Source organism: Streptomyces anulatus (assembly GCF_000721175.1).
GTDB lineage: Bacteria > Actinomycetota > Actinomycetes > Streptomycetales > Streptomycetaceae > Streptomyces > Streptomyces anulatus_C.
Genome location: NZ_JOEZ01000007.1, coordinates 518,139 through 563,508, shown reverse-complemented (window position 1 = coordinate 563,508; position 45,370 = coordinate 518,139). Strand labels below are relative to the sequence as shown.

At 72.5% G+C, this 45,370-nt stretch carries 40 protein-coding genes and 1 riboswitch; of the genes, 20 read left to right on the top strand and 20 right to left on the bottom strand.

The window, feature by feature from the left end; translation table 11 throughout:
• Positions 1-196 precede the first annotated feature (196 nt).
• The 10 genes from IG90_RS0110990 to IG90_RS0110945 all read right to left on the bottom strand — a co-directional run bounded on the left by IG90_RS0110990 (position 197) and on the right by IG90_RS0110945 (position 11,130).
• The gene (locus IG90_RS0110990; protein ID WP_030581250.1) at positions 197-1,843 is read right to left on the bottom strand and encodes an MFS transporter; all 1,647 of its coding nucleotides are present in this window, start codon (positions 1,841-1,843) and stop codon (positions 197-199) included.
• A 12-nt stretch (positions 1,844-1,855) separates the two neighbouring features.
• A complete protein-coding gene (locus IG90_RS40690) occupies positions 1,856-2,932 on the bottom strand; it encodes an antibiotic biosynthesis monooxygenase (RefSeq protein ID WP_051860065.1) in 1,077 nt (358 codons plus the stop codon).
• Positions 2,933-3,099: 167 nt separating this feature from the next.
• Positions 3,100-3,426 carry a hypothetical protein gene (locus tag IG90_RS44280; RefSeq protein WP_030581243.1) on the bottom strand — a complete coding sequence of 109 codons (327 nt, stop codon included), beginning with the start codon at positions 3,424-3,426 and terminating at the stop codon, positions 3,100-3,102.
• A 138-nt stretch (positions 3,427-3,564) separates the two neighbouring features.
• Positions 3,565-4,434 (bottom strand): thioesterase family protein, encoded by an 870-nt coding sequence (locus tag IG90_RS0110975; RefSeq protein ID WP_030581240.1) that lies wholly within the window; start codon positions 4,432-4,434, stop codon positions 3,565-3,567.
• An 84-nt stretch (positions 4,435-4,518) separates the two neighbouring features.
• The gene (locus IG90_RS0110970) at positions 4,519-5,178 is read right to left on the bottom strand and encodes a trimeric intracellular cation channel family protein (protein WP_030581237.1); all 660 of its coding nucleotides are present in this window, start codon (positions 5,176-5,178) and stop codon (positions 4,519-4,521) included.
• 53 nt (positions 5,179-5,231) lie between these two features.
• Positions 5,232-6,410: an ABC transporter ATP-binding protein gene (locus tag IG90_RS0110965; RefSeq protein ID WP_030581234.1), complete on the bottom strand. Its 1,179-nt coding sequence runs from the start codon at positions 6,408-6,410 to the stop codon at positions 5,232-5,234.
• The gene (locus tag IG90_RS0110960; RefSeq protein WP_030581231.1) at positions 6,407-7,399 is read right to left on the bottom strand and encodes an ABC transporter ATP-binding protein; all 993 of its coding nucleotides are present in this window, start codon (positions 7,397-7,399) and stop codon (positions 6,407-6,409) included. Before IG90_RS0110960 ends, IG90_RS0110965 begins: the two co-directional genes overlap by 4 nt.
• Positions 7,400-7,405: 6 nt before the next feature.
• Positions 7,406-8,368 (bottom strand): ABC transporter permease, encoded by a 963-nt coding sequence (locus IG90_RS0110955; protein WP_030581228.1) that lies wholly within the window; start codon positions 8,366-8,368, stop codon positions 7,406-7,408.
• Position 8,369: 1 nt separating this feature from the next.
• Positions 8,370-9,374, bottom strand: a complete 1,005-nt coding sequence (locus tag IG90_RS0110950; protein ID WP_030581225.1) for an ABC transporter permease — start codon at positions 9,372-9,374, stop codon at positions 8,370-8,372.
• A gap of 85 nt (positions 9,375-9,459) precedes the next feature.
• Positions 9,460-11,130: an ABC transporter substrate-binding protein gene (locus IG90_RS0110945; protein WP_030581222.1), complete on the bottom strand. Its 1,671-nt coding sequence runs from the start codon at positions 11,128-11,130 to the stop codon at positions 9,460-9,462.
• A 335-nt stretch (positions 11,131-11,465) separates the two neighbouring features.
• On the opposite strand from IG90_RS0110945, the gene IG90_RS46665 reads away from it, so the two are divergent.
• Positions 11,466-11,600 (top strand): hypothetical protein, encoded by a 135-nt coding sequence (locus IG90_RS46665; RefSeq protein WP_267958690.1) that lies wholly within the window; start codon positions 11,466-11,468, stop codon positions 11,598-11,600.
• Positions 11,601-11,642: 42 nt separating this feature from the next.
• On the opposite strand, the gene IG90_RS0110935 is transcribed toward IG90_RS46665, so the two are convergent.
• The 3 genes from IG90_RS0110935 to IG90_RS0110925 all read right to left on the bottom strand — a co-directional run bounded on the left by IG90_RS0110935 (position 11,643) and on the right by IG90_RS0110925 (position 14,133).
• On the bottom strand, positions 11,643-12,389 hold the full coding sequence (locus IG90_RS0110935; protein WP_051860067.1) for an enhanced serine sensitivity protein SseB C-terminal domain-containing protein: 747 nt from the start codon (positions 12,387-12,389) through the stop codon (positions 11,643-11,645).
• A 209-nt stretch (positions 12,390-12,598) separates the two neighbouring features.
• Complete coding sequence (locus IG90_RS0110930) at positions 12,599-13,369, bottom strand: enhanced serine sensitivity protein SseB (RefSeq protein ID WP_030581216.1); 771 nt, start codon at positions 13,367-13,369, stop codon at positions 12,599-12,601.
• Between the two features lie 71 nt (positions 13,370-13,440).
• The gene (locus tag IG90_RS0110925; protein WP_030581213.1) at positions 13,441-14,133 is read right to left on the bottom strand and encodes an AAA family ATPase; all 693 of its coding nucleotides are present in this window, start codon (positions 14,131-14,133) and stop codon (positions 13,441-13,443) included.
• 175 nt (positions 14,134-14,308) lie between these two features.
• Positions 14,309-14,406, top strand: a riboswitch (glycine riboswitch).
• A 174-nt stretch (positions 14,407-14,580) separates the two neighbouring features.
• Here IG90_RS0110925 and gcvT point away from each other — a divergent pair.
• The 5 genes from gcvT (at position 14,581) to IG90_RS0110900 (ending at position 22,252) form a co-directional block, all read left to right on the top strand.
• Positions 14,581-15,696, top strand: coding sequence for a glycine cleavage system aminomethyltransferase GcvT (gcvT, locus tag IG90_RS0110920; protein WP_030581210.1), 1,116 nt, complete (start codon positions 14,581-14,583; stop codon positions 15,694-15,696).
• A 122-nt stretch (positions 15,697-15,818) separates the two neighbouring features.
• A complete protein-coding gene (gene gcvH, locus IG90_RS0110915; RefSeq protein WP_010060008.1) occupies positions 15,819-16,196 on the top strand; it encodes a glycine cleavage system protein GcvH in 378 nt (125 codons plus the stop codon).
• Between the two features lie 18 nt (positions 16,197-16,214).
• Positions 16,215-17,474, top strand: coding sequence for a serine hydroxymethyltransferase (glyA, locus tag IG90_RS0110910; protein ID WP_030581207.1), 1,260 nt, complete (start codon positions 16,215-16,217; stop codon positions 17,472-17,474).
• A 194-nt stretch (positions 17,475-17,668) separates the two neighbouring features.
• A complete protein-coding gene (locus IG90_RS0110905) occupies positions 17,669-19,054 on the top strand; it encodes an L-serine ammonia-lyase (protein WP_030581204.1) in 1,386 nt (461 codons plus the stop codon).
• Between the two features lie 402 nt (positions 19,055-19,456).
• A complete protein-coding gene (locus tag IG90_RS0110900) occupies positions 19,457-22,252 on the top strand; it encodes a helix-turn-helix transcriptional regulator (RefSeq protein WP_033893970.1) in 2,796 nt (931 codons plus the stop codon).
• Positions 22,253-22,280: 28 nt separating this feature from the next.
• Here IG90_RS0110900 and IG90_RS0110895 read toward each other — a convergent pair whose 3' ends face one another.
• The 5 genes from IG90_RS0110895 to IG90_RS0110875 all read right to left on the bottom strand — a co-directional run bounded on the left by IG90_RS0110895 (position 22,281) and on the right by IG90_RS0110875 (position 29,259).
• Positions 22,281-22,604 (bottom strand): hypothetical protein, encoded by a 324-nt coding sequence (locus IG90_RS0110895; RefSeq protein ID WP_030581198.1) that lies wholly within the window; start codon positions 22,602-22,604, stop codon positions 22,281-22,283.
• Positions 22,605-22,960: 356 nt separating this feature from the next.
• On the bottom strand, positions 22,961-23,095 hold the full coding sequence (locus tag IG90_RS46660) for a hypothetical protein (protein WP_267958691.1): 135 nt from the start codon (positions 23,093-23,095) through the stop codon (positions 22,961-22,963).
• A gap of 79 nt (positions 23,096-23,174) precedes the next feature.
• Positions 23,175-25,313: an ATP-binding protein gene (locus tag IG90_RS0110885; protein WP_030581195.1), complete on the bottom strand. Its 2,139-nt coding sequence runs from the start codon at positions 25,311-25,313 to the stop codon at positions 23,175-23,177.
• The gene (locus IG90_RS0110880) at positions 25,310-26,014 is read right to left on the bottom strand and encodes a Pvc16 family protein (protein WP_030581192.1); all 705 of its coding nucleotides are present in this window, start codon (positions 26,012-26,014) and stop codon (positions 25,310-25,312) included. Before IG90_RS0110880 ends, IG90_RS0110885 begins: the two co-directional genes overlap by 4 nt.
• Positions 26,011-29,259 carry a DUF11 domain-containing protein gene (locus IG90_RS0110875; RefSeq protein WP_033893968.1) on the bottom strand — a complete coding sequence of 1,083 codons (3,249 nt, stop codon included), beginning with the start codon at positions 29,257-29,259 and terminating at the stop codon, positions 26,011-26,013. The genes IG90_RS0110880 and IG90_RS0110875 overlap by 4 nt, the downstream gene beginning before the upstream one ends.
• A gap of 116 nt (positions 29,260-29,375) precedes the next feature.
• Between IG90_RS0110875 and IG90_RS46655 the strand changes: the two genes are divergently transcribed.
• Positions 29,376-29,654, top strand: coding sequence for a hypothetical protein (locus IG90_RS46655; RefSeq protein WP_030581186.1), 279 nt, complete (start codon positions 29,376-29,378; stop codon positions 29,652-29,654).
• A gap of 122 nt (positions 29,655-29,776) precedes the next feature.
• Here IG90_RS46655 and IG90_RS0110865 read toward each other — a convergent pair whose 3' ends face one another.
• Positions 29,777-30,550: a helix-turn-helix transcriptional regulator gene (locus tag IG90_RS0110865; protein ID WP_030581183.1), complete on the bottom strand. Its 774-nt coding sequence runs from the start codon at positions 30,548-30,550 to the stop codon at positions 29,777-29,779.
• Between the two features lie 253 nt (positions 30,551-30,803).
• Between IG90_RS0110865 and IG90_RS0110860 the strand changes: the two genes are divergently transcribed.
• From IG90_RS0110860 to IG90_RS44765, 5 genes are all read left to right on the top strand, one after another.
• On the top strand, positions 30,804-32,099 hold the full coding sequence (locus tag IG90_RS0110860) for a COG1470 family protein (RefSeq protein WP_030581180.1): 1,296 nt from the start codon (positions 30,804-30,806) through the stop codon (positions 32,097-32,099).
• A 705-nt stretch (positions 32,100-32,804) separates the two neighbouring features.
• Entirely contained in the window at positions 32,805-34,346 is a 1,542-nt protein-coding gene (locus IG90_RS0110855) for a phage tail sheath family protein (protein WP_030581177.1), read from the top strand.
• 61 nt (positions 34,347-34,407) lie between these two features.
• Positions 34,408-34,848, top strand: a complete 441-nt coding sequence (locus tag IG90_RS0110850) for a phage tail protein (protein WP_007457189.1) — start codon at positions 34,408-34,410, stop codon at positions 34,846-34,848.
• Positions 34,845-35,339, top strand: a complete 495-nt coding sequence (locus IG90_RS0110845; protein ID WP_030581174.1) for a hypothetical protein — start codon at positions 34,845-34,847, stop codon at positions 35,337-35,339. The genes IG90_RS0110850 and IG90_RS0110845 overlap by 4 nt, the downstream gene beginning before the upstream one ends.
• A complete protein-coding gene (locus IG90_RS44765) occupies positions 35,336-35,494 on the top strand; it encodes a DUF6760 family protein (RefSeq protein ID WP_003966147.1) in 159 nt (52 codons plus the stop codon). The genes IG90_RS0110845 and IG90_RS44765 overlap by 4 nt, the downstream gene beginning before the upstream one ends.
• 1,899 nt (positions 35,495-37,393) lie before the next feature.
• Here the strand turns inward: IG90_RS44765 and IG90_RS45720 are convergent.
• Positions 37,394-37,843 carry a hypothetical protein gene (locus IG90_RS45720; protein WP_233435961.1) on the bottom strand — a complete coding sequence of 150 codons (450 nt, stop codon included), beginning with the start codon at positions 37,841-37,843 and terminating at the stop codon, positions 37,394-37,396.
• A 475-nt stretch (positions 37,844-38,318) separates the two neighbouring features.
• Here IG90_RS45720 and IG90_RS45715 point away from each other — a divergent pair, with 475 nt between their 5' ends.
• The 8 genes from IG90_RS45715 (at position 38,319) to IG90_RS0110800 (ending at position 45,195) form a co-directional block, all read left to right on the top strand.
• On the top strand, positions 38,319-38,756 hold the full coding sequence (locus tag IG90_RS45715; RefSeq protein ID WP_233435962.1) for a hypothetical protein: 438 nt from the start codon (positions 38,319-38,321) through the stop codon (positions 38,754-38,756).
• A 90-nt stretch (positions 38,757-38,846) separates the two neighbouring features.
• Positions 38,847-39,272: a phage tail protein gene (locus IG90_RS0110830; protein WP_007457195.1), complete on the top strand. Its 426-nt coding sequence runs from the start codon at positions 38,847-38,849 to the stop codon at positions 39,270-39,272.
• A 49-nt stretch (positions 39,273-39,321) separates the two neighbouring features.
• Complete coding sequence (locus IG90_RS0110825; protein ID WP_030581167.1) at positions 39,322-40,044, top strand: CIS tube protein; 723 nt, start codon at positions 39,322-39,324, stop codon at positions 40,042-40,044.
• Entirely contained in the window at positions 40,041-41,822 is a 1,782-nt protein-coding gene (locus tag IG90_RS0110820; RefSeq protein WP_030581164.1) for a VgrG-related protein, read from the top strand. Before IG90_RS0110825 ends, IG90_RS0110820 begins: the two co-directional genes overlap by 4 nt.
• A gap of 88 nt (positions 41,823-41,910) precedes the next feature.
• The gene (locus IG90_RS0110815) at positions 41,911-42,228 is read left to right on the top strand and encodes a PAAR domain-containing protein (RefSeq protein ID WP_030581161.1); all 318 of its coding nucleotides are present in this window, start codon (positions 41,911-41,913) and stop codon (positions 42,226-42,228) included.
• The gene (locus IG90_RS0110810; protein ID WP_030581158.1) at positions 42,225-42,662 is read left to right on the top strand and encodes a GPW/gp25 family protein; all 438 of its coding nucleotides are present in this window, start codon (positions 42,225-42,227) and stop codon (positions 42,660-42,662) included. Before IG90_RS0110815 ends, IG90_RS0110810 begins: the two co-directional genes overlap by 4 nt.
• On the top strand, positions 42,662-44,623 hold the full coding sequence (locus tag IG90_RS0110805) for a putative baseplate assembly protein (RefSeq protein ID WP_030581155.1): 1,962 nt from the start codon (positions 42,662-42,664) through the stop codon (positions 44,621-44,623). Before IG90_RS0110810 ends, IG90_RS0110805 begins: the two co-directional genes overlap by 1 nt.
• Entirely contained in the window at positions 44,620-45,195 is a 576-nt protein-coding gene (locus IG90_RS0110800) for a phage tail protein I (RefSeq protein ID WP_030581152.1), read from the top strand. The genes IG90_RS0110805 and IG90_RS0110800 overlap by 4 nt, the downstream gene beginning before the upstream one ends.
• Positions 45,196-45,370: the final 175 nt, after the last annotated feature.

Below are 45,370 nucleotides of genomic sequence, written 5' to 3'. Positions count from 1 at the left end.
GATGGCTCCACACCTACAATCACCACCGCGGACACACCGCGCTCAAGGGCCAACCACCCGCCAGCCGCGTCCCCAACCTCACAGGGCAATACACCTAGGCTCCACAGCCGACCACGTCGATGGCCGCGCCCCCTCCTGCCGGAGGGGGCGCGGCCATCGGCGTACGGCCATCTCGATCGTACGAGCGTCTTCGGGCCTACGAGGGGCGGCCTCCGCCCCCCTCCGCACCGTCCTGGTGACCACCCGGCCCGCCCATGCCCCGCAGCGCCGTGAAGGCGACGAGGGAACCGAGCACCACCAGGACCGCGCACAGCGCCGCGGCGGTCTGGAGCCCTTCGGTGAAGGCGGAGCGGGCCAGGGAGAGCAGGGTGTCGCCGGTGCCGCCCGCGAGGTCGGCCGCGCTGTGGACGGCGCCGCCCAGAGTGTCCTCGGCGGCGCGTGCCGCGTCGGCGGGCAGGTCCGCGGGGAGTTCGCCCTTCAGTTCGCTCCGGTAGACGGCGGTGCCGATGCTGCCGATGACGGCGACGCCCAGCCCCAGCGCGAACTCCTGGATCGTCTCGGCGACGCTGGAGGCGGCGCCGGCCCGCTCCGGCGGTGCGGATCCGACGGCCAGTTCGAGGCCGAGGATCATCACCGGGGACACCCCGAAGGACATGCAGAAGACGCCGCCGACGAACAGCGCGATCGGCGAGTCGACACCCATCTGGGAGAGCAGGACGAACGCCCCACAGGACACCAGCAGGCCGGATCCCATGATGACCGGCGGCCGGACCTTCTTGATGACGTTGCCGGTGGTGATGGCTCCGGCGACCACGCCGAGCGCCATCGGCACCATCCACAGCCCTGCCTGCAACGGGCTCAGCCCGCGTACCAGTTGGAGATACTGGGCGACGAAGAACAGCGTGCCCGACATCACCAGCACGGCCAGGCCCATGATGCCGAGCGCCGGGCCGAAGCGCGGTGTGGAGAAGAGGCCGAGGTCCAGCAGCGGGTCGTCCAGCCTGCGCTGGCGCACCACGAAGGCGGCGCCGACCGCGAGTCCGCCGACGATCGACAGGGTGTTGGGCGCTCCCAGGCCGTGGGTGGCGATGTCCTTCATCCCGTAGATCACCGCGAGGACCGCGACGACCGACATCGCGGCGCTGACGAAGTCGATGCGCCCCGCGCCCGGGTTGCGGTGTTCGGGCAGCAGCATCGGGCCCGCGACGAGGAGGAGCAGCATGACCGGGATGCCGAGCAGGAAGACCGAGCCCCACCAGAAGTGGGCGAGGAGCGCGCCTCCGGCGAGCGGGCCGAGCACACTGCCCGCGGAGAAGCAGACGGTCCACACGCCGATCGCCGCCGTGCGCTGCTTCGGGTCGTGGAACATGGTCCGCAGCAGGGCGAGGGTGCTCGGCGCCAGGGTCGCCCCGGCGATGCCCAGCAGGGCACGGGTCGCGATGAGCATCTCGGGGCTGTTGGAGAACGCGGCGAGCGCCGAGGCCGCGCCGAAGGCGCAGGCGCCCGCCAGCAGGAGCCGCCTGCGTCCGATACGGTCGCCGAGGGTGCCCATCATGACCAGGAAGCCGGCCATCAGGAACCCGTAGATGTCCATGATCCACAGGAGCTGGGCCCCACTGGGCGCCAGGTCCGCGCTCAGGTGGGGGACGGCGAGGTAGAGGACGCTCAGGTCCATGGAGAGCAGAAGGGTGGGCAGGGCGAGGACCGCGAGGCCGATCCATTCGCGCCGCCCCGCCTTCGGGGGTGCGCCCTCGCCGGCCACCGCTTCCGCGGTGACCGCTTCGGGGCCTGTGGTGCCGAGGGCGCCGTTCGAGTCCTTGCCGGTGCCACTTTCGGTCGTCATGGCGAGATTTCCTCAGTCCGTGGGGAGCGTGCCGCGGGGGACGCAGCGACGGCCGGGTCCGTGGGTGATGCCGGAGGTGAACTCCTCGACGCGCTGCCACTCGGGCGTGACGACCGGGTTCTCCAGGAAGGCCCGGTGGGCGTCCTCGCCGCTCCACTCCGAGTAGTTCAGCACCTGCACCCCGCCGTCCGCCGCGGCACCGCTGATCAGGAAGTGCCGCGCGAGCAGGCCGGGGGTGGGCTCGGGCTGGGTCGTCTCGGCGACCGTGATCGCGTCGGCCCAGGCCCGCGCGTGCTCCGCGCTCCCGAAGCCGAAGGTGGTGATCACCACGCAGCCGGGCGTGACGGGGGAACCCGCCGGGCCGGCGTCCACCGTCCTGCTGCGGTAGGGGACGGTCACGAGCGCCGGGGACCGCTCGACGCCCTCGACCGTTCCGGCGCCCTCCACCGCCTGGCGGCCGATCCGCTCGAACTCCCTCAACTCGGCATGGGAAGACCACTGTTCGCAGCCGAAGACGGTGTCTCCGTTGGTGCTGACGAAGACGGTGAGCGCGCGCGGGGAAACCGGCGCGGAGGTACGCCGCCAGGCGTCGAGGAGGGTGTCGGCCACGGCGCTCTGCCGCTCCGGGGATGTCGTCCAGCGGTGCAGTACGACGACGGGGGTGGAAACGTCCGCCCCTTCGACGGTGATGACGCTGGGCCCCGTCACCGTACCGTCCTCGTAGTGGCAGTAGGTGTGCCCCTTCGCCAGGAACCCTCGGCCGTGCAGGAACGCGCCGTCGAGCTCGGCCCGTGCCTCGCCCGGCACGGGGCCCGGCAGCGGGTGCCGCAGGGCGAAGCGGAACAGGCCTTCGGTGGAGGGTTCCTGACTCCACTCACCGCGCCCGGTGAAGAACGGCTCGCCGTGCTCGTCGCGAGGTCCGGCCAGCCGTACGATCCGGTCCGCGCCGAACTCGATCTCCACGTCCACAGGCTCCGCGTCGCCCGTGGCCTCCTCGACGGCGCGGGCCCTCCAGACGCCCACCAGGGACGGAGGAATCGTCAGGGCCGAGCCCTCACCCTGTTCTGCCTGCGTGGCGTGTTGGGTCATGGTGCACCTTTCCCGGCCTGGGGTGAGTGTTCACTCACCCCAGGGTGAGTGAACACTCACTCTCCCGTCAAATGCGATGCGCGACACGGCGCGAACCAGCCGCCGGCACAGTGCTTTTGCGGCTCTTTGTCGGCTGCTCCCGCTTGACCCTCCCGTAACCGGAGGCCCTACTGTCCCGGGGCGCGAGGATCGTCGCCCATGACACCGCCTCCGCCCCGCCCGACCTGCCGCACCGACCGATCGCCCAGCGATCCGACGCCCTCCGCGAGATACTCGCCCCGCCGCTGGAGGTGATGTCCCGGGTGGGAGTCGGAGACCTCGTCGAGAGGCACCGCGCGGGCAACGGGTTCCTGCTCGACCGGGACGACCCGCGCTGCCCGGAGGCCCTGGAGCCGGTGCGGGACGCCCGGGTGTGGCAGCGGGCCGAGGACTCCGTCGCCGCCGCGCGGGAGCGGCTGGGCGCGACGGCACCCGGGACCGCCGGCACCGTGCATGTGGTCGTCGTGCGCGTCGCGCAGTCGGGATCACCCCGACACATCCGGTATCGGGGCGACCCTCCGCCTTGCGATCGCACGCACCAGACGCCGCCGAGCCCGCCCTCCGGGCGGACGGCGCTACCTTCGAAACACGCCCTAGGCTGTGCGCGGGGCTTTGGCCAGTTGGCGGGACTGGGCGACGAGGCGGTCGGCGCTGTCCCAGACCTCCGCGTCCTCCTCCAGGAAGCCGCCGGCGAGGTTGCGGGTGGTGATGGCGACGCGCAGCGGGCCCGGGGCGGGACGGCAGCGGATGTGGGTGGTCAGTTCGACGGTGGGGGTCCAGCCGGTCAGGCCCAGCTCGAACGAGGTCGGCGGGAGGGCGTCCACGGTGAGCAGCAGCGACAGCGGGTCCGGGTCGCGGCCGTCGGCCAGGCCGAACCAGCCGCGCATCTCGCCCTTGCCGGACGGGGCTCCGACGGCCCAGCCGACGGTCGCCGGGTCGAGCTTGATGTCGAGGCGGTCGGTGATGGCGGAGCTGCCGGGAATCCTGGGCGCGCCGTCGCTCGGGCCGAGGCAGTGTTCCCGGTCGGGCATGGCGGGCGGGAGGGCGCTCGTGCGGACGTCGTCGGGGAGCGTGTCCAGGTCGCCGTAGGTGGCCAGGACCCGGATGCGCTCGATCTCGCTGCCGTCCTCGGCGTACTGGAAGAGGGAGGCCTGGCCGGTGGAGAGGGTGCGGCCGGTGCGGACGGTCTGGGTGCGGACGACGGCGGGGCCCGGCACGGAGGCGGTGAGGTAGTGCGCCGAGACGGAGAACGGGTCGGGGTGCGGCAGGGCCTCGCCGAGCGCCCGGCCGAGCAGGGCCAGCAGATAGCCGCCGTTGACGGCCTGGATGATGGTCCAGCCCGCGGAGAGCTCGGCATCGTAGACGCCCTCCTCGCGCAGAGTGACCGCGGTGTCCCGGTCGAACTCGCTGTCGCCGATGGTCGCCCCTGCGGTCTGCGCCGCCTCAGTCGCTGCCTGTGCCATGGCATGCACGGTACATCGATCACCCTACTGAGCGGTAGCTTTTGGGATCCCGCATTACTCGGCCATGTGGCCGCCGGACACCTTCTAGGCCTCTTCGGCCTGTGCGGAGGAACGGTTGTACGCGCGCGGCGCCCGCCAGTGGTAGCGCAGCGCCAGCAGGCGCAGGGCGAACGCGGCGATCACCGCCAGGCCGCTGGTCAGGGCGTTGAGGGTGTCGAAGCGGATGCACAGGACCACCATGACCGCGCCGACGATCGCGGGCACCGCGTACAGGTCGCGGTCCCAGCGCAGCAGTGAGGGCACCTCGTTGGCCAGCACGTCGCGCAGCACACCCCCGCCGACCGCGGTGGCCAGACCGAGCGCCGCCGACGCGGTGAGCCCGAGGCCGTACTCGTACGCCTTGACCGTGCCGGTCACGCAGAACAGGCCGAGCCCCGCCGCGTCGAAGACGTTGACGCCGACCTGGATGCGCTCCACGTGCGGGTGGAGGAAGAAGACCAGCACGGCGGCGAACAGCGGGGTGATGAAGTAGCCGAGGTCGGTGAAGGCGGCGGGCGGGATCGCGCCGATCATCACGTCGCGGAACAGCCCTCCGCCCAGCGCTGTCACCTCCGCGAGGACCGCGATGCCGAAGACGTCGAAGTTCTTGCGGACGGCGAGCAGGGCGCCCGAGATCGCGAAGACGAAGATCCCGACGATGTCGAGCGCGTGCTGGACGGAGGGCGTGAACAGTTCGGTGAGCACCGGGCAATTGTGCCGGTCCCGGGGCGTGTCCGGCGGATCGGGGCCGGACCCGGTCAGGATCCGCCGGGCACTCCCTGGTCCTGGGCTCCGTCCTTGGCCGGTACGGCGACGGGCGCGTCGCCCTGGCCCGGCACCTTCGCGGGGGACTCGGCCTCGCCCTCCGCGGTCTCCACCGCCTCGGCCGCCACCGTTTCCGTGCCGATGACCGCCTCGATGCCCGTGGCCAGGGTCTGCTTCACCGTCCCGGCCTCGATCTCGGCCGTGAAGTGGCAGGCCACCTTGTGCCCGTCGCCGGTGTCCAGGAGCGGCGGGCGCTCCGTGGCGCACTTGGTCTCCTGCACCCACGGGCAGCGGGTGTGGAACCGGCAGCCGGTCGGCGGGTTCGCCGGGGAGGGCAGGTCGCCGTGGAGCAGGATGCGCTCGCGGCGGTCCTCGACCTCCGGGTCGGGCACCGGGACCGCCGACATCAGCGCCTTGGTGTACGGGTGCCGGGGCCCCGCGTACAGCGCGTCGCTCGGGGCCTCCTCGACGAGCCCGCCGAGGTACATCACCCCGATGACGTCCGAGATGTGCCGGACGACCGCGAGGTCGTGCGCGATGACCAGGTAGGTCAGGCCCAGCGACTCCTGGAGCTCCTCCAGCAGGTTGATCACCTGCGCCTGGACCGAGACGTCCAGCGCGGACACCGGCTCGTCGCAGATGATCACGTCCGGCTCCAGCACCAGCGCGCGGGCGATGCCGATGCGCTGGCGCTGGCCGCCGGAGAACTCGTGCGGGTAGCGGGACATCGCGTTGGACGGCAGGCCGACCTTGGCGAGGATGTCCTCGATCTTCTTCCGGCGCTCCGCCGCATCCTTCCCGATGCCGTGGGCGGCCATGCCCTCGGCGAGGATGGACTCGATGTTCTGCCGGGGGTTGAGGCTGCCCAGCGGGTCCTGGAAGACCATCTGGAGGCGGCGGCGGAAGGCCCGCATCTCCTCGGAGGGCAGCTTCGCCAGGTCGGTGCCGTCGAAGACGACCCCGCCCTCGGTGATGTCGTTCAGCCGCAGGACCGCGCGGCCGAGCGTCGTCTTGCCGCAGCCCGACTCACCCACCAGCCCGTACGTCTGGCCGGACTCGACGCTCAGCGAGACGCCGTCGACCGCGTAGACGTGGCCCACCGTACGGTCGAAGAAGAGGCCCTTCTTGACCGGGAAGTGGACTTTGACGCCGTCCAGTTCGAGAAGGCTCATGCCGGGACCTCCGCCTTGGGCAGGACCGGGTTGACGCAGCGCACCTGGTGTCCGGCCGTGCGTGGTTCGGTCAGTTCGGGGGTGCCGGTGAGGCACTCCATCGTGTAGTGGTCGCACCGGGGCGCGAACGCGCAGCCGTCGGCCCAGGCGATCTTGTCGTTGATGGACCCGCGGATCGGGTGCAGCGGTTCGCCGCGCGGCGCGTCGAGGCGCGGGATGGAGCCGAGCAGCCCGTGCGCGTACGGGTGGGTGGGGTGGGCGAACAGCTCGCGGCGGCCCGCCGATTCCACCGCCCGTCCGGCATAGAGGACGTTGACCTCGTCGCAGAGGCCGGCGACGACACCGAGGTCGTGCGTGATCATCAGCAGGGCGGTGCCCTCCTGGTCGACCAGCTCCTTCAGGAGCTCCAGGATCTGCGCCTGGATGGTCACGTCCAGCGCGGTCGTCGGCTCGTCGGCGATCAGCAGCCGGGGGGCGCAGGCGACCGCCATGGCGATCAGCGCCCGCTGGCGCATACCGCCGGAGAGCTGGTGCGGGTACTCCTTGAGCCGCCGGTCCGGGTCGGGGATGCCGACCCGGTCGAGCAGCGACGCGGCTTCCTTGCGGGCCTTCTCGCCCTTCAGCCCGCGGTGGCGCTGGAGGATCTCGGTGACCTGGATCCCGATGGGGACGACCGGGTTCAGCGAGGAGAGCGGGTCCTGGAAGATCATCGCGAGCTGGCTGCCGCGCAGATCGCGGAGCTTGCGCTCGTTCATGGTCAGCAGGTTCTGGCCGTCGAACTCGGCACGGCCGCCGATCCTCGCGGCCTTCCGGGGCAGCAGCCCCATCAGGGCGAGCGAGGTGACGGACTTGCCGCAGCCCGACTCGCCGACCAGGCCCACGACCTGGCCCTGGTCGACCTCGAAGGAGACGCCGTCCACGGCCGTCGCGTCCTTGCGGCCGCGAGCGGTGAAGGTGACGCTGAGTTCCTCAACGGAGAGCAGTGACATGGGACTTCAGCCTCGCAACTTCGGGTCGAGGGCTTCGCGCATGGCCTCGCCGAGCAGGGTGAAGCCGAGGGCGGTGATGATGATCCCGACGGCCGGGTAGGCGGCCATCATCGGCTCGTTGTCGAAGAAGCGCTGTGCCTGGGAGAGCATCACGCCCCACTCGGGAACGGCCGGGTCGGGGTTGCCTAGGCCCAGGTAGGACAGGGCCGCGGCCTCGATGATCGCGGTGGCCAGGCTCAGCGTGGCCTGGACGATCACCGGGCTCAGCGAGTTCGGCAGGATCTGTGTGAGCACGATCCGCTTGCGCCGGATGCCGACCGCCTTCGCGGCGAGCACGTAGTCCGCGCCGCCCTGGACCAGCATCGAACCGCGCAGCAGGCGGGCGAAGATGGGGATCTGGACGACACCCACGGCGATCATCACGGTGGTCAGCGACTGGCCGAGGACCGCGGCGATGGAGACGGCGAGCAGCAGCGAGGGCAGCGACAGCATGATGTCGGTGAAGCGCATGATCACGGTGTCGAAGCGCTGGCCGACCTTGCCGCCGAGAGTGGCGGCGGCGCCGGAGAGCACACCGACCAGGGCGCCGATGATCAGGCCGATGAGCATGGAGACCACACCGACGAGCAGCGTCTGCCGGGCCCCGACGAGCCAGCGGGAGAACATGTCGCGGCCCAGGTGGTCCAGGCCGAACCAGTTCTCACCGCGCATGCCGATGAACTTGCCCTGGTTGGGGAAGACCTCGCTGCGCCAGTTCTGCGCGGTGGGCCCGTGCGGTGCGAGCCAGGGGCCGACGATCGCGACGAGGACGAACGTGGCGATGATCGCCGCGCCGATGATCGCCATCTTGCTGGACCGCATCCGGCGGAACGCCTCGCGCCACAGGCTGGTGCCGGTGACGGTCTCGGAGCTCTGGGTCAGCTCGGCGAGACGGTCGATCTTGTCTGCTTTGTTGGTCAGGATCGTCACGTCAGTGCACCCGCACTCTCGGGTCGATGATGCTGTACGCGAGGTCGACCAGCAGGTTGATGAGCACGTACACCATCGCGATGAAGAGAATGAATCCGACGAGGACCGGGTAGTCACGGCCGTCGATCGCGGTACGGATGAAGGAGCCGATGCCGCCGAAGTCGAAGACGGACTCGGTGAGCACGGCACCGGAGAGCAGGCTGCCGGTCAGCAGGCCGACCGCGGTGATCACGGGCAGCAGTGCGTTGCGCAGCACGTGCCGGCCGCGGACGGTCCGCTTGTCGAGGCCCTTGGACTCGGCGGTGCGGATGTAGTCCTCGCCGAGCACCTCCAGGACGCTGGCGCGGGTCATCCGGACGATGACGGCGAGCGGGATCGAGGCCAGCGCGACGGCGGGCAGGACCAGATGCATGATCGCGTCCCAGCTCGCGTCGAACTCACCCGTCAACAGGCCGTCCAGGACGGCGAATCCGGTGACGTCGGTGGCGTTGATGCCGGTGTCGAGCCGGCCCTGGCTCGGGAACCAGCCCAGCTCCACGGAGAAGATCCCGCGCAGCAGCATGGCCAGGAAGAAGACCGGGATGCAGATGCCGAGGAGCGATCCGGAGACGGAGGCGACGTCCAGCCATCCGCCACGGTGCTTGGCCGCCAGGTAGCCCATCGGGATGCCCACGACCACGGCGATCAGGATGGCGGCGACGCTGAGCTCCACGGTGGCCGGGAAGCGCAGGGTGAATTCGTCCCACACCGGCTGGCCGGTCTGGGTGGAGGTTCCGAGGTCGAGCTCGAAGATGCGCTTGAGGAACCGCCAGTACTGGACGTGGACCGGCTCGTCGAGCCCGAGTGCCCGGTTGATTCTCGCTACTTCGGCTTCGGTGGCCCGCTCGCCCAGGATCGCTGAGGCGGGTCCGCCGGGCAGTCGGTTCAGCCAGAGGAACAGCAGGACCGACAGGCCGAGCAGGGTGGGAATGAGCTGGAGAAGTCTTCTTACGACGAGTCGCAGCACCCCGCATGCCCCTTTCTCACGTGCGTCGATGCGGGTCCGCCCGGCCACCTGGTTGCTGTGGCCGGGCGGACCCGCTGGTGTGCGATTACTTGAAGGAGACCTCGGCGAAGTTCTCCTGCGTCAGCGGGGAGACCTTCGGCGGGTTGACGTTCTTGGCGAACGCGATGGCCGGCGGCGACGACGAGATCGGCACGCCCGGGACGTACTCCGCGATCACCTCGTTGGCCTTCTTGTAGGCCTCGGTGCGGGCGGCCTGGTCGGTGACCTTGGAAGCGGCGTTCACGGCGTCGAAGACCTTCTCGTCCTTGAAGCCCCACTGCTTGTCGGGCCCGGCGAACCAGGTGCCGATGAAGTTGTAGCCGTCGTTGAAGTCACCGGTCCAGCCGAGCATGTGCAGGGCGCAGGAGCCCGCCTCGGTGGCGTCCAGGTAGTCCGGGGCCCACTTCATGGCCTTCGGCTTGATGGTGATTCCGGCCTTCTCCAGGTCGGCCTTCATCAGCTCGAACATGTCCTGCGGGGCAGGCATGTACGGGCGGGTGACCTCGGTCGGGTAGCAGAAGTCGATGGTCAGCTTCTCCTCCCCGGCCTGCTTGAGGAGGTCCTTCGCCTTGTCGGTGTCGAACGGGTACGTCTTCACCTTGTCGGAGAAGCCGGCGACCGTGTCGGGCATGAACTGGGTCGCGACCTTGCCGCCCTCGGGCAGCTGGGTGTTGACGAGGTTCTCGCGGTCGATGGCGTGCGTGATCGCCTGACGGACCTCGGGCTTCTTGAGCGCCGGGTTCGCCGACTGGCTCATACCGAGGTAGAAGATGTTGAAGACGTCACGGGTCGGGACCTCGTAACCCTCCTTCTCCAGCGTCGTCACATCGGCCGGCGCGACCAGGTCGTAGCCGTCGATGTCACCCGCCTGGAGCGCCTGGCGGCGGGTCTCCTCGGTGGAGATGGTGCGGAAGACCAGGTTCTTCACCTTGGCCTTGTCGCCCCAGTAGTCGTCGAAGGCCTCCAGCGAGACCTCCTTGTTGCCCTTGTTCCACTTCACGATCTTGTACGGGCCGGTGCCGGCGACCGTGCCGGCCTCCTGGCTGTACTTGGGGTACGTGATCGCGTCGCCCTTGGCGGTCGCGTCCTGCTTCTCGTACTCCTTGATGGCCTTCGGCGAGTGGATCGCCAGCGCCTGGAGGGAGAACCCGCCCGGCAGGTTCGCCGAGGGCTCGTTCACCTCGATGACGGCCGTGTTCTCGTCCTTGGCGGTGCAGGACTTGTAGTTGGGCTTGGGCGCCTCGGCGTCCTCGTTCTTCGCGAACCCGCCCATGATGGTCTGCCAGTAGTAGGAGACCGCGCTGGACTGGTAGGTGCCCTTCCAGTTGAACCAGTGGTCGTAGTTCGCACAGACCGCGGCGGCGTTGAACGCCTCGCCGTCGTGGAACTTCACGCCCTGGCGCAGGTTGAACGTCCAGACCTTGCCGGCCGGGTCGCTCTCCCAGTTCTCGGCGAGGCCGCCGACGAGCTTGCTCCCACCGGGCTCGTGCTCCAGGAGCGCCTCGAAGGCCTGACGGGTGACGCGGAACGTCTCGCCGTCGCTCGCGAGGGCCGGGTCGAGGGAACCGGGGTCACCGGCTCCGGCGAAGACGAAGGTGTCCTTGTCGCCGCCCTTGGAGCCGCCTTCGTCCCGCTCGCTGGAACAGCCCGTGGCGATCAGACCGACAGCGACCGCTGTCGTGATCGCCCGGACAGCCCGGGACTTGAATATTCGCATGGGTCCACCCCTGGTTCGCCATGTGGTGAGGTTTGATGGCCGCACACTACAGACGGTGCCTGCCGCAAGAGAACAGTCCGGATAGCGGTGAGACCTAGTCGAGACCCGGACAGTTAACAAACCGTCCAGTTCCGGGACATCCTCACGGGGGAAGTTAACAAGCCGGACATCGAGGGGTGTTCGACGGAGGGTGACCGGAGGCGGGCGGGCGGCCGGAGGCGGAGGGCACGCCCGACCGCTCAGCCCTGGTCCAGGGACCGGACGGCTGCGATGGCCGGGGGCTCGCACACCGAGACCCGGCGCAAGGGCTGCGCCGCGGGACGCGACTGGGGCCGATGCTCGCCGCCTTCCTCCTGTCGCTCCCGCCGGCCGCGGTCGGCACCGCGCTGTACGCCTCCGGCACGTCCGCGCTGCGCACCGCCGATCACACTGCGGAGGTCACCCGCCCGAGCGCCGTCAAGGAGTCCTGAGCGGGGCCGACCGGAGCGCCCGGCCGGCCGGCCCTCCGGGGCTCAGCGGGGCTGGGGCGGGTAGCCGTATCCCGGCGCGGCGACGGGCGGCGGACCGGCAGGGGCGTGTGCCTCGCGGTCGTAGAACGGGCGGGCGTTCGCACGCAGCCACATGCCGACCGGGTCGTACTCGTCGGACATGGCGACGGTGGAGACGGGGAGCCCTTCGGGGACCGCCCCGACCGACTGCCGCATCATCTCGCGCACCGATTCGACGGAGGCGCGTCCGGTGTCGTAGAGGTCGAGGCCGATCGCGAGATACGGGACGCCGACCGCCGGGTGCACCCAGGCGCGGCGCAGGGAGCGGATCGCGGGGGTGCGGTGGGCGTTCTGGGTGAGCAGGGCGTAGAACTGCGGGAGCTCGATGGCGGGTTCGGTCAGCCGGAGCGGTCCGGCGGGCAGCCGGTCCAGGCCGGTGGCGATCCGGCGCAGGTCGAGCCAGGGGATGCCGACGCCGCCGCCGGGGGCGTGCGGGTTGAGCCAGATGCCCCAGCGGTCGGGGAACAGGGTGCGGGCGATATCGCGTCCGGTCACCAGCTCGTGGGCCCGGTTCCAGCCGCTGGCGGAGAGCTCCTGGGCGGAGGTGACGCAGGGGGCGTAGCCCAGGCCGTCGATCTCCATGTTGCCGTACTGGGCGTCCGGTGAGCCGGCCGTGCCGTGCCAGAGCAGCATCCAGATCCGGCCCTCGGCGACCGCGGCGAGCAGCGCCTCGTAGGTGTCGTAACGCCCGGGGGTCACCTGGCGCAGCATGTGCTCGACCTTCCCGGCCGCCGCAGTGCCTGACGCACTCACCCTGGGTTCCGCCCCTCGTCGATCCGTCGCGTTCACGCCACCGCTCCCGGGCACACGGGAGTGACCACGCCATCAAACCAGCTTATGCGCCACTTCTGACACCGACTTGACGCCACGGTCCGGCGGCGGCCGGTCCCGTTGCCGTCAGCGGGCCTCGTACCGGTGGATCAGTGCCCCTCGCGCCGGTAGAACGGGCGTACTTTCTCCCGCATCCAGTCGCCGACGAGGTCCTGGGCCACGTCCAGCAGGACCAGGTTGACCGGCCAGGGCACCTGGACCCGGCCCAGTGCCCGGCCGATGGCGTCCATGGGGGCGCTCTGGCCCGCGCCGTCCCAGGTGGCGAACTCGACGCCGACGAAGAGGACCGGGTCGCCGCCCTCGATGCTGGCCAGGGTCCGGCGGGCCGTGCTCACCACGCCGCCGGCCTCGAACTCCTCGGACACGGCGGTGAGGAAGTCGACCGGGTCGTGCTGCCAGTCCGGCTCGAACAGCCGGACCCGGCCGCCGGTGGCGGGCCCGTCCAGGGCGGTGCGGCCGGCCCGGCAGAGCTCGGCGACGGCGGGCGGCGGAAGCGGTATGCCGACCGCGCCGCCGGGGTTCACGGCGATGCCGACCTGCGGGGGCAGGCCCCGGGCGAAGTCGCGGGCGGGCGCGACGGCGAAGGACATGTGGCCGCCGACGCAGCTGTGGAACTGGGCCTCGGAGCTGAAGACGGGGACGAAGGCCGCCCCGTCGATCTCCATCATCGGCAGGTCGAGGTCCGCGCTCGCGGGGCTGCCGCCGGTGGGCAGCGGCACCCAGACGGAGCTGCGGCCGAGCACCTCGACGAGGCGGCCGCCCGCGTCCGGGACGCCGAGCGAGGCCGTCAGCACCTCTTCGAGCTCGTTGGCGGGCCAGCCCTGCTGGGGGTGCGCCGGTGCGGGTGCCGGAATGTCCACTGCCTCTGTGCCTCTCTCGACCGCCTCGGCCGCGCGCGGCGGCCGTCGTGCTCCGGCCAGCACCCTAACCCTCAACGGGCGGTGGAGGCCTCGGCGTCCGTGAAGGAGATCCGGCCGAGCGCCCCCGCGGCCTCCCGGTCCAGCAGCACCGCGGAGGCGCAGCCGGCGGGCAGCAGCCCCTGCTCGGTGTCGCGGAGCAGCCGGGCCACGGCGTGCCGGTGGCGGGCGAAGGCGTAGCCGGAGACCCCGCGTCCGCGCTCGCGCTGCCCCTGCCGGGCCACTTCGGGCGTCACGTCGAGCAGGATCAGATGGAGGGTGCGGCCCCGGCTCACGGCGTGCCGGGCGAGCCAGCGGCGTACCCAGGTCTGGGTGCCGCAGTCGTGCACGACGACGGATTCGCCGGAGCGCAGGGCGTTCCAGAGGCCGAGGTAGTGCGCGGCGCGGACCAGGGGGCGGTAGAGGGCGTAGGGGAGTAAGCCGGGCAGGGCGGCGGCCCAGCTGTCACGGGTGTTCTGGGAGTCGATGGCGCGGCCTCGCGCGGCCCGCCGGATGAGGGTCGACTTGCCGCTGCCGGGGAGTCCGGAGACCACCACGACGTCGCCGGCGGTGAAATCGAGGCGGTACGGACCGCAGCGGGTGCGCCCGCGCAGGTCGCGTACCACCGGCGCGCCCTCCGTGAGCAGTTCCCGCACGGGTGCGCCGGGCTGTGCGGGCATCGCGCCGTGCGCGACCCCCGCGGTCGGTTCCGACCGCTGCAACGTCATTGCCCATCCCCCCTGCCGTCGGGTCACCCACACCTGCCCCTGAGTGTAAAGAAAAGGCAATACGGCACAACCGGCCCTGGGCCTGTCGTTCCCTTATTCACCTGCGTGGGGACCTGACCCCCCACTCTCCTCCAATGCGTGCGATGATGACCCCGCCAACTGCATACCGGCCGTTCGAATCCGCGCGGGAGAGTTCCGGCCACAGTGTGAGCCGGGCGCCGAAGGAGCAAGATCCTCCCTTGAATCTCTCAGGCCCCGTACCGCGTGGATGAGGCAGATCTGAAAAGCGAGCCGCTCCGCGGCTCCACCCAAGGTGCAAGCCGAGCCCCCTGAACAGGGGCGTCCTCCAGGGGCATACCCCGTCGGGGGCTATCGGCGAACCTCTCAGGTTCCGATGACAGATGGGGAGGATTCGTCCTGACGTCGTCATGCCCTGGAGCCGTATCCATGAGCACTGCCCCCCGTCTCACCGCCCTCGACGCGCTGCACCGCTCGCTCGGCGCCACCATGACCGACTTCGCGGGCTGGGACATGCCGCTGCGGTACGCCAGTGAGCGCGACGAGCACAACGCCGTACGCACCCACGCCGGGCTCTTCGACCTGTCGCACATGGGCGAGATCACCGTCACCGGGCCCGAGGCCGCCGCATTCCTGAGCTACGCGCTGGTGGGCAACATCGCCACCGTCGGCAACGGCCGCGCCCGCTACACGATGATCGTCCAGGAGGACGGCGGCATCGTGGACGACCTGATCGTCTACCGGCTCGGTGAGACGGAGTACATGGTCGTCGCCAACGCGGGCAACGCCCAGATCGTGCTGGACGCACTGACCGCCCGCGTCGGGGGCTTCGACGCCGAGGTGCGCGACGACCGGGACGCGTACGCGCTGCTCGCGGTCCAGGGCCCGGAGTCGCCCGCCATCATGAAGGCCGTCACCGACGCCGACCTGGACGGGCTGAAGTACTACGCGGGCCTGCCGGGCACGGTCGCCGGGGTCCCGGCGCTCATCGCCCGTACCGGCTACACCGGCGAGGACGGCTTTGAGCTCTTCGTCGCGCCGGAGCACGCCGAGCAGCTGTGGCGGGCACTGACCGAGGCCGGCTCCGCGCACGGGCTGATCCCGTGCGGGCTGTCCTGCCGGGACACGCTGCGCCTGGAGGCGGGCATGCCGCTGTACGGGCACGAGCTGACGACCGCGCTCACTCCGTTCGACGCGGGCCTGGGCCGGGTCGTGAAGTTCGAGAAGGAGGGCGACTTCGTCGGCCGCGAGGCGCTGCGGGCCGCCGCCGAGCGCGCCGAGACCGCTCCCCCGCGCAAGCTGGTCGGCCTGGTCGCCGAGGGCCGCCGGGTGCCGCGCGCCGGTTTCCCGGTCGTCGCGGACGGCAAGGTGATCGGCGAGGTCACCTCCGGCGCACCCTCCCCCACCCTGGGCAAGCCGATCGCCATGGCCTACGTGGACGCGGCCTTCGCCGCGCCGGGCACCGGGGGCGTGGGCGTGGACATCCGCGGCACGCACGAGCCGTACGAGGTCGTCGCGCTGCCGTTCTACAAGCGCCAGAAGTGATATCCCGGAAGAAACCGGGCTTCCTCACCCGCACGCAGGCGTCACGGAAGTGACGTACCTCCGTCTCACACCGTAAGACCACCGTTCATCAGCACTCCCCCGCGTACAGGAGAATTCAGGTCATGAGCAACCCCCAGCAGCTGCGGTACAGCAAGGAGCACGAGTGGCTGTCGGCCCTCGAGGACGGCGTCGCCACCATCGGCATCACGGAGTACGCGGCCAACGCGCTCGGTGACGTCGTCTACGCCCAGCTCCCGGAGGTCGGCGACACGGTGACCGCGGGCGAGACCTGCGGCGAACTGGAGTCGACCAAGTCCGTCAGCGATCTGTACTCGCCGGTGACCGGTGAGGTGACGGCGGCCAACCAGGACGTCGTGGACGACCCCTCGCTGGTGAACTCCGCTCCCTTCGAGGGCGGCTGGCTGTTCAAGGTGCGCGTCGCGGAGGAGCCGGCCGATCTGCTCTCCGCCGACGAGTACACCGCGTTCTCCGGCAACTGAGACCTAAGGGACCCCCTGATGTCGCTTCTGAACTCCTCCCTCCACGAGCTGGACCCGGACGTCGCCGCCGCCGTCGACGCCGAGCTCCACCGTCAGCAGTCCACCCTCGAAATGATCGCCTCGGAGAACTTCGCTCCGGTCGCCGTCATGGAGGCGCAGGGCTCCGTCCTCACCAACAAGTACGCCGAGGGCTACCCGGGCCGCCGTTACTACGGCGGCTGTGAGCACGTCGACGTCGTCGAGCAGATCGCGATCGACCGGATCAAGGCCCTGTTCGGCGCCGAGGCCGCGAACGTGCAGCCGCACTCCGGCGCCCAGGCGAACGCCGCCGCGATGTTCGCGCTGCTGAAGCCGGGCGACACGATCATGGGCCTGAACCTGGCCCACGGTGGTCACCTGACCCACGGCATGAAGATCAACTTCTCCGGCAAGCTCTACAACGTGGTTCCGTACCACGTCGACGAGAGCGGCCGCGTGGACATGGAGGAGGTCGAGCGCCTCGCCAAGGAGTCCCAGCCGAAGCTGATCGTCGCCGGCTGGTCCGCCTACCCGCGCCAGCTGGACTTCGCCGCCTTCCGCCGCATCGCGGACGAGGTCGGCGCGTACCTGATGGTCGACATGGCGCACTTCGCGGGCCTGGTCGCGGCCGGTCTGCACCCCAACCCGGTGCCGCACGCCCATGTCGTCACCACCACCACGCACAAGACCCTCGGCGGTCCGCGCGGTGGCGTGATCCTCTCCACCCAGGAGCTCGCCAAGAAGATCAACTCGGCGGTCTTCCCCGGTCAGCAGGGTGGCCCGCTGGAGCACGTGATCGCGGCAAAGGCGGTCTCGTTCAAGATCGCGGCGGGCGAGGAGTTCAAGGAGCGCCAGCAGCGCACCCTGGACGGCGCGCGGATCCTGGCCGAGCGCCTGGTGCAGCCGGACGTCACCGAGGCGGGCGTCTCCGTCCTCTCCGGCGGCACCGACGTGCACCTGGTCCTGGTGGACCTGCGCAACTCCGAGCTGGACGGCCAGCAGGCCGAGGACCGGCTCCACGAGCTGGGCATCACGGTCAACCGGAACGCCATCCCGAACGACCCGCGTCCCCCGATGGTCACCTCGGGCCTGCGGATCGGCACCCCGGCGCTGGCCACCCGCGGCTTCGGCACCGAGGACTTCACCGAGGTCGCGGAGATCATCGCCGCCGCCCTCAAGCCGTCCTACGACGCGGACGAGCTCAAGGCCCGCGTGGTGGCGCTGGCCGAGAAGTTCCCGCTGTACCCCGGCCTGAAGTAGCACCTGGCCTGCGGTTCTGCACGTTCGGGCGGGGCACCGCGCACACTGAACAGGGTGAGCGTGGTGCCCCGACCCGTGTCCCCCGCTCCACCGTTCGCCCCGCGGGCCCCACCCCGGCCCGTTCCGCACCACCCGGCCCGTTCCCGCACCACCCAGGCAGACAACGGCGTCTTCCAACCCCAAGGAGTATTTCCGTGGCCATCTCGGTCTTCGACCTCTTCTCGGTCGGCATCGGCCCGTCCAGCTCCCACACGGTGGGCCCGATGCGCGCCGCCCGGATGTTCGCGCGCCGCCTGAAGAACGAGGGCCTGCTCGCGCACACCGCCTCGATACGGGCCGAGCTGTACGGCTCCCTCGGCGCGACCGGCCACGGGCACGGCACGCCCAAGGCGGTCCTGCTCGGCCTGGAGGGCGAGTCGCCCCAGACCGTGGACGTGGAGTCCGCCGACGGCCGGGTCGAGGAGATCCGCGGCAGCGGCAGGATCAACCTGCTGGGCATGCACGAGATCCCGTTCGACTTCGACGCGGACCTGGTCCTGCACCGCCGCAAGGCGCTCCCGTACCACGCCAACGGCATGACGATCTTCGCGTACGACACCGAGGGCGCGCCGGTCCTGGAGAAGACGTACTACTCGGTCGGCGGCGGCTTCGTCGTGGACGAGGACGCGGTGGCCGGGGAGAACCCGATCGTCCCGGACGACACCGTCCTGCGGCACCCGTTCCGCACCGGCGACGAGCTGCTGCGGCTGTCCCGCGAGACCGGCCTCTCCATCTCCTCGTTGATGCTGGAGAACGAGCTGGCCTGGCGCACCGAGGCGGAGATCCGCTCCGGGCTGCTGGACATCTGGCGCGTCATGCAGGCCTGCGTCTCGCGCGGCATGTCCCGCGAGGGCATCCTCCCCGGCGGCCTCAAGGTCCGCCGCCGCGCCGCGAACTCCGCCCGCCAGCTGCGCGCCGAGGGTGACCCGCAGGCCCACGCGATGGAGTGGATCACCCTCTACGCGATGGCGGTCAACGAGGAGAACGCGGCGGGCGGCCGCGTCGTCACCGCCCCCACCAACGGCGCGGCGGGCATCATCCCCGCCGTCCTGCACTACTACATGAACTTCGCGGCCGGCGGCTGCACCGAGACCGAGAAGGAGGACAGCGTCGTGCGCTTCCTCCTCGCGGCCGGAGCGATCGGCATGCTGTTCAAGGAGAACGCCTCGATCTCCGGCGCCGAGGTCGGCTGCCAGGGTGAGGTGGGCTCCGCCTGCTCGATGGCGGCCGGCGCCCTGGCCGAGGTCCTCGGCGGCTCCCCCGAGCAGGTGGAGAACGCCGCCGAGATCGGCATGGAGCACAACCTGGGCCTGACCTGCGACCCGGTCGGCGGCCTCGTCCAGATCCCGTGCATCGAGCGCAACGGCATGGCGGCGGTCAAGGCGGTCACCGCGGCGCGGATGGCGCTGCGGGGCGACGGCAGCCACAAGGTCTCCCTCGACAAGGTCATCAAGACCATGAAGGAGACCGGGGCCGACATGAGCGTCAAGTACAAGGAGACCGCGCGGGGCGGCCTCGCGGTGAACATCATCGAGTGCTAGTACGTAGGCCCTGACCAGCGCGTTGTGGGCCGGAGTCCCGTCGTGGTGCGGGCCGCCCGGGACGTTGATCGGGTATCCGTGATTCCGCCTCCCGGATGTATGGGGAGCGCAGGGTTGGCATAGCTTCGGGCGGCGGTGACCGGGCTTGCGGAAGGAACCTGCGCGCGCCGCCATTCGGGGTCCCAGCCGGAATGGCACCGCGTCCTGCTTATCAGCAGTCGGCCGGGCGTGCTCCGCTGCACGCCGTATCGCCGATGGATCCTCCGCATGCCCGGGCCCGCGCGGGGCCTGAGCGTGCGCGGGGCCTGAGCGTGCGCGGGGCCGGGACGTGCGCGGAAAGTGACCGCAGGCGACTGCCCGTAAAGATGTGCGGTCCGTCGTCGTTCACCGAGAATAAGGAAGATGAAGAGCGAGGGCGGCGACGTGATCGCGACACGTGGTTCTGCCCTGCGCTCCCTGGCCCATGCTTTCGCCGACCGGCACGCCGAGCCGGTGCTGCTGTTCGTCGAAGGCTCCGCCGGCCTGGGGAAGAGCCATCTGCTCCACGAACTGGCCGGCCTGCCCGAGACGCCCGACGTGGCCCGGCTGTGGTGGCGGTGCGGAGGCGACGGGCGGCCGGAAGAGGACGGGCTCTGGCAGAAGCCGACCCTGCTGCTGGTGGACGACGTCCACCGGGCGGACGAGGACGAGCTGAGGCGGCTGCGCCGGGTGCTGGAGGGACTGAGGCCGGGCTCGGCGGCCGCGGTGACCTATCGTCCCGAGGAACTCCCCGTTCCCGGGCTGCCGCTGGGCGGTTCGGCCATGACGTATCCCTTCCGGCTGACGGTGCTCAGGGAGCGGCTCGTGCCCTGGGACGAGGAACACGTCCGTCGGGCGGCTGCGGAGGCCCTGGGCGACAGCTGCACGGTCGAGGCCGTGAGCAGGCTGCACGAGCGCACCGGCGGAGTACCCCGGGCGGTCGTCGATCTGCTGGCCATGCTGCGGGAACAGCGGCCGGCCTTCGCCGGCACGGCCGCCGAGGTGGATGCGGCCGGTGTGCCGGCCCGTCTGGCGGAGCTGGTGCTGAGCCGCACGTACGCGTTGTCCCCGGCGCACCGACCGCTGGTCTGGGCCGCCGCCGTCCTCGACGGGCCCGCCGACCGTGACGAACTGATCGCGGTGTCAGGGCTCGGGACCGTACCGGGAGGCGGCGCACTGCTGCGGGCCCTGGAAGGCGCGGCCCTGGCCGAGCTGGGCGAGGGCCGCTACGGCTTCGCGGTCCCGCTGGCCGCTTCGGCGGTACGCGCCACCGTGCCCGGACCCGTACGCCAGGACCTGCACCGGCGGGCGGCGTATGTGCTCAGCCGCAGACAGCCCGTGGCATGGGCCGCCGTGGGCGAGCACCACAGGGCGGCCGGCGAGTACCGCAGATGGCTCAGGGCGGTGGAGAAGGCGGCCGAGTCGGCGGCGTCGTCGGGCCGGCACCAGCAGGCGATCACCCTCCTGGAGCGGACGCTCGCCACACCCGGCATCCCCCCGCAGGCCCGGGCCCGGCTGGCGCCGCTACTGGCCCGCAACGCGGTGACCGGGCTGCGCTCGGACCAGACCGTGGAGGTGCTCGCGCAGATCGTGCAGGACGCGGCCCTTCCCCCTGCCGTACGCGGAGAGCTGCGGCTCGACCTGGGGCTGATGCTGTCCAACCAGATGGGGCGGTTCGCCGAGGGCTGGCGGGTGCTGGAGATCGCCGCCGCCGAACTGCGCGAGGTCCGGTCCGCCCTGGCCGCACGCGCCATGGCGGCACTGGTCACCCCCTACTGGCCGGGCCCCTCCCTCGACGTGCACCAGGGATGGCTGATCAAGGCAAAGGCCGCCGCGGACGACAGCGGGGACGAAGCCATGCGTACGGCGGTCCTGGCCAACCATGTGGGACTCGCCATGAGCTGGGCCGACCCCGAAGCGTGGGACCTGGTGGAGCAGTTGCCCGTGAAGAGCACGGACCCCGCATGCGCCCGGCAGGCCGCACGCGGTCTGTGCAACGCGGCGGACTCCGCGGTCTGGCTCGGCTTCTACGGGCGGGTGGACGACCTGCTGGCGGAGGGACGCGAGCTGTCCGCGCAGACCGGCGCGCCGTATACCGAGCACGGTGCGCTGGGGACGCTGCTGCTGCGGGCGTGGTGGACCGGCCAGTGGCTGGGCCTGGCCAAGCGGTGCGAGGACTTCATCACCGCCACCGCCGACATGCCCTTCATCGCCTCCGACGCCTACGTCGTACGCGGCCTGCTCGCCGTCGCCCAGGGGGACTGGGGAGAGGCCAGGGCTTGGCTGTCCCAGCGGGGGACGTTCGGGACGGAGAACCTGCCGGTGCCCCTGGGCGCGACAGCGGCCGGCGCCGTGATCCGCCTGACGCTGGCCCGCCAAGAGGTGACGGCCGCGGCGGAACAGGCGCGTGCGGCCTGGAGGGTGGTGGCCGACAAGGGGGTGTGGCCATGGGCCGCGGAACTCGCACCGTGGGCCGTGGAGGCACTGGCGCGCGCGGGCGACACGACCGCGGCGCACGCCATGGTCCGGGATTTCTCCCGGGGCCTCGGAGAAGCTGACGCCCCCGCCGCCAGAGCCGCGCTGGTATGGAGCGAGGCCGTACTCGCCGAAAGCGAAGCCCTGGCGCAGGGGCGGCGAAGTGGTCTGCTGACGGCTGCGGAGTCGTACCGGAAGGCCTCGGCGGCCTACGCGGAGCTTCCCCGCCCTTACGCCCAGGCACTGACCACAGAGGGCGCCGTGCGCTGCGTACTCGCGGCGGACACCACGGACACCACGGAAAACTCCGGCTCGGTTGCAGCGAGCGGGTCCACCGCCGCCTCGACGGACCCGCCGCCGGACCACGCCGCCACCAGGTCGGCGATCACCGAACTGGAATCCTGCGCACAGCACTTCACCGACCTGGGGGCCGTCTGGGACGCGACGCGGGCCAGAGCCCTGCTGCGCACACGACAGCCGGCCAGGAAGGGCCGCCCTCCCGGACGCCCGTCGCACACCGACCAGCTGTCCCCCCGGGAGGCGGAGGTCGCACAGCTTGCGTCCTCCGGCCTGACCAACCGGGAGATCGCCGCGACCTTGCACCTCTCCCCACGGACCGTGGAGCAGCACATCGCCGGCGCCATGCGCAAGACCGGCGCACTCTCCCGCCGCGACCTGGCCCACCGGCTGGGAGAGACGCCTTGAGGGCGCCTCCGCGACGAACCGCCGCCCGCTACCTGGGGCACCCGTCCCACAGGGGCAGAGGAGACCGGCCGGCCCTGAAGCTCCTGTCGTGATCCCAGACGGCCACGGTCGCCGCGGTCCAGTCGAACACCCAACCGGAGCGCACCCCGCGTGCTCCCCAGCCGTCCGGGCGACGGCGCGGGATGGCGAAGCCCGCCTTCTGTGCGGCAACCGCCGCGTCGCACGCCTCGCGCGCGATGCGCAGGGCATCCGACTCGGTTTCGGCGGACCCGGTGAAGACGTGCAGGCCGCACCGCTCGGGCTGCCCAGAGTTCCTGGTGGGGACATTGACCTGGAAGTAGAGCTCGGTCATGACGCCATCTCCTCGGTGTCGCGGTTTCCTGCCCTGCCGGCGCGGGCTACGACGAATGCGCGCTGGTAGGGCTGAGTTCCCTCGCGTCGGATCCACCGTTTTCAGGTGATATCACCGTACGAGGCGCGCCCGGTCCCCAATATCCGGAACGACCCGATCACCTATACGTATCCGGGCGGTCCACGGACGAGCCGCGCCGGCGCTCGCCGCACATCCGGCCGGCCGGACACGGCGACAGCGGGCGGGCTCCGTGTTCACCGCCTCCGGCCGGCGGGCCCCGCGCCGGAGTGGGCCGGGCGGCGCGCACGCCGCCGTGTCCGTGATTCACACCTACGGATGAACACACGCACGCTCTGTCACCGGGGTCCGTCCACCGACGGCGGCACCGTCATGCCCATGATCAAAGGAAGCATGAAGCACTTCCAGGTCACCGCGACGGAGGTGCGGGTGGTCCACACGGGGAGCAGTACGGTCACCGCACTGCCGGCCACGTCAGCGCGACCGTCCCGGTCCGGGGTGTCGTCCTTGCGGACCGCCCATGACCGTGTCTTCCAGCTGCCGGGGTACTCCCTACCGCCCCCCGCGCGCCCGCTCCTTCGCCAGCCACGGCCCGAACTCGCTCTCCAGCACCAACCGCCCCAGCTTGCGGTACTCCTGGAGCACCGCCGTGACGAGCTGGTCCATGGCCAGGGGGCCGCCGGACTCCGCCGCGAGATAGGCGGCGGTCACCGCGCAGGCCCGGATCGACCCGCCGGCCAGCTCGAAGCGGTTCGCGCAGAAATCCAGGTCGAGCGCGGGGTCACGCGGGATCGCCGGGCCCAGGCAGCGGTCCCACAGGGCCAGGCGCTGCTCGGCGTCGGGCATCGGGAACTCCGCGATCACGTCCAGGCGGCGGGTGAACGCCTCGTCGAGGTTGGCCCGGAGGTTGGTGGTGAGCACGGCGATGCCGTCGAAGGACTCCATGCGCTGGAGGAGGTAGGCCGACTCCACGTTGGCGTGCTTGTCGTGCGCGTCCTTGACCTGGGACCGCTTGCCGAAGATCGCGTCGGCCTCGTCGAACAGGAGGATGCCGTTGACGTCGGACGCCTCGACGAAGATCCGCTCCAGGTTCTTCTCGGTCTCCCCGATGTACTTGTCGACCACCGTGGACAGGTCCACGACGTAGAGCTCCATGCCCAGTCCGGCGGCGATCACCTCGGCGGACATGGTCTTGCCGGTGCCGGACTCCCCGGCGAACAGGGCGATGACGCCTCTCCCCCGGCCTCCGCCCGGCCGCATCCGCCACTGCCCGAGCACCGTCTCGCGGTGGCGGGCGCGCAGGGCGAGTTCGGAGAGCTGGGTGCGGGTCGCCGGAGGCAGCACGAGGTCGTCCCAGCCGACAGCGGGTTCGATGCGGCGGGCGAGCCGCGCCAGGCCCGCGCCGTTCTGGGCGCGGACAGCCGTGCGCAGGTCCTCCGCGGTCACCGGCCGGGGACCGAGGGCGGCGAGCCGGGACGCGACGGTCGCGGCCCTGCGCAGTTGGCCGGAGTCGAGCCGGTAGGCGGCGGCCGCCTCGATGAGCGCGTCGTCGGCGGTCGCGTGCGCGGCGGACAGGCCGACGGACCGGCCCGCTTCGGCGAGCGCGCGCCGCCACAGCCGGGCGGCACCGCCGGGGCCGGGGGGCGGGACGGTGACGGGCACCGGGCTCTCCGCGGTCCACAGCGGGTCCCAGTTCTTCTTTCCGTACGCGATGAGGGGCGTGGAGACGAGCGCCTCGCACAGGGCGCCGAGGATCCGGGCCCCCTCGGGGCGTTCGGGGGCGAGCGCTTCGAGCGGGCCGAGGATCACCCCGGCGTGGCCGAGGCGGGCCTCGGTCGCCAACGCCCTTACGAGTGGGGCCGGTTCGGTGGCGGCGGCGAGTGCGGCGATGTCGACGACCAGCGGGCGCCGGCCGACCGTGTGCAGTGCCTCGACCGCGAGACCGCGCGGGTCGCCGCCCCGGTCGAGGAGGTGCACCAGGCCGCTGCCGGTGCCGAGGGCGGCCGCGATCCGGGGGATCTCGGGCCGCTCGTCGGGCTCCCGCGGGTGCGCGGCCTCCCGGACGAGCCCGCGCAGCCGGCCGTCGGTCTCGTCGTCGCCGAGGAGATGTGCGGTGACCCGGTCGGGTACGCGCAGGGTCCGGGAGAGCAGTGGGCGTTCGGGGTCCGCGATCTCCAGCAGGCCGCCCTCGACGAGCGGGGCGGACGGCGAGAACCGGAAGCGGCCGGAGCCCGCTGCGGGCAGCCCGCAGAGTTCCAGGGCCAGGCCGATGGTGGGCCGGCGCCGGGTGAGGTCGTCGTTGAGGTAGCCGTACAGCCGCTCGAAGCGGGTGTCGATGTCGGGGGCCAGGGCGACCAGGAGGAGTTCGACGTCCAGCGGTGCCAGGCCGAACCGCTCGCCCAGTCGGCCCAGTCGGCCCGCGGCGGGAGTGCCCGGACCGGCTCCGGCCCCGTACGCCGGTACGGGAGTGAACGCGTCGCGGGTGTCCAGGATCCGGGCCGCGGCCTCGGGGGTGAGGTACTGCCCACGGTAGGGGTCGTCGGGGTCCGGGTCGACGGCCCGGCGTGCGGCGACGGCTTCCCGGACCCGCTGCTCGACGCGGCCGAGCCGCTCCCAGAGTTCGCCGATGCCCGGTTCCTCGACTTCGGCCAGGTGGCCCTGACCGTGGGTGATCTGTGGTGCCAGGGTCATCGTGCCGCGTTCCCCCGCTTGCGTCGGCCGGGCGGCAACTGCCTTTCCCTGGGCGCGGCGAAACCCTGCCCGCCCGGGTCGGACGCCCCGTCGTAGCGCAGCCGGCGTCCGGGGCCGCCGCCGTCGCCGTCCAGGTGCGGTGCGGCCTTCATCACGAGTCCTTCGGTGACCGGCGGTCCCGCGGGGGTGCGCTCGCCGGCCAGCGGTGCGACGACCCGCAGGTCGATCGCGGCCTTCAGCTCGCCGCCGAGCGCCGACCAGACGTCCGAGGCGGACGGTCCGCCGGCTCCCGGGCCCGCCGCCTCCAGCTCCACGGTCAGGCCGAGTTCGGCGAGGCTGCCGGTGTGCATCCGGGCGGGCAGCACGTCGGAGCGGACGAGGGTGCGCAACACCTCTGAGAGCAGCCGGTGTTCGTCCTGCGGGCGGTTGGTCCAGGCGGTGACCAGATAGGTCAGCTCGAACCAGCGCGGCGGGGCCCGCCAGCCGGTGACCACGCCCCCCTCGTCGTGCGTCTCGGCCGTACCGGTGCGCCGTCTGCCCGCGTCCTCGCGGATGCCGTGCAGGAAGACGCTGATGGTCGGGGCGTTGCGGCGGGCGGACCAGTCCTTGGTGGGGGCGTCGAAGACCAGGTCGACGCCGCTGTCCTCCAGCCCGGCCTCGGCCAGCAGCAGCCGCAGCCCCTCGTCGACTTCGTGGATCATCGGCGGATCACCTCGTCGGGCGGGGTGATGGTGCCGAGCACGACCAGGAAGTCCGTCTTCACGGGGCTGAACCCGGGGCCCTTCGCGGTGATCGTGCGCGGCCCGGTCCGGTCCTTGGCCAGGATGAGGAGCTGGGCGGTGAACGTGCCGTCGCCCAGCGGCCGGGTGGGGGCCGCGGCGGCGGTGATCCCGGGCTTCCAGCTGAGGGTGACGGGCGCGCCGGGCGGGAAGTCCCTGCCCCGTACGGAGGTGACGAAGCCGGGCTTGCCGATGGCGGGCACCGCGATGATGCGGGGCTTGAGGATGCGCAGCGGGATCCGGGAGACGTTGTCGCGGAGGTTGGCGTCGGTGCCCGTGGTGGTGAGCGACGCGGTGATCGTCGTGCGGAGCGCCTTGTCGGGCGACAGGACGACGCTGACGACGGTGGACGCGCCGGGTGCGAGGTCGGGGAGCGTGCACGTGCCGCCGGTGCAGCCCGCGGGGGGCGGTCCGGCGGGGATGTTCGCGGGCAGTCCGAGCTTCAGCCGGAGTCCGGTGGCGAGCGCGTTCCTGCCGTTGCGCACGGTGTACGTCACCACGACCTTGCCGCCGACGTAGCCGGGGCTGGGCTGGGCCCGCACGGTGACGCCGGGTCCGGCCTCGGGCGCGGTCGGCGGGGGCGCGGGGGCCGGCGGCGGGGGCGGCGTGGTCGTCGGCGGCGGCGTGGGGGTCGTCGGGGTCGGGGTCGGCACCGTGGCCGTCGGGGTAGGGGTCGGGGTCGGGGTCGGGGTCGGGGTCGGCGGTGGCACATCCTCGACCGGGACGATCGTTCCGGTGGCGTTGTCCGTGGGGTTGGGGTCGAGGACTGCCCCGGTGACGGACCAGCCGACCCGCTGGTCGCCGGTGGTCACGCCGGTCAGCCGGGCCGTGATCGTCACGTCGGTCCCGGGCGGGACGATGCCGAGGTCGCACTGGGGCGTGCCTGCGGCGCAGTTCCCGGCGTCGGTGGTCAGCTCCTCCAGCCGTACGCCGGGCGGGGCGTCGACGGTGAGCGTGGTGCCGGGCGAGGGCGAGGGGCCCCGGTTGGTGACGGTGACCGTCACCTCGGTGGACGAGCCGACCTCCACCGGGTCCCCGGTGGGCGGCGCGGTCAGCGACAGGTCGACCGACTGCTGGAAGGCGGGCTCCTTCTGCCGTCCGTCGTGCGTGTTGTCGACGGGGGCGAGGTCGCCGGAGGCGATGTCGAGTACGGAGAGCTGCTCCATGGAGTTCGGTGGGAGCTCCCGGCGCGAGGTGAAGAGCAGCTTGCTGCCGTCGGGCGACCAGGCCACGTCACGGGGCTGGTGGGGGCCGGTCGCGCTGGTGTCGGGGATCGGCAGGTCGCAGCCGTCGGGGTCGTCCTTCTGGACGGAGGGCAGCACGACCCGGCAGCCGCCGCCGCGCAGGGGCTTGATGAGGACGCCGGCCCGCTGGTTGACCCGGCCGCCGCCGTCCTTGCGGTTGAACGCCACCTTCAGACCGTCGGGGGAGAACGCCGGGCTGTCGTCGATGACTTCGCAGTCGCCGGGGCAGATGGTGGCGCTCAGGTCCCGCTGCCGGTCGAGGTCGTCCACCGGCACGACCCAGATGTGCTTGTTGGCGCCGTTGCCGTTGATGACCTGGCTGCGGGTGAAGGCGAGGTTGACGCCGTCGGAGGACCAGGTCGGCTGGGCGTCGTCGCCCGTCTGCTGCCCCTCGGGCGGGCGGATCTCGTCGAGGATCGCGCCGGTGGCGACGTCGGCGATGAGGATGCGCCCCGGACCCGCCGCGTCCCCGACGCCGCCGGGCGAGGTCCGGGTGAACGCGAGCCTGGTGCCGTCGGGCGAGAAGGTGGGGTCGGTGTCCCAGTCGTCGGGGCCGCGCCCGTCTAGCGGCAGCACCGCCTCGTTCGTGCCGTCGGCGTCGGCCATCCAGATCCGCTCGATCCGCCCGTTGGCGCCGTCCTCGAAGCGGGTGACGACGATGCGCCGGCCGTCGGGCGTGTAGTTCTGCCGCTCGTGCCACGGGTCGTACCCGTCGGCCGGCCGGAACAGGGGGTTCACGGCGGGGTCCTCGTTCGTGCGGGCCGCCGGGTCCTCCTTCAGGATGGTGAGGTGCAGGTCGCGCGGGTCGGAGCCGTCCTGGCGGACGTCCTGGAGCGTCACGACGTACGCCGCCGACAGCAGGCCGTCCGGCTTCGCGGTGATGCGGGGGACGATGACGGTCCCGGCGGGAGCGAACCAGGTGGGCGGTCCCACCTCGCGGTTCTCGTTGACCAGTTGGTCCGGCGGCTCGTTCTCGAACGCGGTCACCCGGTAGACGTGGTCGAAGTCGTCGCAGCCGCAGGTGTGGTAAGGGCTGAGGAAGACGATGTCGTCTCCGTCGGGCAGCCAGGACGCCGAGCGGGTGCCCCACTCGGCGTGTCCCCCGGCCAGCAGCGGCCGGTCGGTCCCGATGCCCTGGGTGGCGCGCAGTTCGGTGCCGTCGTCGACGTCCGGGTCCGGGTCGGTGGTGAGGGTGTACGCGACGAGGCCCCGGCGGGCTCCGTCGTCGACCGGGTTCCAGGACGGCTCGGTGGCGTCGCCGGCCGGGCCGTCGCTGATCCGGGTCCGCGGGCCGCCGTCGACGGCCCGCTCGTATATCTGCCACCCCCGGACGGCGTCGCCGTCACAGGCGTACGCGATCCTCGTGCCGTCCGGGGACCAGGTCGGGGACTCCTCGTTGTCGGGGGTGTCGGTGAGCCGGCGCGGGTTCGAGCCGTCGACGCCGACCGACCACAGGTCGCGCTGGACCGTGCCGCCGGGTCCGGGCTCGGCCGAGTCGAAGACCACGGTGAGGCCGTCCGGGGAGAGTTCGGGGTGGGCCGCGTCCCGGCCGGTGGTGAGCCGGAGCACCGCCCCGTCCGCGCCGCGCACGTAGACCTGGGGCCGGGCGCTGTCGCGCAGACTGGTGAAGACCAGGACGTCCCCGCGGGCGGAGGGGTCCTGGTCGTAGTGGGCGGGGCCGTCGCCGAACAGCGGGTCGCTGGTGTCCGCTTCGTTGGCCTGCCCCAGGCTGCGGTGTTCGGTACCGGCGAAGGCGACGCGCCCCGCCTGGAGCGGTTCGGCGTCCGCCACGGCGGCGACGGCCTCGCCCGCCCCGTTCGGGGCGGCGGCCGAGCCCACCAGCAGCAGGGGCGCCAACAGCACCACCGCGCCGGTCAGTCGGCCCAGCCGGGAATGCTTCGCCGGGCCAGCAGTGCCGGTCACGGCCCACCTCACAGTCTGTCGATGACTCTCCACCGGCCAGCTTCGCCCGCGCGCGGGGGCGAAGGACAGGCCGCGAGTACCCGAAGCGGGGGAAGGGACCGCTGCCCTTTGCGGCGGTGGGCGCACCGCGCTCGGGGCAGCGGGCCGCCGGTGGTGCCGGAGCCGGCCGGCGGGGAGGCGTCGGACGGGCCGCACAGGCCCGTCCCGACGCGGTGCTGCCGTTCCCCTACGGCTGGCGGCTGCCGGTCGAGGTCGACGCCCGGCTGCCGGCGGCGGAGGCCCGCAAGCATCTGGCGCGGGGGCGCGGGCACCCCGCCCACACAGCGGCCCGCCGCCAGGCCGTCGACGAGCGCGAGGGGCGTCTCGTCTTCGTCGCGCGGCCGCCGGAGCACTGACCGGTCCGGCCGGTCCGCCTCCGCCGGCCGGGCGCGGAGGCGGACCGGGCGTGGAGGCGGACCGGGCGTGGAGATGGACCCAGGCATGGAGGCGGGCCAGGTCCTGGTGGGTGGCCAGGTCCTCAGATGAGCCCGTGCCTCATCGCGTAACCCACCGCATGGGCCCGGTTGCGCAGTTCGAGCCGGGTCGCGACCTCGTGCAGCACGTTCTTGACGGTGCGTTCGGAGTACGAGGTCTTCTGCGCGATCTCCGCGGTGTCGCAGCCCTCCGAGACCAGCCGGATCATCTCCGCCTCGCGCGCGGTGAGGGTGGAGAGCGTGAGCCCGCGGGGGTCGAGGACCGTCCGCTGGAGGGAGCTGACGTGGTCGAGGAGCTTGCCGAGCAGATCGCCCGGCAGGACGCCCTCGCCGTTGGCCATCGCCCGCACCAGATGGACGAGCCGGTCCTGGTCGGCCTCACCGCGCCGGAGGACGGCGGCGACCCCGCACTCGATCATGGTCTGGAGGGCGCCCGACTCGAAGAACCCCACGACCAGTCCGGTGCGGGTGGAGGTGTTGCGCTGGAGGCGGTGCAGAAGCTGGACGGTGGGCTCGTCCACCATGTCCACCACGACCAGGGAGACCTGGGCCCGGTCCGCCTCGGCCTCCGGCAGCAGTTCTATCTCGGGCCGCACGCGCAGTTGGTGGATCATGCCGGTCTGCAGGATCAGGTCCTCCGCGTACACCGCCACGGAGACCCTGCCCACGGGCGCTCCCCCGGAGCCGGCCGTGCGGCGGTCCGCCGCGTCGGGCCTGCGGTACTGCCCGCGCGTCGCCGTGCCGTTCGCGCTGCCGTTCGCGCTGCCGTTCGCCGTACTGTCGGTCCTGCCGCTGGTCGTGTCCGTGATCGTCGTCATCGTTGTTCCGTGCCCGTCTTCCTCAGGTACTTCAGCCCGATATGCCTGTTGGTGCTGCCTGCTGGTGCTCGTATCGCCTCCGCCGGACGGTGCAGGGCGCGCGGGCGCGCGGAGGTGGCGCGGGGACACCGTGCCGGTGGGCCCCCGGGGCACCACCCCTGCCCGCTTGTTGCCCTCGCGTCTCTGCTGCCGGACGGTGCGGGCGGCCTACCGTCGCAGGGTGACCACATCTGCCGAACTCGAAAGCCCCACGGTGACGGTGTCGCCGGGCGGTACCGCGACGACCACTCTGACCGTGCGCAACGACGGCGACATCGTCGAGGCCTACACACTCGAAGTGGTCGGCGACTGCGCCGCCTGGAGCACCGTCGAGCCGGCGCGTGTGTCGCTGTACCCGGGCACCTCCGAGACGGTGACCCTCACCTTCGCCCCGCCCCGCTCCCACGAGGTCCGGGCGGGCGAAACCCCCCTGGCCGTACGGGTCCTGCCGGCGGAGCGGCCCGAGTCGGTGGTGGTTCCCGAGGGCACTGTGACCGTGGAGCCCTTCCACGAGCTCCGCACGGAGCTGGAACCGCGCCGCCGCCGGGGCTGGCTGGGCGCCCGCTTCCGTACCGCCGTGCAGAACAAGGGGAACACCCCGGTCGACGTGGCCCTCACGGGCAGGCAGGCCGGGGAGGATCTGCGCCTCGCGTTCGCGCCGGACAAGAAGCGGCTGGAGCCGGGCGAGTCGGCGGAGGTCCGGCTGAAGGTCCGGGCCCGGAAGCTGATCTGGTTCGGCGAGCCCGTCACCTGGCCGTTCGAGGTCCGGGCCGCCGAGGGCGCCGAGGGGGAGGCCGAGGACGAGCAGCCCGGTGGACCCGAGCCGCTGCCCGGGGAGTTCGCCCAGATACCGGTGCTGCCCAAGTGGCTGCTGATCGTGCTGGCGGCGCTGCTGGCCCTGCTGCTCGCGTGGTTCGCCCTGGTGCGGCCCGCGGTGCAGAGCACGGCCAAGCAGGCCGGGACGAAGGCCGCACAGGAGGAGACCGAGCGCGGCAAGGAGCAGGGGTCGACCCCGCCGGGCGGTGCGGACGACCCGGCCGGCGGCCGGGGAGAGGGAACCGGCCCGGACGGAACAGGCCCCGGCGCGGGCGGTTCGGGCCCGGGAGGCTCCGGCGGAAGCGGGGGCGGGGGCTACGGCTCCGGCGGGGGCGGCCAGCAGGCGTCCCGGACGATCGACGTGCAGACGCGGGCGGGGGCGACGGAGGAGGGCGCCTACAAGGTGCCGGCCGGGAAGGTGTTCGGCGTCACCGACGTCGTGGTGGCGAACTTCCAGGGTGACGAGGGCATCGTGACGATCTCTTTCGGAGAGCACAAGATCACGACCATCGCTCTGGAGACCTTCCGCAACCAGGACTATCACTGGGTCACCCCCATTCAGGTTCCGGAGAACGCCACCGTCACCGCTTCCGTCACCTGTGCCAAGCCCGGCACTCCGGCCTCCGGAGCACAGGCTTCCGGGTGCCATCAGGTTCTGAATGTCAGCGGCGTGCTGAGCGATCTCGCACGATAGAAACAGCGGCGCCGAGCGCTCTGCTTCGTCTCTCGACGAGACAACAGCAGAAACCCGGCCGAGAGGAAACCCGGCGTGCCGGGCGATGGCGGATTCGTCCTCCCGGATACGCCAGAGGTCTCCACCAGTTCGGTCGTCCGCGGCGGCGAGAGCATCGGAAGAATATCCGCTTCCGGCGGCCGCGGGCACGAACGGGCCTGCTCAGAAATGGTTCTGACGGACCAAAGGCAAACGGCGGGCGCCCGTTCGGAGCGTCTCCGTGCCCGCTTCCCCCCTCCGCACCCGGCCGAATCCGCCCACCTTCTCGGCGCATTCTGGCCGAATCGTGTCACCTCGGAGCGTTTTCCCGGTGACCCCGGACGGTTCCCGGCCTCCCGCCGTTTACCGAGAAAAAGAGATACCAAACACATCGGGTCCCCGGCGCGCCGTCCGCCCTTTAACCCAATCCCCCGGCAGAAGCAGTCGCCTCGGACTGTTCCGTAAGGCGTTGTTCTCGCTCTCTTCATGCCACCGGCGGAATGCGCGTCTCTGACCGCGAATACGGCGAACGTTCCGGCCGGCCCGCCAAGGGCAGTGCCCCCGGGGTTCGGGGGCCCGGAAAGGGCAGTCTCCTTGCCCCGCGTCCAGGACTCTGGGGCCTACTCCCCGCCCGCTCGGCCGGTCAAGACTGGGCGGTGATCGAGTGACCGTCCAGAAGGAGCGAGCATGCCGTCGTACCTCACCCCCGGTGTTTACGTGGAGGAGGTGCAGTCCGGAGCACGGCCCATCGAAGGAGTCGGCACCGCGGTCGCAGCCTTCGTCGGCTTCGCCGGGACGGGCCCCTTCCACCAGCCGACGCTGGTGACCAACTGGGACCAGTACGTCCAGACGTTCGGCACCTTCACCGCCGACACCTATCTCACGCACGCCGTGTACGGCTTCTTCGCCAACGGCGGTGGCGCGGCCTACATCGTGCGCATCGGCGGCCCCGCGCAGGGCGCGGAGGGTACGGAGCGGAGCGCGGTGGCCCAGGCACCCGCACCCGTCGCGCTCGGCGGGTTCCTGGTCTCCGCCAAGCCCGGCACGGGCGACGGCCTCTCCGTGGAGATCGCCGACGCCGAGGGCGAGAACCCCCCGGAGGACCGCTTCCGGCTGCTGGTGCGCCAGGGCGGCAAGGCCGTGGAGACGTACGACGTATCCACCCGCAAGAACGTCAAGGGCTACCTGGTCACCCAGGCCCGGGACTCCAAGTTCGTCCAGGTCACCGAGCAGCCCGGCGCGGCCCAGAGCCGCCCCGAGAAGCAGACCGTCGCCCTCGCCCCCGCCACCGCGGGCACACCTGGTTCCGGTGTGGCACGGATCGACCCGTCCGAGTACGTGGGCGACGCCTCCGCGCGTACCGGGTTCGCCGGTCTCGAAGCGATCGACGAGATCACGATGGTCGCCGTCCCGGACCTGATGAGCGCCTTCCAGCGCGGGGACATCGACGCCGAGGGCGTCAAGACCGTGCAGCTGGCCGTCATCTCGCACTGCGAGCAGATGGGCGACCGGGTCGCCGTCCTCGACACCCCGCCGGGCATGAACGCCCAGCGCGTCCGCACCTGGCGCAACGAGGACGCCGGTTACGACTCGCGCTACGCGACCCTCTACTACCCGTGGGTCAAGGTCTTCGACCCGGCGAGCGGCCGCAACTCCCTGGTCCCGCCGAGCGGTCACGTGGCCGGCGTCTGGGCGCGCAGCGACGGCGAGCGCGGTGTCCACAAGGCCCCCGCCAACGAGGTCATCCGCGGCGCCGTGGACCTGGAGATCCGTCTCAGCAAGGGCGAGCAGGACCTCCTCAACCCGATCGGCGTGAACTGTGTGCGCGCCTTCCCCGGCCGCGGCATCCGCATCTGGGGCGCACGCACCCTCTCCTCCGACCCGGCCTGGCGCTACCTGAACGTGCGCCGCCTCTTCAACTACCTGGAGGAGTCGATCCTCCTGGGCACCCAGTGGGTGGTGTTCGAGCCGAACGACGACCGTCTCTGGTCGAGCATCCGGCGCAACGTCACCGCGTTCCTCACCGAGGAGTGGCGACGCGGCGCGCTGTTCGGCCGCACGGCCGAGGAGGCGTTCTACGTCCGCTGCGACCGGAGCAACAACCCGCAGGAGTCGATCGACCTCGGTCAGGTCGTCTGCGAGATCGGGGTGGCCCCGGTGAAGCCCGCGGAGTTCGTGATCTTCCGTCTCTCGCAGTTCTCGGACAGCACCAGCCTCGTCGACGAGTGACCTCGCGGTCCTCCCCCACCCCTTCACTTCCATTCCCGATCGGAACAGGTGACACAGAGTCATGGCAGAGGGCGACGCTCTTTCCACCCACGTCTTCGGCGTTCAGCTCGGCGGCTATCTCGTGGAGTCCATCCAGGAGATCAGCGGCATGACCGTCGAGGAAGAAGTCGTCGAGGTCCGTCAGGTGACCGCCGAGGGCAAGCAGATCATCCGCAAGCAGCCGGGCGCCCGCCAGGCGGGCGAGGTGACGATCACCCGCGGCCTCGACAAGAGCAGCGAGTTCACCACCTGGATCAAGGAGACCCTCAACAACGGGGCCGTCGACACCGCGCGGCAGAACCTCACGATCGAGATCAAGGACTCGACCGGTGAGACCGTCCGCCGCATCCAGCTGATGCAGGGCTGGGCCTCCAAGTGGGAGGGCCCCTCCCTCAAGGCCGGCGAGTCCAGTGCGGCGACCGAGACGGTGACCATCACCTTCGAGGAGATCGTGGTCGAATGAGGCGCCGGACCGTTACGCCGGGCGGCGGGCTCGAAGAGGTCCTCGACAACCTCGCCGCCACACCCGGTGCGCGCGAGGAAAGCCCCGCGCCCGCCCCCTCCCGCCCCCGGGAACGGGATTCGCTGCAGACGGAGTTCGCCTTCGAGCTGCCGCGCGGTTACGTCGACGACGAGGGCCGGCTGCACCGGAACGGCACCATGCGGCTCGCGACGGCCCGGGACGAGCTGCGCCCGCAGATCGACCTGCGGGTGAAGGAGAACCCGGCGTACCTGTCCGTGGTGCTGCTGAGCCAGGTGATCACCCAGCTCGGCACGGTCACCGATGTGCACGCCGGGATCGTCGAGCGGATGTACGCGACCGACGTGGCGTTCCTCCAGGACTTCTACCGGCGGATCAACAGCGAGGGCCACACGCACGCGGCGGTGACCTGCCCGCTGTGCCACGGGTCGTTCGAGGTGGACCTCTCGGGTGGGCGCCTGGGGGAATCGTGACGTACGCGCTTCCCCGGCTGCGGGAGGAGATCGCGTACGTCGCCTACCACTTCCATTGGCAGCGTGAGGACATTCTCGACCTCACCCACGGCGAACGTCAGCAGTGGGTGCGGGAGATAGCGCGGATCAACACCCGCGTCAACGAAGGCGGGTGATCGTGTGGGGCTCGGGGACTGGTTCCGTCGGACGGACCGGCAGGGGTCCGGCGCGTCCGCCCGGGAGAGCGCAGGGGACGCGGGAGCGCCCGCCGTACCCGCGCCTGCGCCTGTCCTGGCCTCCGGCGGGGGCGACGGCGACGGCTGGGACGGCGGCTGGCGGCGGGTGGCCCCGCCCTCGGTGACCGTCGCCCGGTCCTCGATCGGCGTGAGCGACGGGCTGCGGTTCCGGTCCCGCCTGGCCTCCTGGCAGAACCCGGCCCTCGGCGGCGAACTCGGCCACTCCGTCCTGCCGTCGGCCCCGGTCGGCCTCATCCACGGAGTCGCCCGCCCGGGCGCCGCGCGGGCCGCGTCCCTTGGCGGTCCGCTGCTGCTGCGCGCCGTCCGGCCCCCGGGCGCCGACGAGCCCGCGGAGCCCACGCCGGACCTGCCGTCCGCCTCGGTGAACCGGGCGGCGGGCAAGGGCGGCAGGAGGAACGGCGGTACGGGGACGGGGAAGCCGGGCACTGGATCGCCGCCGCTCCAGCGGTCGGCCGGGGCACGCGGGCCGGCCACGTCCACCGCGAACCGGTCGTCGTCGGACGCGTCGGACACGTCGGGGCTGCCCGGTCCGTCGGAGGCTTCCGGTCCGTCGCATTCTTCGGGCCCGTCGCGCGCTTCCGGCCCGTCGCCTTCTTCGGGCCCGTCGCGGTCCTCCGGTACGTCGCGGTCCTCCAGTCCGTCGCGTTCCTCCAGTCCGTCGCGGTCCTCCGGTCCGGCGCTTCCTTCCGGCCCCGCGCACCCGTCCGGCCCGTCGCGTTCTTCCGGCCCGGCCGACTCCGCGACCCGGTCCGGTGCGTCCGTGCCCGCCGGTGCGCACACTGCCGTGGCCCAGCCGCCTCCGGGGCCTGCCGTCGGCAGCGGGCCGGTCACGGGGCATCGGGCCCGGCCCGCGGCCGTACGTCCGCAGCGGATCGCGCCGCCGCTGATCGTCGCCCGTCGTCCGGCGATGCCCCTGCGGCGGATCGCCGGACTCCCGCCTGCCACACCTGCCGCCCCCGCACCTTCCACTTCCCCCACGGCTTCCGGTCCGGCTGCTCCCGCAGCCGTCCAGCGGGCCGTGTCCGAGCGGCGGAGCGGTCCGGACCGTGAGGCTCCGGACTCCAGTACGGACCGTACGGCTCCGAACTCCCCGTCTCCTGACCGTGCCGCCGGCCCGCCCGCCGCCGAGGTGGTGCGCCCCGCCCTGGGCAAGCCCCTGCGCGAGCTGCCCGCCGGAGCCAGGACGGCCGGCGGCGACGGCCCGGCGGGCGTCGTGCCCTCCGCCCCCGCGACGGCTCACCCGACAGCGGAGATGCCGGTACTCCAGCGCCAGGCAGCGGACCCGCCGAGCCGTCCGGCCACGCCGCCGGCGACGCCCCGGGTGCCCACCGCCCCATCGGGCGGTTCGACGGCGGCGAAGGCGTCGGACTCCCGGTCCAGGACGACTCAGCCGCCCCAGTCATCCCAGCCGTCTCAGCGCGCCCGGAGGCCCGGGCCGTCCACGTCATCGGGGCCCTCCCCATCCGCGCAGCGAGCACCGGCCCCGGGCGGCACGACGCCCGGGGCCCCCTCCCCGGCACCCCGGCCCGACGCTTCCGGCGGCTCGCGGGCCCGGGCGCGGGGCGGGATCGGCACACCGCTTCCCTCGCTGCCGCCGACCGCCCGGCTCGGCGGCGACGCGCCGCTGCTCGGTGACCGCGGGTCCGCCGGGACGCGGCCGGACGCGGGTCGGGCACGGGGCCACGGGCCGGCGACGGCTTCGGATCCCGGGCCCGCCGCTCCGGCCCACGCCCCGGCACCGCCGGGCGCGCCCTCCGCGATGCCGGTGCGATCGGCTTCCGCCGCGCCTGCCTCGTCCTCGCCCGGAACCGCCGCCGTTCAGCGCGCGGCGGCCCCCGGCCCCGCCCATGCCTCCGCCTCCGCCTCCGCCTCCGCCCCTGCCGGTACGCGTACGGGCCCGGCCTCCGCCACTCCCCCGCCGCCGGTACGCGTACGGCCGATCGCTCGGGACCGGGCCGCGGCACAGGGCTCCGGCGGTGCGGCACCGTCGCCGTCGCCGTCACTGTCTCCGACGGTCCAGCGGTCACGGCCCCTGCTCCCCAGCCGCGCCCTGACGGTGAACACCGGTTCCGCAGAGGGGTTTCCGGCACCTCCGACGACGGCTGCGGCGGGCGGCAGCACCGCCCGCCCGGTCGTGGCGGCCACCTGGCGGCGCGACGTGCCGCGGCCGGGCCCCGCCGCCGGGGACACCGGAGCCCTGCCGAGCACCCGGCACCCGGCGCCCTCCGGGGCGGCGCCGGGTGCCCCGCTCCAGCGTTCCGCGGCCACGTCCCCTGCCCACGGGGGCGGTACCTCCTTCACTGACCCGGCCCCCGGCGCGGCGACGCGACGCTCCGGGTCCACCGGCAGGGGCGGCCCGGGCGAACCCGCCCGCGCCCCCCGAGCCACCGCCGCCGGTGGCGTGCTCCGGCGACTCGTACGGCGGTCCGGGCGGGCCACGACGACCTCGCCCGCGCCCACCGGCACACCGCCGCACCAGACTCCGCAGCCGGGTCCCGCACGGCACGCCTCCCCGGCTGTCCCTCCCGTACAGCGCGCCGCCACCGCTCCGGCCGTGCCCGCCGCGCCGCTCCCGTACGCCCTGCCCTCCCGGCCGGAGATGCCGCCGACGCCTTCGGGAACACCGGCGTCTTCGGGAGCACCGGCGCCTTCGGAAGCGTCGGCGTCCGCAACCACCCCCGGTCCGCGCCGTGTTCCCGTCGTCCGGCCTCATCCGCCCGCAGCCGCGCGGCCGGAAGCCGCCGTGCCCGTACAGCGGCTGGCCATGCCGGTGGTGCCCGACAGCGCCGGTCCGCCGGTCGCCGGGCCGGCCCCCGTGGGCGGAGCCGCTCCCGGCGGGCCGCCGGGTCCCTCCGTACGGGTGCCGCCCCGCCCGCCCGCGCAGGCCGCCGCGGCGGGCCGCCCCGAGAGCAGGGCGCAGGCGGTCCGGCGGGCGGCGGCGAACGCCGGGATCACGGGGGTTCCGGTGCAGGCCGCCCCGGCGAAGCCCGCCGCCGGGGCAGCGACGGCGAAGGCCACCGGCCCCGACGACACTTCCGGCGCCGCTCCGGCGAACCGGCTGAGCGGAACGGAGATCGAGGAGCTGGCCCGTCGGCTCCTCGACCCGGTGAGCCGGCTCATCCGGGCCGATCTGCGGCGGGGCCGCGAACGCAGCGGGCGGCTGCACGACGGCCGCCGCTGACGGCACGCCCGCCCCCGGCACCCCGCCCGGACCCGTACCGCCCGCCTCCGAACGCCCCGTACGAGAGACAGCAGAGAAGACGAGAGACGCATGACGGACAACATCTTCGCGACGAGCGTGTTCTTCAAGCTCGCGATCGGCGGCAGCGACCTGGGCGCGTTCCACACCTGCTCCGGCCTGGGCGCCGAGGTGGAGATGGAGACGTACGCCGAGGGCGGCAACAACGGGTTCACCTGGCAGCTGCCCGGGCGGATCACCTGGACGAACATCACGCTGACCCGCCCGGTGACCGCCGACACCCTCAAGATCGCGCGCTGGCTGAACGAGACGATCCAGCGGGTCGAGCCCAAGGACGGCGAGATCGTGGCGCTGCGCCCCGACCTCAGCCGGATCATCAGCTGGCAGGTCCACGGCATCGTGCCGGTGCGGTGGCAGGGGCCGTCCTTCGACCCCGCCAACTCCCAGGCGGCGATCGAGACGCTGGAGATCGCGCACGAGGGCCTGGAGCCGTCCTGACCGGAAGCAGCACATCCGACAGGACCCGTACGAAGGAAGGAGGAACGCGATGTCACCCGCTCTCCGCGCGAGCCGCGCTCGCGCCCAGCTGACCATCATGGAGCCGCCGTCGGCCGTCGGCGCCAAGCCCGGCGGGGCGCTCGCCCGGCTCACGTTGCAGTTCAACCCCGCGAAGCTGTCGCTGAGCAAGAGCACCGAGTGGCGGCGCACCCCATCCCGGATGGCCGGGCAGTCCGCGCTGCCCGAGTTCGTCGGCAGCGGGCCCCGGGCCCTGTCGCTGGAGGTCTTCCTCGACGCCACCGCCACCCACGACAACTCCGTGGAGAAGGCGGTGGAGCAGCTGATGACCGCGTGTGTCCCCACCCCCAGCAGCCTGGCGCGCAAGACGCCCGCCAGCCCCTGGGTGCGGTTCGACTGGGGAACGTCGAAGACGACCTCGTTCGACGGGGTGCTCTCCAACCTCTCGGTCTCCTACACCCTGTTCGACGTCGACGGGAAGCCGCTGCGCGCCACCTGCTCCCTGTCGATCGAGGAGGCGAGCGTCGACCCGGCCGGGCAGAACCCCACCTCGGGTTCGAAGGAGGCGCGGCGCACCCACCGGGTCGTGGCCGGGGACAGCCTGCCGCTGCTGGCCTGGCGGGAGTACGGCGACGCCACCGCCTGGCGGACCATCGCGCACGCCAACGACATCGACGACCCGATGCAGTTGACCCCTGGCCGGGAGCTCCTCGTGCCCGGACGGGAAGACCACCTGGCGGAGGAGGACCGATGAGCGCGAAGGACGCCCCCGGCCGCTCCTTCGCCGCCGACCCGATCGTCGAGGCGCCCGCCGAGCTGCCCGCCGCCTGGGCCACCCAGCTGGTGAGCTGTGTGGTCGACGAGAACGTGGGCCTGCCGGACACCGCCGTACTGATGTACCGGGACCCCGACCACACCTTCCTCACCAAGACCGGCATCGGCATGGGCACCCCGCTGAAGATCTCGGTGGTCACCGTGCAGGACCGGGTGCGCGAGCGGCTGTTCACCGGGGAGGTCACCGCGATCGAGCTGGACACCGACACCACCGGATCGTTCACCGTCGTCCGGGCGTTCTCCAAGGCGCACCGGCTCCAGCGCGGGCGGAAGGTCGTGGCGTACCGGAACATGAAGACGGCGGACATCGTCCGCAAGGTCGCCACCGGGGCCGGTCTGGCCTGCGGGCGGATCGAGGCCGCGTCGATCACGTACAAGCAGCTGACCCAGCCGAACGTGTCGGACTGGGAGTTCCTCCAGCACCTCGCGGCCGAGAGCGGGGCGACCGTACGGGTGGACGACAAGGGCCTGCTGCAGTTCACCAAGCCGGACCCCGCCTCCTCGGCCCCCTCGCCCTCGACGTCCGCCTCGCGCGACCCGATGGTCCTGGAGTACGGGAACAACCTGGTGGCCCTGCGGGCGGTGCTGACCGGGGCGGACGGGGCGGACAGCGTCGAGGTGCGCGGCTGGAACGTCGACACCAAGACCCGGCTGGTGGCCCGGCAGCAGTCCGTCCGCAGCGACACCGTCACTCCGGGGATGAGCCCGTCGACGGCGGCGGAGATCTTCGGCTCCGACTCCCGTACGACGATCGCCGACACCCCGTACCGCACCCAGGCGGAGACCCGGGCCGTGGCCGGCGCGCTCGCCGCGTCGGTCAGCGCCGGCTTCGGGGAGGTCGAGGCGGTCGCCTACGGGAACCCCCAGCTCCGGGCGGGGCTGCCGGTGGCGCTCGGCAACGTGGGGCCCGCGTTCTCCGGCCGCTACACCGCCACGGCCGCGCACCACGTCCTCGAACCGGACACCGGCTACCGCACGACGGTGATCGTCAGCGCCTCGGCGGACCGTTCGCTGTCGGGGCTGGCCTCCGGCGGGAACGCCCCCTCGCGCGGCCCGCGCATGCCGGGCCTGGCGATCGGTGTGGTCACCGACATCCGGGAGGAGGGCAAGGGCCAACGCGGTTGGGTGCGGCTGAAGTTCCCGTGGCTCGACGACACGTACGTCACCGACTGGGTCCGCACCGTGCAGTGGGGCGGCCAGGGGGGCGGCGGGGTGTTCAGTCCCGAGGTCAACGACGAGGTGCTGGTCGGGTTCGAGCAGGGGCTGCTGGACAGCCCGTATGTGCTCGGCGGTCTCTACAACGGGGTCGACAAGCCCTCGCCGCACGACGTCCCGCTGGTCGATCCGACGAGCGGAAAGGTCAACCGCCGTTCCCTGGTGTCCCGTTCGGGCAACCGCCTGGAGCTGCTCGACGCCCCGCGCGGCCCCTCCGGGGTGCGGATCGCCAGTGGCGACAAGCGGCTCGACGTGATGCTCGACGAGAAGAAGGGCGAGATCACCCTGACGGTGAAGGGCCGGGGCGGCACCCGGGAGCTGAGCTCGGTGACGCTGTCCGCGTCGGGCATCACGCTCGACGCCGGGACCACGGGCGACGTGAACATCAAGGGTCGCTCGGTCACCGTCAACGGCAAGACGGGGGTCACGGTCGACGGCGGGCTGCTCGCCGTCCTCAAGGCCAAGCTCATCAGGATCAACTGACCCCCGCCGCCTCACCCATCCCCGTCTCCGTCCTTTCCGAAGCCCCTTACCCAGCGAAGTCCCTCTCACCGCAAGGAGAACCCCGGCCATGCCCCCCGCAGCCCGCACGGGCGACAGCACCGCCCACGGCGGTCTCATCGGCACCCCGCCCCCGGGTGCGGTGGCCGTGGCCACCGTGCTCATCGGCGGCCGGCCCGCGGCCGTCACCGGGAGCCTCCACGTGTGCGTCGTCCCGCCGCACGCCGCGCTCGGGCCGGGCAACGTGATCCTGCCCAACCCGGCCGCCGCGCTCACCGGTCAGGTGCTGATCGGCGGGCTGCCCGCCGCCCGGATGCGGGACAGCACCAGCTGCGGCGCGCCCATCATCAGCGGTGCGCCGAACGTCCTGATCGGGGGCCCGATGTGAGCGGCGGCGGATTCATCGGACGTGGCTGGGGCTTCCCGCTGCGGGTCGGGCCGACGGGCGGGATCGCGCTGGTCGAGCGGGACCGGGAGATCGAGGAGGCGATCGGTCTGGTCCTCGGCACCGCACCGGGCGAGCGGCCGATGCGCCCGGAGTTCGGCTGCGGCATCCACGACTACGTCTTCGCGCCCGGCGACGGGGCGACGGCCGGGCGGATCGCGCAGGAGGTCCGGACCTCGCTGGAGCGGTGGGAGCCGCGCATCGAGGTGACCGACGTGGTGATCGCGTTCGACGCCATCGAGGAGGGCACGCTCTACATCGACGTGCACTACACCGTGCGGGCCACCAACGACCTGCGCAACCTCGTCTTTCCCTTCTACACGATCCCGTCCGAGGGTTCGTCGTCACAGACCTCTCAGGAAGCGGGAGTGCGCTGATGGCCCTGCCTTCGCCCAACCTGGACGACCGGCGTTTCCAGCAGCTCGTCGACGAGGCCAAGCGGTACGTCCAGCAGCGCTCCCCCGAGTGGACCGACCACAACGTGTCGGACCCCGGGGTCACGCTGATCGAGACGTTCGCGTACCTGGTCGACCAGTTGCTGTACCGGCTGAACCGGGTGCCGGACAAGAACTACGCGGCCTTCCTCGACCTGCTGGGCGTGACGCTGTTCCCGCCGACCGTGGCGCGCGCCGAGATCGACTTCTGGCTGTCCGCGCCGCAGCCGGAGACCGTGCACCTGCCCGCCGGTACGGAGGTGGCGACCGCGCGCGGGGAGGCGGAGGAGCCGGTGGTGTTCTCCACCGCCGACGACCTGCCGATCGTGCCGAGTTCGCTGGTCCGGCTGGTCACCGCGCCGGTGTCGGGCGAGCAGACGGACCGGACCGCGCCGCTCGGTGCGGGCAAGGACATCCCGTGCTTCCAGACGCGTCCGGAGCCCGGTGACGCCCTCCTGTTCGGGCTGCCCACCGCCGTACCGCACTGCATCGTCGCCGTCCGCCTGGACAGCCGGGTGGAGGGCGTGGGCGTCGACCCGCGTCAGCCGCCGCTGGTGTGGGAGGCGTGGGACGGGGCCCGCTGGGTGACCTGTGCGACCGGCACCGACAGCACCGGCGGGCTGAACCGGCCCGGCGAGGTCGTCGTGTTCGTCCCGGCCGGGCACACCCCGTCCGTCGTGGCGGGCACCCGGGCGGGGTGGCTGCGCTGCCGGGTGACCGCTCCGGAGCCGGGCCAGCCCTTCTACTCGGAGTCGCCGACGATCCGGGAGGCCGAGGTGTTCACGGTCGGCGGCACGGCGGCCGCGGAGCACGCGGAGACCGTCGTCGACGTGCCCCTCGGGGTGTCGGAGGGCGTCGCCGGGCAGCGGTTCACGGTGAGCCGTGCGCCGCTGCTGCTGGACGGGGAGCCGCCGGTCGTGCAGGTGTCGGCGGACGAGGGCTGGCAGATCTGGACCCCGGTCGAGCACTTCGGGGCGTCCGGACCCGGTGACCGGCACGTCCGGATCGACGCGGTCTCCGGGGAGTTCGCGTTCCCGCCGGAGGTGCGGGAGCCGGACGGAACGATGCGCGCGTACGGGGCGGTGCCGGAGAAGGGCGCCCAGCTCCGCGTCCCGCGCTACCGGACCGGCGGCGGGGCGGCGGGCAACGTCGCCCGGGGCGCGATCTCCGTGCTGCGCAGTTCGGTGCCGTACGTCGCGGGCGTCGACAACCGCGAGGCGGCGACCGGCGGGGTCGACGGGGAGACCGTGGAGAACGCGAAGGTCCGGGCGCCCAACATCCTGCGGGTGCAGGAACGGGCCGTCACGGCCGAGGACTACGAGGTCATCGCCCGGGAGGCCGCACCGTCGCTGCGCCGGGTGCGGTGTCTGCCGGCCGTGGCGGGCGAGGCCGGTGCGGTGCGGGTGCTGGTGGTGCCCGACGCGGTCGCCGACGAGGACGGACACCTGCGGTTCGAGCAGCTGATCCCCTCGGACCAGGTGCTCGCGGCGGTCACCGCCCGGCTCGACGAACGGCGGCTGGTCGGCACCAGGCTGGTCGTGGAGCCGCCCGCCTACCAGGGCGTCACGGTCGTCGCCCGGCTGGTGGCAGCGCCCGGGGACGTGGACCGGGTGCGGGCGGAGGCGCTGGAGGCGCTGTTCCGGCACATCGACCCGCTGCGGGGCGGGGCGGACGGCCGGGGGTGGCCGTTCGGCAGGCCCGTGCAGTACGGGGAGGTCTTCGCCGTGCTCCAGAGCGTGGAGGGGGCCGGTCTGGTGGAGGACGTCCGGCTGTTCCCGGCGGACCCGATCACCGGCCGGCGCGGGGCGGCGGTGGACCGGGTCGACGTCGCGCCGGGGGCCCTGGTCTTCTCACACCAGCACCAGGTGGTGGTCACCGCGAGCGGGGCCGGTGAGGGCGTATGACGCGGGCCGCGATACCCGGGCTGCCGAGCCGCTATCCGATCGGCGAGCTGCTGCCCGCGCTGTACGCGGACGACGACCTGGCCCAGCGGTTCACGGCGGGCCTGGACACGGTGCTGGCGCCGGTCCTGTCGACGCTGGACAACCTGCCCGCCTACTTCGACCCGGCGCTGGCCCCGGCCGACTTCCTGCCCTGGCTGGCGTCCTGGGTGGGCGTGGAGACCGATCCGGCGTGGCCGGTCGAGCTGCACCGGGCGGTCGTCGCGCGCGCCGTCGAGCTGCACCGGTGGCGCGGCACCCGGCGGGGCCTCGTCGAGCGGCTGCGGCTCTGCTGCGGGGTGCACGCGGAGGTCCGGGACGGCGGGGGCGCCACCTGGTCGGCCGAGCCGGGCGCCGCCCTCCCGCCGCCGCCCGCCGGTGAACTGCTCGTCCGGGTCTGGCCGGTGCGCGAGGGCGTCCCGGTTGATGCCCGCCGCGTCCTGGACGTCGCCGCGGCCTCGTGCCCCGTCCACCTCACCTGCCGGGTGGAGGTCCTGCCGGGCCCGCCCGGAGAGCCCGAACAGACAGGAGGCTGACGTGATGCGTTCGTGCCCGGCGTGCGGTACGGCCAACGGCGAGAGCGACGACTTCTGCGGCAACTGCGGCGGCTACCTGGGCTGGTCCTCCCAGCCGGCGCGGCCTGCGCGGACGACGGTTCCGGAGCCGGAGCCCGAGCCGGAAGCCCCGGTGGCGGGGCCGGAGGCCGCACCC

Excerpts from the sequence above, each read along its gene's own strand:
- IG90_RS0110815 (WP_030581161.1), top strand. The coding sequence starts at position 41,911 with ATGCCCCCCGCAGCCCGCACGGGCGACAGCACCGCCCACGGCGGTCTC.
- IG90_RS0110880 (WP_030581192.1), bottom strand. The coding sequence starts at position 26,014 with ATGATCCACGAAGTCGACGAGGGGCTGCGGCTGCTGCTGGCCGAGGCC.
- glyA (WP_030581207.1), top strand. The coding sequence starts at position 16,215 with ATGTCGCTTCTGAACTCCTCCCTCCACGAGCTGGACCCGGACGTCGCC.
- IG90_RS0110805 (WP_030581155.1), top strand. The coding sequence starts at position 42,662 with ATGGCCCTGCCTTCGCCCAACCTGGACGACCGGCGTTTCCAGCAGCTC.
- IG90_RS0110975 (WP_030581240.1), bottom strand. The coding sequence starts at position 4,434 with ATGGCACAGGCAGCGACTGAGGCGGCGCAGACCGCAGGGGCGACCATC.
- IG90_RS0110850 (WP_007457189.1), top strand. The coding sequence starts at position 34,408 with ATGGCAGAGGGCGACGCTCTTTCCACCCACGTCTTCGGCGTTCAGCTC.
- IG90_RS0110945 (WP_030581222.1), bottom strand. The coding sequence starts at position 11,130 with ATGCGAATATTCAAGTCCCGGGCTGTCCGGGCGATCACGACAGCGGTC.
- IG90_RS0110895 (WP_030581198.1), bottom strand. The coding sequence starts at position 22,604 with ATGACCGAGCTCTACTTCCAGGTCAATGTCCCCACCAGGAACTCTGGG.
- IG90_RS0110865 (WP_030581183.1), bottom strand. The coding sequence starts at position 30,550 with ATGACGACGATCACGGACACGACCAGCGGCAGGACCGACAGTACGGCG.
- IG90_RS0110800 (WP_030581152.1), top strand. The coding sequence starts at position 44,620 with ATGACGCGGGCCGCGATACCCGGGCTGCCGAGCCGCTATCCGATCGGC.
- IG90_RS0110825 (WP_030581167.1), top strand. The coding sequence starts at position 39,322 with ATGTCACCCGCTCTCCGCGCGAGCCGCGCTCGCGCCCAGCTGACCATC.
- IG90_RS0110855 (WP_030581177.1), top strand. The coding sequence starts at position 32,805 with ATGCCGTCGTACCTCACCCCCGGTGTTTACGTGGAGGAGGTGCAGTCC.
- gcvH (WP_010060008.1), top strand. The coding sequence starts at position 15,819 with ATGAGCAACCCCCAGCAGCTGCGGTACAGCAAGGAGCACGAGTGGCTG.
- IG90_RS40690 (WP_051860065.1), bottom strand. The coding sequence starts at position 2,932 with ATGACCCAACACGCCACGCAGGCAGAACAGGGTGAGGGCTCGGCCCTG.
- IG90_RS44280 (WP_030581243.1), bottom strand. The coding sequence starts at position 3,426 with ATGCACGGTGCCGGCGGTCCCGGGTGCCGTCGCGCCCAGCCGCTCCCG.
- IG90_RS0110820 (WP_030581164.1), top strand. The coding sequence starts at position 40,041 with ATGAGCGCGAAGGACGCCCCCGGCCGCTCCTTCGCCGCCGACCCGATC.
- IG90_RS0110830 (WP_007457195.1), top strand. The coding sequence starts at position 38,847 with ATGACGGACAACATCTTCGCGACGAGCGTGTTCTTCAAGCTCGCGATC.
- IG90_RS0110935 (WP_051860067.1), bottom strand. The coding sequence starts at position 12,389 with ATGCTGCGCCAGGTGACCCCCGGGCGTTACGACACCTACGAGGCGCTG.
- IG90_RS0110900 (WP_033893970.1), top strand. The coding sequence starts at position 19,457 with ATGAAGAGCGAGGGCGGCGACGTGATCGCGACACGTGGTTCTGCCCTG.
- IG90_RS46665 (WP_267958690.1), top strand. The coding sequence starts at position 11,466 with ATGCTCGCCGCCTTCCTCCTGTCGCTCCCGCCGGCCGCGGTCGGCACC.
- gcvT (WP_030581210.1), top strand. The coding sequence starts at position 14,581 with ATGAGCACTGCCCCCCGTCTCACCGCCCTCGACGCGCTGCACCGCTCG.
- IG90_RS0110885 (WP_030581195.1), bottom strand. The coding sequence starts at position 25,313 with ATGACCCTGGCACCACAGATCACCCACGGTCAGGGCCACCTGGCCGAA.
- IG90_RS0110960 (WP_030581231.1), bottom strand. The coding sequence starts at position 7,399 with ATGTCACTGCTCTCCGTTGAGGAACTCAGCGTCACCTTCACCGCTCGC.
- IG90_RS0110845 (WP_030581174.1), top strand. The coding sequence starts at position 34,845 with ATGAGGCGCCGGACCGTTACGCCGGGCGGCGGGCTCGAAGAGGTCCTC.
- IG90_RS0110965 (WP_030581234.1), bottom strand. The coding sequence starts at position 6,410 with ATGAGCCTTCTCGAACTGGACGGCGTCAAAGTCCACTTCCCGGTCAAG.
- IG90_RS0110925 (WP_030581213.1), bottom strand. The coding sequence starts at position 14,133 with ATGACGTTGCAGCGGTCGGAACCGACCGCGGGGGTCGCGCACGGCGCG.
- IG90_RS0110990 (WP_030581250.1), bottom strand. The coding sequence starts at position 1,843 with ATGACGACCGAAAGTGGCACCGGCAAGGACTCGAACGGCGCCCTCGGC.